The organism is Paenibacillus arenosi (assembly GCF_014841135.1).
GTDB classification, from domain to species: Bacteria; Bacillota; Bacilli; order Paenibacillales; family Paenibacillaceae; genus Paenibacillus_B; species Paenibacillus_B arenosi.
In genome coordinates, this window is sequence record NZ_JACYTN010000005.1 from 115,343 (window position 1) to 173,013 (window position 57,671).

At 42.7% G+C, this 57,671-nt stretch carries 54 protein-coding genes, 1 other RNA gene and 1 pseudogene (1 of these 56 cut by a window edge); 36 read left to right on the plus strand and 20 right to left on the minus strand.

The window, feature by feature from the left end:
* Positions 1 to 473 precede the first annotated feature (473 nt).
* The 10 genes and pseudogenes from IFO66_RS10025 to IFO66_RS10065 all read left to right on the plus strand — a co-directional run bounded on the left by IFO66_RS10025 (position 474) and on the right by IFO66_RS10065 (position 8,783).
* On the plus strand, positions 474 to 1,751 hold the full coding sequence (locus tag IFO66_RS10025; RefSeq protein WP_192025010.1) for a helix-turn-helix domain-containing protein: 1,278 nt from the start codon (positions 474 to 476) through the stop codon (positions 1,749 to 1,751).
* Positions 1,752 to 2,065: 314 nt separating this feature from the next.
* Positions 2,066 to 2,236 (plus strand): aspartyl-phosphate phosphatase Spo0E family protein, encoded by a 171-nt coding sequence (locus tag IFO66_RS24325; protein ID WP_192025011.1) that lies wholly within the window; start codon positions 2,066 to 2,068, stop codon positions 2,234 to 2,236.
* A gap of 599 nt (positions 2,237 to 2,835) precedes the next feature.
* Positions 2,836 to 3,450 (plus strand): hypothetical protein, encoded by a 615-nt coding sequence (locus tag IFO66_RS10035; protein ID WP_192025012.1) that lies wholly within the window; start codon positions 2,836 to 2,838, stop codon positions 3,448 to 3,450.
* Positions 3,451 to 3,468: 18 nt separating this feature from the next.
* The gene (locus IFO66_RS10040; RefSeq protein WP_192025013.1) at positions 3,469 to 3,858 is read left to right on the plus strand and encodes a hypothetical protein; all 390 of its coding nucleotides are present in this window, start codon (positions 3,469 to 3,471) and stop codon (positions 3,856 to 3,858) included.
* A 256-nt stretch (positions 3,859 to 4,114) separates the two neighbouring features.
* Positions 4,115 to 4,258, plus strand: a pseudogene (locus IFO66_RS24330) (HNH endonuclease signature motif containing protein); the annotation flags it as partial.
* Positions 4,259 to 4,283: 25 nt separating this feature from the next.
* Positions 4,284 to 4,796 carry an SMI1/KNR4 family protein gene (locus tag IFO66_RS10045; protein ID WP_192025014.1) on the plus strand — a complete coding sequence of 171 codons (513 nt, stop codon included), beginning with the start codon at positions 4,284 to 4,286 and terminating at the stop codon, positions 4,794 to 4,796.
* A gap of 90 nt (positions 4,797 to 4,886) precedes the next feature.
* The gene (locus IFO66_RS10050) at positions 4,887 to 5,321 is read left to right on the plus strand and encodes a hypothetical protein (RefSeq protein WP_192025015.1); all 435 of its coding nucleotides are present in this window, start codon (positions 4,887 to 4,889) and stop codon (positions 5,319 to 5,321) included.
* Positions 5,322 to 5,396: 75 nt separating this feature from the next.
* Positions 5,397 to 5,567, plus strand: a complete 171-nt coding sequence (locus IFO66_RS10055) for a hypothetical protein (protein ID WP_192025016.1) — start codon at positions 5,397 to 5,399, stop codon at positions 5,565 to 5,567.
* 1,237 nt (positions 5,568 to 6,804) lie between these two features.
* Positions 6,805 to 7,893, plus strand: a complete 1,089-nt coding sequence (locus IFO66_RS10060) for a DUF4062 domain-containing protein (protein WP_192025017.1) — start codon at positions 6,805 to 6,807, stop codon at positions 7,891 to 7,893.
* Between the two features lie 101 nt (positions 7,894 to 7,994).
* A complete protein-coding gene (locus IFO66_RS10065; RefSeq protein WP_192025018.1) occupies positions 7,995 to 8,783 on the plus strand; it encodes a hypothetical protein in 789 nt (262 codons plus the stop codon).
* 811 nt (positions 8,784 to 9,594) lie between these two features.
* Here the strand turns inward: IFO66_RS10065 and IFO66_RS10070 are convergent.
* From IFO66_RS10070 to IFO66_RS10080, 3 genes are all read right to left on the minus strand, one after another.
* Positions 9,595 to 10,575 carry an electron transfer flavoprotein subunit alpha/FixB family protein gene (locus IFO66_RS10070; protein WP_192025019.1) on the minus strand — a complete coding sequence of 327 codons (981 nt, stop codon included), beginning with the start codon at positions 10,573 to 10,575 and terminating at the stop codon, positions 9,595 to 9,597.
* A gap of 198 nt (positions 10,576 to 10,773) precedes the next feature.
* On the minus strand, positions 10,774 to 11,541 hold the full coding sequence (locus IFO66_RS10075; RefSeq protein WP_192025020.1) for an electron transfer flavoprotein subunit beta/FixA family protein: 768 nt from the start codon (positions 11,539 to 11,541) through the stop codon (positions 10,774 to 10,776).
* 153 nt (positions 11,542 to 11,694) lie between these two features.
* Complete coding sequence (locus IFO66_RS10080) at positions 11,695 to 12,282, minus strand: TetR/AcrR family transcriptional regulator (protein WP_192025021.1); 588 nt, start codon at positions 12,280 to 12,282, stop codon at positions 11,695 to 11,697.
* Between the two features lie 272 nt (positions 12,283 to 12,554).
* Here IFO66_RS10080 and IFO66_RS10085 point away from each other — a divergent pair, with 272 nt between their 5' ends.
* The 10 genes from IFO66_RS10085 (at position 12,555) to IFO66_RS10130 (ending at position 28,238) form a co-directional block, all read left to right on the plus strand.
* Positions 12,555 to 14,738, plus strand: a complete 2,184-nt coding sequence (locus IFO66_RS10085; protein WP_192025022.1) for a (Fe-S)-binding protein — start codon at positions 12,555 to 12,557, stop codon at positions 14,736 to 14,738.
* Positions 14,739 to 15,146: 408 nt separating this feature from the next.
* Positions 15,147 to 17,543, plus strand: coding sequence for a 3-hydroxyacyl-CoA dehydrogenase/enoyl-CoA hydratase family protein (locus IFO66_RS10090; protein ID WP_192025023.1), 2,397 nt, complete (start codon positions 15,147 to 15,149; stop codon positions 17,541 to 17,543).
* A gap of 146 nt (positions 17,544 to 17,689) precedes the next feature.
* A complete protein-coding gene (locus IFO66_RS10095; RefSeq protein ID WP_192025024.1) occupies positions 17,690 to 18,874 on the plus strand; it encodes an acetyl-CoA C-acyltransferase in 1,185 nt (394 codons plus the stop codon).
* 809 nt (positions 18,875 to 19,683) lie between these two features.
* A complete protein-coding gene (locus IFO66_RS10100) occupies positions 19,684 to 21,468 on the plus strand; it encodes an acyl-CoA dehydrogenase family protein (RefSeq protein WP_192025025.1) in 1,785 nt (594 codons plus the stop codon).
* 93 nt (positions 21,469 to 21,561) lie between these two features.
* Positions 21,562 to 23,241 carry an AMP-binding protein gene (locus IFO66_RS10105; RefSeq protein WP_192025026.1) on the plus strand — a complete coding sequence of 560 codons (1,680 nt, stop codon included), beginning with the start codon at positions 21,562 to 21,564 and terminating at the stop codon, positions 23,239 to 23,241.
* Positions 23,242 to 23,312: 71 nt separating this feature from the next.
* Entirely contained in the window at positions 23,313 to 23,756 is a 444-nt protein-coding gene (locus tag IFO66_RS10110; RefSeq protein WP_192025027.1) for a PaaI family thioesterase, read from the plus strand.
* Between the two features lie 196 nt (positions 23,757 to 23,952).
* Positions 23,953 to 24,624, plus strand: a complete 672-nt coding sequence (locus tag IFO66_RS10115) for a fumarylacetoacetate hydrolase family protein (RefSeq protein ID WP_192025028.1) — start codon at positions 23,953 to 23,955, stop codon at positions 24,622 to 24,624.
* A gap of 30 nt (positions 24,625 to 24,654) precedes the next feature.
* Positions 24,655 to 25,485, plus strand: a complete 831-nt coding sequence (locus IFO66_RS10120; RefSeq protein WP_192025029.1) for a DUF92 domain-containing protein — start codon at positions 24,655 to 24,657, stop codon at positions 25,483 to 25,485.
* A 143-nt stretch (positions 25,486 to 25,628) separates the two neighbouring features.
* On the plus strand, positions 25,629 to 26,201 hold the full coding sequence (locus tag IFO66_RS10125; protein WP_192025030.1) for a TetR/AcrR family transcriptional regulator: 573 nt from the start codon (positions 25,629 to 25,631) through the stop codon (positions 26,199 to 26,201).
* A gap of 96 nt (positions 26,202 to 26,297) precedes the next feature.
* On the plus strand, positions 26,298 to 28,238 hold the full coding sequence (locus IFO66_RS10130) for an ABC-F family ATP-binding cassette domain-containing protein (RefSeq protein WP_192025031.1): 1,941 nt from the start codon (positions 26,298 to 26,300) through the stop codon (positions 28,236 to 28,238).
* 276 nt (positions 28,239 to 28,514) lie between these two features.
* Here the strand turns inward: IFO66_RS10130 and IFO66_RS10135 are convergent, their stop codons facing one another.
* The 7 genes from IFO66_RS10135 to IFO66_RS10165 all read right to left on the minus strand — a co-directional run bounded on the left by IFO66_RS10135 (position 28,515) and on the right by IFO66_RS10165 (position 34,981).
* Complete coding sequence (locus IFO66_RS10135) at positions 28,515 to 29,036, minus strand: tetratricopeptide repeat protein (protein ID WP_192025032.1); 522 nt, start codon at positions 29,034 to 29,036, stop codon at positions 28,515 to 28,517.
* A gap of 66 nt (positions 29,037 to 29,102) precedes the next feature.
* A complete protein-coding gene (locus tag IFO66_RS10140; RefSeq protein ID WP_192025033.1) occupies positions 29,103 to 30,143 on the minus strand; it encodes an acrylyl-CoA reductase family protein in 1,041 nt (346 codons plus the stop codon).
* 479 nt (positions 30,144 to 30,622) lie between these two features.
* Positions 30,623 to 31,714, minus strand: a complete 1,092-nt coding sequence (locus tag IFO66_RS10145) for a M42 family metallopeptidase (RefSeq protein WP_192025034.1) — start codon at positions 31,712 to 31,714, stop codon at positions 30,623 to 30,625.
* An 87-nt stretch (positions 31,715 to 31,801) separates the two neighbouring features.
* Positions 31,802 to 32,158, minus strand: coding sequence for a LapA family protein (locus IFO66_RS10150; protein WP_192025092.1), 357 nt, complete (start codon positions 32,156 to 32,158; stop codon positions 31,802 to 31,804).
* 252 nt (positions 32,159 to 32,410) lie between these two features.
* Positions 32,411 to 34,207, minus strand: a complete 1,797-nt coding sequence (gene pepF, locus IFO66_RS10155) for an oligoendopeptidase F (protein WP_192025035.1) — start codon at positions 34,205 to 34,207, stop codon at positions 32,411 to 32,413.
* Positions 34,208 to 34,527: 320 nt separating this feature from the next.
* A complete protein-coding gene (locus IFO66_RS10160; RefSeq protein ID WP_192025036.1) occupies positions 34,528 to 34,713 on the minus strand; it encodes a hypothetical protein in 186 nt (61 codons plus the stop codon).
* Positions 34,714 to 34,747: 34 nt separating this feature from the next.
* The gene (locus tag IFO66_RS10165) at positions 34,748 to 34,981 is read right to left on the minus strand and encodes a hypothetical protein (RefSeq protein WP_028596298.1); all 234 of its coding nucleotides are present in this window, start codon (positions 34,979 to 34,981) and stop codon (positions 34,748 to 34,750) included.
* 246 nt (positions 34,982 to 35,227) lie between these two features.
* On the opposite strand from IFO66_RS10165, the gene IFO66_RS10170 reads away from it, so the two are divergent.
* The gene (locus IFO66_RS10170; RefSeq protein WP_144988169.1) at positions 35,228 to 35,425 is read left to right on the plus strand and encodes a cold shock domain-containing protein; all 198 of its coding nucleotides are present in this window, start codon (positions 35,228 to 35,230) and stop codon (positions 35,423 to 35,425) included.
* A 112-nt stretch (positions 35,426 to 35,537) separates the two neighbouring features.
* On the opposite strand, the gene IFO66_RS10175 is transcribed toward IFO66_RS10170, so the two are convergent.
* Both IFO66_RS10175 and IFO66_RS10180 read right to left on the minus strand, forming a co-directional pair.
* Positions 35,538 to 36,188, minus strand: coding sequence for a nitroreductase family protein (locus IFO66_RS10175; protein WP_192025037.1), 651 nt, complete (start codon positions 36,186 to 36,188; stop codon positions 35,538 to 35,540).
* A gap of 99 nt (positions 36,189 to 36,287) precedes the next feature.
* Complete coding sequence (locus tag IFO66_RS10180; RefSeq protein WP_192025038.1) at positions 36,288 to 37,472, minus strand: MFS transporter; 1,185 nt, start codon at positions 37,470 to 37,472, stop codon at positions 36,288 to 36,290.
* 99 nt (positions 37,473 to 37,571) lie between these two features.
* Here IFO66_RS10180 and IFO66_RS10185 point away from each other — a divergent pair, with 99 nt between their 5' ends.
* The 3 genes from IFO66_RS10185 to pfkA all read left to right on the plus strand — a co-directional run bounded on the left by IFO66_RS10185 (position 37,572) and on the right by pfkA (position 40,190).
* Positions 37,572 to 38,015, plus strand: a complete 444-nt coding sequence (locus IFO66_RS10185; RefSeq protein ID WP_337912830.1) for a hypothetical protein — start codon at positions 37,572 to 37,574, stop codon at positions 38,013 to 38,015.
* A 153-nt stretch (positions 38,016 to 38,168) separates the two neighbouring features.
* Complete coding sequence (locus IFO66_RS10190; RefSeq protein ID WP_192025094.1) at positions 38,169 to 39,194, plus strand: tetraprenyl-beta-curcumene synthase family protein; 1,026 nt, start codon at positions 38,169 to 38,171, stop codon at positions 39,192 to 39,194.
* A gap of 24 nt (positions 39,195 to 39,218) precedes the next feature.
* The gene (gene pfkA / locus IFO66_RS10195; RefSeq protein WP_192025095.1) at positions 39,219 to 40,190 is read left to right on the plus strand and encodes a 6-phosphofructokinase; all 972 of its coding nucleotides are present in this window, start codon (positions 39,219 to 39,221) and stop codon (positions 40,188 to 40,190) included.
* A 76-nt stretch (positions 40,191 to 40,266) separates the two neighbouring features.
* Here the strand turns inward: pfkA and IFO66_RS10200 are convergent, their stop codons facing one another.
* Together IFO66_RS10200 and IFO66_RS10205 are read right to left on the minus strand one after the other, a co-directional pair.
* The gene (locus IFO66_RS10200; RefSeq protein WP_192025039.1) at positions 40,267 to 40,881 is read right to left on the minus strand and encodes a class I SAM-dependent methyltransferase; all 615 of its coding nucleotides are present in this window, start codon (positions 40,879 to 40,881) and stop codon (positions 40,267 to 40,269) included.
* Positions 40,882 to 41,179: 298 nt separating this feature from the next.
* Positions 41,180 to 42,007, minus strand: coding sequence for a YitT family protein (locus IFO66_RS10205; protein ID WP_225445650.1), 828 nt, complete (start codon positions 42,005 to 42,007; stop codon positions 41,180 to 41,182).
* 260 nt (positions 42,008 to 42,267) lie between these two features.
* Here IFO66_RS10205 and cshA point away from each other — a divergent pair, with 260 nt between their 5' ends.
* Together cshA and IFO66_RS10215 are read left to right on the plus strand one after the other, a co-directional pair.
* Positions 42,268 to 43,935 carry a degradosome RNA helicase CshA gene (cshA, locus tag IFO66_RS10210; protein WP_192025040.1) on the plus strand — a complete coding sequence of 556 codons (1,668 nt, stop codon included), beginning with the start codon at positions 42,268 to 42,270 and terminating at the stop codon, positions 43,933 to 43,935.
* A gap of 208 nt (positions 43,936 to 44,143) precedes the next feature.
* The gene (locus IFO66_RS10215; protein ID WP_192025041.1) at positions 44,144 to 44,734 is read left to right on the plus strand and encodes a C40 family peptidase; all 591 of its coding nucleotides are present in this window, start codon (positions 44,144 to 44,146) and stop codon (positions 44,732 to 44,734) included.
* A 117-nt stretch (positions 44,735 to 44,851) separates the two neighbouring features.
* Here the strand turns inward: IFO66_RS10215 and IFO66_RS10220 are convergent, their stop codons facing one another.
* Positions 44,852 to 44,974 carry a sporulation protein YjcZ gene (locus IFO66_RS10220; protein ID WP_084509391.1) on the minus strand — a complete coding sequence of 41 codons (123 nt, stop codon included), beginning with the start codon at positions 44,972 to 44,974 and terminating at the stop codon, positions 44,852 to 44,854.
* A gap of 165 nt (positions 44,975 to 45,139) precedes the next feature.
* On the opposite strand from IFO66_RS10220, the gene IFO66_RS10225 reads away from it, so the two are divergent.
* From IFO66_RS10225 to IFO66_RS10235, 3 genes are all read left to right on the plus strand, one after another.
* Positions 45,140 to 45,862: a YesL family protein gene (locus IFO66_RS10225; protein ID WP_192025042.1), complete on the plus strand. Its 723-nt coding sequence runs from the start codon at positions 45,140 to 45,142 to the stop codon at positions 45,860 to 45,862.
* 104 nt (positions 45,863 to 45,966) lie between these two features.
* Positions 45,967 to 46,152: non-coding RNA, 6S RNA (ssrS, locus tag IFO66_RS10230), on the plus strand.
* A 196-nt stretch (positions 46,153 to 46,348) separates the two neighbouring features.
* Entirely contained in the window at positions 46,349 to 46,741 is a 393-nt protein-coding gene (locus IFO66_RS10235) for a DUF1499 domain-containing protein (RefSeq protein WP_028596288.1), read from the plus strand.
* A 74-nt stretch (positions 46,742 to 46,815) separates the two neighbouring features.
* Here the strand turns inward: IFO66_RS10235 and tpx are convergent, their stop codons facing one another.
* Positions 46,816 to 47,334: a thiol peroxidase gene (gene tpx / locus IFO66_RS10240; RefSeq protein ID WP_192025043.1), complete on the minus strand. Its 519-nt coding sequence runs from the start codon at positions 47,332 to 47,334 to the stop codon at positions 46,816 to 46,818.
* 145 nt (positions 47,335 to 47,479) lie between these two features.
* Here tpx and IFO66_RS10245 point away from each other — a divergent pair, with 145 nt between their 5' ends.
* A complete protein-coding gene (locus IFO66_RS10245; RefSeq protein ID WP_337912833.1) occupies positions 47,480 to 48,079 on the plus strand; it encodes a rhomboid family intramembrane serine protease in 600 nt (199 codons plus the stop codon).
* Positions 48,080 to 48,111: 32 nt separating this feature from the next.
* Complete coding sequence (gene gltC, locus IFO66_RS10250) at positions 48,112 to 49,005, plus strand: glutamate biosynthesis transcriptional regulator GltC (protein WP_028596285.1); 894 nt, start codon at positions 48,112 to 48,114, stop codon at positions 49,003 to 49,005.
* A 90-nt stretch (positions 49,006 to 49,095) separates the two neighbouring features.
* Here the strand turns inward: gltC and IFO66_RS10255 are convergent, their stop codons facing one another.
* Both IFO66_RS10255 and IFO66_RS10260 read right to left on the minus strand, forming a co-directional pair.
* Complete coding sequence (locus tag IFO66_RS10255) at positions 49,096 to 49,773, minus strand: zinc metallopeptidase (RefSeq protein WP_028596284.1); 678 nt, start codon at positions 49,771 to 49,773, stop codon at positions 49,096 to 49,098.
* Between the two features lie 31 nt (positions 49,774 to 49,804).
* Complete coding sequence (locus IFO66_RS10260) at positions 49,805 to 50,254, minus strand: MerR family transcriptional regulator (protein WP_028596283.1); 450 nt, start codon at positions 50,252 to 50,254, stop codon at positions 49,805 to 49,807.
* A 257-nt stretch (positions 50,255 to 50,511) separates the two neighbouring features.
* Here IFO66_RS10260 and IFO66_RS10265 point away from each other — a divergent pair, with 257 nt between their 5' ends.
* From IFO66_RS10265 to IFO66_RS10275, 3 genes are read left to right on the plus strand one after another with little or no spacing between them, the layout of a single operon-like run.
* A complete protein-coding gene (locus IFO66_RS10265) occupies positions 50,512 to 51,918 on the plus strand; it encodes an ammonium transporter (RefSeq protein ID WP_420488661.1) in 1,407 nt (468 codons plus the stop codon).
* 4 nt (positions 51,919 to 51,922) lie between these two features.
* Entirely contained in the window at positions 51,923 to 53,131 is a 1,209-nt protein-coding gene (locus tag IFO66_RS10270) for a DUF294 nucleotidyltransferase-like domain-containing protein (protein ID WP_192025044.1), read from the plus strand.
* Entirely contained in the window at positions 53,124 to 53,954 is an 831-nt protein-coding gene (locus IFO66_RS10275; protein WP_192025045.1) for an exonuclease domain-containing protein, read from the plus strand. The genes IFO66_RS10270 and IFO66_RS10275 overlap by 8 nt, the downstream gene beginning before the upstream one ends.
* Positions 53,955 to 53,961: 7 nt before the next feature.
* On the opposite strand, the gene IFO66_RS10280 is transcribed toward IFO66_RS10275, so the two are convergent.
* The gene (locus IFO66_RS10280; RefSeq protein WP_192025046.1) at positions 53,962 to 54,393 is read right to left on the minus strand and encodes a M67 family metallopeptidase; all 432 of its coding nucleotides are present in this window, start codon (positions 54,391 to 54,393) and stop codon (positions 53,962 to 53,964) included.
* A gap of 632 nt (positions 54,394 to 55,025) precedes the next feature.
* Here IFO66_RS10280 and IFO66_RS10285 point away from each other — a divergent pair.
* Positions 55,026 to 56,381 carry a lytic polysaccharide monooxygenase gene (locus IFO66_RS10285; protein ID WP_420488662.1) on the plus strand — a complete coding sequence of 452 codons (1,356 nt, stop codon included), beginning with the start codon at positions 55,026 to 55,028 and terminating at the stop codon, positions 56,379 to 56,381.
* Between the two features lie 322 nt (positions 56,382 to 56,703).
* Positions 56,704 to 57,264 (plus strand): TlpA family protein disulfide reductase, encoded by a 561-nt coding sequence (locus IFO66_RS10290; RefSeq protein WP_225445651.1) that lies wholly within the window; start codon positions 56,704 to 56,706, stop codon positions 57,262 to 57,264.
* A 120-nt stretch (positions 57,265 to 57,384) separates the two neighbouring features.
* Here IFO66_RS10290 and cimA read toward each other — a convergent pair whose 3' ends face one another.
* A protein-coding gene (cimA, locus tag IFO66_RS10295; RefSeq protein WP_192025047.1) for a citramalate synthase crosses the window boundary here: on the minus strand, positions 57,385 to 57,671 show its 3' portion. 1,327 nt of this gene lie beyond the right edge of the window; the window shows 287 of its 1,614 coding nt (coding positions 1,328–1,614); the start codon falls outside the window, past its right edge; its stop codon occupies positions 57,385 to 57,387.

The window sequence follows — 57,671 nt, forward strand, 5'->3', positions numbered from 1 at the left end:
AGGAATGTTTGTTCTAATTTGTCTCAAAATCGCTGTCACATCCTACACGGATGTGTAGATTGAAACGTGCCTGTGCTGACTTAACAATCGTCTTGTTCGTGAGTATTTTTGTGAAAAAACTGGACAACCATAGCGGTTCTTAGGGGATTATCAGGGTGAAAAGTAGTGACGACAATAAAATCACTAAACCACTAAATCATTAGGATGTTAATCGACTAATGTGAGGTGGCTTTTTTGTTGCTCAAATTCGCAATAATTAACTGACAAAACTCTTATCATTTTATTGTTTTCGATTAACTATATAGTTTGATATATTGAATACTGGTAAAATTATGATATAATGAATTCTCAGGTTTCCCCGAACCCCATAAACAAAATTGCCTCGAAACGAATTTTGAGCTTAATATTCTCTTCCCCTTCTTAGATATTTATAATTCCCTTTGTTTTAAAATAATAAAGGATGTGAATGTAAGATGAAAGTTTCACTTTTTTCACTTGCAGACATGATCAGACATTACAGATTAAAAAATAATTTAACACAACACGATGTGGCAATTAAAACAAACATGACTACGGGGGCAATTTCCAAGATAGAAAATGGAAAGACTAAACCTGAGTTTCAAAATATGAGAGCTATTGCTTCTGTATTAGAAATACCTTACAATAAGTATATAAAAATATATATTGATCTTGAGAAAAATTCAGATACTATATGTGATATTTTTAATGAATGTATAACCCTCCATGATGACACCTCAACTCTCATACCTAAAATAGTCACCAAATACCTTGAGCTATCTTCAGATACTTATGATGCAGTGGAACAAATTTATAATGTTGCCACTAGCATGAATATTCAAATTCCGTCAGCTACTAAACTTTCAATTTATAAAACAATTATCGATTATTCCCGAAGTCATGGTATTATGCTTTTTTTGGCAAGAGCGCTTTATCAAGAATATCTTATCGAGAGAAATGACAGTTCAAAACTTAAAGAAACCTATCAAGCAGGAAGATATATTCTGAAATATATAGAGAAACTTTCTCCAGAAGAATTTATTTCTCTTATTTATGCTCTTGCAGTACACGCTTATGCGTTACAAAAATATGAGGATGTTATTCACTTCTGTAAACTTATTATTAATAATGAATATGCTATAGACATTTCAGATAAGAGAATATTTGCTCTAGGAATGTTGCGAGATTCATACTACTATTGCGATAATATTAAGTTAGCAGAAGAATATTTTCATCAGTTAAAAAAACACTCATCTACAGATGAATCAGATAGTGATAAGTTGTTTATAGCTGTTATTAATTACAAAAAAGGAAATGTAGACCTTGCAAAAAAGCAATTTAAAGAATGTCTGAATGAGTGTGCGGAGGACTTTGTGCCTTATGTAACAAATGAGTATATTTCCTTTTTACTTCAAATTGGAGAAATCTCTAAAGTTGAAGAGATACTTCCAGAGCTAGAGCCTAAAATTAATGATTTAACGCTTTCAAATCCACTTGAAAAAAGGGAGTTAGCTTGGTTTTACAAGCTTAAGGGAGATTATTATTCCCGCATAAATGACGTCAACAAAGCATTAAATAACTACATAGACAGTGCGTTTGAATATTCTCAGATAGATGACATCAATAATGAGCGTAATTGCTTAAAGTTGATGTATGATCTATATAGAAATAATAAGATTATGGTAGATGCAAAGACAACAGAGAAGGTAAAAAAGGTAAAAGGGAGGAAGTAAAAAATGAAGCAGAATGGAATTAAATTTATTATTGCTCTCTCTTTGATTTTGCCAATAGTTTCAAATGTTGCTGGCGAAATTACACCAGCAGGATGGCCGTATCCATGGATAGTAAGCAAGTGAACTATTTACAGGTTCTTCTCCCGACAGACACTTTTAAAAGTGTCTGTTTTTTATTCCTAAAAAATATATAAATAATCACTTCAGGAAATATTAGTTATAATTCAATTAGGGGAAGAACCTGATTGATGGTGAGCGAATAAGGGGAAGTTCGCTCACCGATGTACGAATGTGTTAATTGAAGGTGATGTATATTGCTTGAAGATATCGAACGTTTACGCTTTCGATTAAATGAAGCGTATAAAAAAGGCTTAGAATTGACCGATGGTAGGATGCTAGCTATGAGTCAGGACTTAGATAAGTTATTGTTAAAGTATCAAAGGGAGAGCCTTCACAATGAAGTTAAAATTGAAGCATTTACGTAAAGACGAATTTGCAGAAGCAAATATACGTCTAGTATGTAGTAAGTTAGTAGGAGAAGAGATTAAGGACGTGGATTTAACCAATAAAACCCTTTATTACACTAGGTGTGGTTGTACTTACAAGAAGTCATATTACAAACGTTTTGAGTTTCAAGAAACATTTATTGATGTGTTTGCTTGTTCATGTGGAGTGTGGACAGTTAATCAAATGAAAAGTTGGTAGAGTGAAAATATTTGACATTTATGGAAAAAAAAGATCAATAATTATGTGAGCATATGAAAGGGGTGAGAATATAAGAAAAAATCTATTATTGGTGATTTATAAAAACAGTAATATCCTACATCAATCACAGCAATTAACCAGATGAAGGCAGGCTGTGAAATCGAATATAGTAGGGGTTAAAGCCCATAGACAAATGAGCAAGCCTCTCATGGGACAATAATAACTCTGATATTATCGAACCATTAAGAAAAGCAGCAAAGCATTAATTATTACCTTCTTGTTTTATAACTTATTCACAGAGAGATAACCGTATCAAAAATTAATCTTGCTCACTTACAAATCTTCATTAAATAAACTCAAAAAACAAGGAGCCTATATTATGAAGTTCTTAAAGCCGATATTATCCATTTTATCAGTGGCTGTAGTTTTTTGCATTACCCCAATAAATTCTGTAGTGTATGCTGCAAATATGACAAGTGAAACTTCAAACTCTAACTTTAGCGTATCAGTACAAAATGATAATTTTAAGTCTGATTATTTTTATGCACCTGTACCTTTAACAGAAGAAGAAAAGGCTGCGGCACTTAGAGCGCCTGTTAATCCCTTCGTTACTGTTCCAAGTAAGTCACTAAAAAGTTCAAGTGATATCTTATTTGCTGAGCCTGCAATATATTATGAATTTACTTTTTTAGGCAAAGATCGTAGTATTACATCTATAGATTCAGTTAATATTACAGAAAAATCAAACGTCTATGTTTCACTTGTACAGTGGTCTCCTTCTTCCTCAGCTCATCCTAAGTTAACTTATACTTTAAAGAACGCAAACACGGGGAGAGAGACTGATCCTATCACAGTAGAAAAAACGTATACTTCGGAAAACACAGGTATAAGCTGGGGGAATGTACTTCCTGGTAAATATCACTTAGTTATTAAGAACATTGGTAATCACGAAGCTGCTGGGAATGGTTTTGCAAACGCTTATAAAATCAATTAAATGGAACAAGGAGGAGTTATGAAAAATAAAATTGTATGGAGTTTTGCGGTGTGTGCCGTAATTGCAGGAACAAGTATTGCTTTTAACAGTCATGCAAGTTTGAAAGAGCCTGTCGCTGCTGTGACAGTAGATGGTAGTATCATGCACCCTGGTTATCCTAGTCAACATGAACTTATACCTGATCCGAATAATCCGCATATGTACGCACCTGTAGAACTTACCCCCGAAGAGATCGACTACACTAACAAACGGATGGCAGCTATTCTTAATGATCACGGAGCATTTTACAGAGTGGCTGAACAAGATTACTCCATAAGTGAAGACGAAACAGTCCGCAGTATGGATGAAATCACAGCAAATACAAAGCAACTTGTTCTTGATAACGGTGTTTTTGTTAAGCGTCAATAGATTTTTTAATTTGATGGCTCAATTGTTCAAGAACCTTGGATTGTAAAAAACAATAAGCTAACAGTATGAAGAAGAGTTTCACAATAATCATTTAGTAAAATGTATTGTAAAAAACCGTTTCCCTTAATCGAGAGACGGTTTTTTATTTCAAGTGAAGTCAACTAGATATAATGTGACACATCATATGTCGGATGACAAGAACATAGCGACATTATAAATCGCGTAGAATGCGGTTTTTGTTTTATGTTGCCACAACAGTATCAATTGGGCTGGAAATTGTATTGAAATTCACCATATTAAATCGCAAGAAAGATATGGAGACCACAGTTTTAATAATTTAATGCCATTGCCTTTCAGATTCCATAGAGGGGGAGTTTCGTCGTGGTGGATAGGATATTAAAGAATATACGGGGGAGAGTACGACGATGACCGTAGAACAGACGATAAATTCATTACGTGAGCTATATGCACATGGTACACGAAAAATTCAATGTAATGAAGGATATGTGTATGATAGCGAACTTAAATTTTACGATCCATCCTCTGATAATGATATTTCTCTTCTACTAGAGTCATATTCTCCTTTGCCCGAAGATTATCTAAAATTCTTATCTATTACAAACGGCTTTAGACCATTTTCGAATGTTGAATGTTCTGGTGAAATTGAAATTTTCTCAATCGATGAAATTTTAAGCTCAAACGAACCTTATGATGATCCCACAAAGGTCATAGTAGCATGTGTATATAACGATTATTTCATTATTGACACAGAAGCAGTTGCTCAAGGGAAGAAAGACTACATGTATCTACTTGAAGGCATTAGCGATTTTGATGATGCACGTTCACTGTATTGTGATTTTCAGACTTGGTTAGATAGATTTGTCATGGCTCAAGGAAACAAGTACTGGACGTGGCGGGTAGAAGATCGTAAGTTTTAAAGCAAATGTGAAGGGAAGCCTTGGTATTAAAATAAAGGAAAGAGGACGAGAAAACTACTTTGTTGTTTTTCCTAATATTGGAGTTGGTATATGAACAAAAAAAATTACTTCCTAATTGGTTTGACTCTACTGGCACTTTTAGTCTCAGTATATTTCAATGTGACTCAGGCGGAAAAATTAAAAACTGCAATCAGCAAGAATAATTTACTCCATGCAGATTTCGTGCAGGCTATTAGCATGATTAGTTTGGGGATAACTGAAGCACAACCTCCTGATATAGTTTCAATTGAACATGCATATAAAATGTTCGCTCTTGCTGATTATACGTCCTATGACAAACAGGTGATCAATCAGTACACGAGAATACTTCCAGGAATATTACGAGATATGAACTACTTCAAGAAACCGATTCGACACGCTACAGAAATAAAAGAGCAATTACGGCTGTTAGCAAATAATCCAGTTAAACAAGAAGCCATAAATGAACTTATGCGACTTGTGGAACTAGATGAAGGTGCAAGTTGAATTTACACAGCTATTAATTATGTATCAAAATCCTGATTATGGTGGAGAGGCGTATTTTCAAAAAGAGCTAAAGGTATGGATGTAGCTTCCTTTGAAAAGAAAATTAAAGAGTCTGCAAAAAATCCAAAATCGCCCCCATCTCGTATAGATAAAAATCAAAGTTTCAGCGTTAAGGAGCAACACGATCTAGATCGTAATGTGGCGGAACAGGCAAGAAAACGTATAGAGAAAGACAATAAACAGTAAAAGCCTGAGCAATACAGAAGAAATAGTCATTGGTCATGCACTGGTATGTATTGAAACATAAATTTTGCTTCATTTTAAATAATAAAAAGATGTCTATCCTTACACGTGGGGTAGGCATTTTTTATGCCACCATTTATATTAAAATAGCCGTTCGTATCGTAAAATTTACTTCATAGGATGCTGCAAGGAAGTGTTATGCATACTTTGTTAGAATGTGATGTTTAGACAGCTGTAAAGTACCCCCTTTGCTTCCTCCTGCGATCCAATAATATAGGATTTAGTAATAACATTCCATTCGCTTCAGGATACAGATTATCTAGCTGCACATAGAAGACAAGTCGTAAACCCAAATTACTAAGGAAATGAAATAAATCAGTAGGCTGTGAGCAAGTGGAAGAAAAAGCACCTCAATTATTATTGTCAGAAGATGAATTCGTAGAGTTTTTTTTTGAAAAAAGAGAGTAATGGAGATACGATTTCACAGGTGCTTGATTTCTTAGAAAAAGATATCCTATCTCTAAGCAAGTTTATTAAAATGCCCATAGAAAACGTCATGCAGAGTATAGAGTTAGAGCTAATTGAGTTATTGAAATATGACAAGAAAGAGAAGAGTTGAATGAGTACTATAATAGCTGATAGTAAATAAAGCAGGAGCTTATATAAGGTCTCTTCTTTTATTAGTGGCTCCAAATATCTGTATAAAGATATTTGCTATTGGTGAGCTAAACAATATAATACAGCTCATCAATGAATGTATTGATGAAGGTTTTAAAAAGTATTTCTTAATCAATGGATTGGATGTTACAGATGGTGAATGATTACCTATGTGAGGGTATGGAGGAATCAGTTTTAGAAGTGTGCAGTATGAGTTGTAGAAGCATGGGGACAATGCTTACCAGACAAGCCGCAGCTTACAGGCTTGTGAGAGTGAGGCAAGACATAAGTGTGATACAGAGTCTGAGCGTACATTGCTCAGTTGATATGATTCTTGGTTACAGTATGCCAAATAAAGAAGATAAGTAGCCTGCGATTGAAACATTATATTGGGGAAAAGCTGCTCTAATGAGTGGCTTTAGTTTTATATGGGGATTTTTTTCTTTCGGGACATTTACCATAATGCGAAAGTGTACAACACATCTAGACAGCTAATAAGTGGGGAATTTGTAGGAGTTTTATGGTTATTGTTGGATCATATGATAGAATATAACTAGAGATAATACTTTGGGAGGGTGTAGCTGTGAAAAAGAAATTACAAGTTTTTGTTTCTTCTACTTATGAAGATTTAAAGAAAGAAAGACAAGCTGCTGTTCAAGCAATCTTAACTTCGGGTCACATCCCTGCTGGAATGGAGTTATTTTCAGCAGGAGATGAAACTCAAAAAGAAATTATTAAAAAGTGGATTGATGAATCAGACGTTTATCTACTTATACTCGGTGGTAGATACGGTTCGATAGACAACTCAACGGGCAAAAGTTACACCCATTGGGAGTATCAATATGCAGGAGAAATAAGCAAGCCTAGATTTGCAGTAGTCATTTCTGAAGGTGCGTTAGAGGGTAAAATTAGAACTGAAGGAACTCAAATGATGGAGAAATCCAATCGTCAATTATATGAAGAGTTTCGTAAGGAAGTTCTTGGTAAGATATGCAAAATTTTTAATGATGAAAGAGATATTGAGCTTGCTGTTTTTCAAAAGATGGGTGAATATGTCTCACGAGAAGATTTGAAGGGATGGGTACGCGGGAGTGAAGTTCCAGATCTTTTGGGAGTTTTTCAAGAGCAATTAAAACTAAATTCCGATAATGCAAAATTAAGTGCAGAGGTTACTATTCTTAAAAAGCAGTTACAACAAAAACAAGCAGTAGAAATGTTTGATGGATTAACTTTTGAGGAGTTACAAGAAACATTATCAAAGATAAAAATTGAATTTCCAAAAGAACTGTCATCAAAAGAAAATTTATCAGCTAAGAGCATCCTTAATTTGTTTTTCATTTTAAAGGATGATTTTGCAACGGGGATTACTAATCAGGCCAATATTAGTGAGGCGCAAAGTTTTGTTTATTATTCGATTGCGCCTCGATTAATGACATTTAAACTCCTAGAGAAAGTCAAAGTAGCAGGTGTAAGATATGAAAAAATTCAGATGTCAAATCTCGGCTTCAAATTTTTAAAGATGCTTGAAATACACATGATATCTAAGGAAACATCGGAATCTCCTGCAAAGGGTGGAAAAGGTTCTTTGAAAACAGACGATGATGTAGGTAAATCATCAGCACCAAAGAAGACAACGAGGAAACCAAGAAGGGCTACAACTGTAAATGAATGATTACTTATAAAGAGGTGCTTAATAAAAGAGAAGATAAATTTGTTAACGGGACGAAGATGAGTGCATGGTTCTGCGGCATGTAACCTGACTGGAGTGGGAAAATGAAAATAAAGATGAGTCTCTTAGATAACGCGTACGATTATTTACATAATTCTTTATATCATTATCACCTTGCTACCCATGAAGATTATCCTGATGATTATAAGCGATTTTGGAAGTTTTCTATTGTTAGTATAGTGCAGTCGGCAGAGTTAATGTTCAAAGAAGTATTGAAAAGAGAGAATGAATTTTTGATTTATGAAAATATTGACAAACCCAAGAATACGGTATCTGTTAGTACAGCGATCCATCGACTAAAGAATATAGTGAAAGTTGATATAGATGATAGAGATGAAATAGTAATTAGAAGAGCCATTGAACTTCGGAATCTTATTACTCATTTTGAATTAGACCTTGATATTATTGAACTTTCGACTATATATACTGTAATCTTTGAATTTTTACATTCTTTTCACTTTAGATTTTTAGGGGAAGAACTGCATGAATACATACACCAGGAATACTGGGAAGAGGAAGGATGTTTAATCGAACAATTTAGAAGTGAATTTATTCTCTACAATGGTATTAATGTCCGTAAAAACTACCCTATTCAAATTGCTGAGTCTCAATTGTTCCCATTTTTTAAGATTGAAGGTATTGAGCATAAGAGAGTGAAATATGGGAAGGAGCCTAGATTTACAGGGTTTAATCAAATCTGCCCAGGATGCGCAGTAAAGCAAGGATATTATCATGTCTTTTATTGCGACGATGAAATTTGTCCTAAATGCGGCGGGCAAGCTATCACTTGTTCCTGTGAAGTATATAAGGCTTTTTATGAGGATGATGAGTAAGAAGCGTAAAGTACACTTAGCAAGTGCCAGTAGGACAGAATCTTTGACCACTAAACTCTAAATGTTGTGAGACAACTATAAAATTAAAGTTAAGCACAATATAATTAAAGGTAACATCTTAAACATTTAGTGGATAAAACTCTGTGAAACAAAGATTGTATCCATTGCAGCAAACAACATTGTTTTGATGAAATAGCAGTGTTTAAAGTACTGAACTGACTTAACAGTCGTCTCGATACTGTCACGTCACATCCTGCACGGATGTATGGGTTGAAAGATGGCTGTGGACATAATATCAGCAGCTTTGGCCAGTCACATCCTACACGAGTTGTTCTTCGGTTCTATGTATTTGATATGTTTAGTCATTAAATTGTTTTCGCTGTCTTGGTAGTTTTTAAAGCCGATATTCTAGATAATTCAACAAGGTGATGGAAAAGAGTTTGATAACCTTATTAATATATTCGTGTTGGTGCCAACCTGAAGTACACATGAAATCCCTAGGGTATTCGCACCAGCGTAGTGTTGCAGGATTTAAGTAGGTTTTCTTATTTTTGTAACATGAAAAGTGGAATGAAAAGCGAGATTCGCACTTTTGGACCTCCGAGCCCTTATGCAGCAGGGGCTCAGAACGGTCGTTGTCACTCTCTATACGAGAGTGTGGATTGAAACACATACACGGTTGTCAGCGTAATTCCCGATTTAGCTCACTCTCTACACAAGAGTGTAGAATGAAAGGGCTGAAATCTATTTCCGATGCTACTCAACAAAAAAACACTGAAGCCGTATGTTGGCTCCAGTGTTTTTATATCTACTATGGCTGCAGCGCCAGCTTGAACTGTTCAGTCAGGAGCGGAACCACTTCAAACAAGTCGCCCACAATCCCGTAGTCGGCAATTTTAAAAATAGGTGCTTCTGGGTCTTTGTTGATCGCAATAATGACCCGGGATGAGCTCATGCCGGCGACATGCTGAATCGCACCGCTAACGCCGCAGGCGATATATAGCTCAGGCGTTACCACTTTGCCAGTCTGCCCAATTTGCAGGGCGTAATCGCAATACCCTGCGTCACATGCACCGCGGGAAGCGCCAACCGCACCGCCTAATACGGTAGCCAATGCCTCCAAGGGCTTGAAGCCGTCCGCACTGCGAACACCGCGTCCGCCTGAAATGATCACTTTTGCTTCGCTCAAGTCAATTTTCCCAGACGTGTTGCGCACAACATCACGGATGATCGTTTGCAGTGTAGGCTGCGAATAAGCAACCGCTTCCGTTGTTGCAGTCCGTGTTGGATCAACTTCCAAAGGCGCGATATTGTTTGGGCGTACCGTCGCAATCCATGGGAAAGCGGTGAATGCTTTTTTCTCCAGCACTTTGCCTGCATAAATAGGGCGTGTGAACAATGCCTGCCCGTTATCATCAACCTCAATTGCTGTAATATCTGAAATTTGGCCTGTACCAAGCTCAGCCGCAATCTGCGGTGCCAAATCTTTACCAATGGCGGTATGTCCAAAGAATATGGCATCTGGTTGAACCGTTTGAACAACGGCTTGCAAAGCAGCAAAATAACCTTGTGGGTTGTAGTGTTCTAAGTCGGCATGCTCGACTGTATACACACGATCTGCACCGTAATGCGTCAGCTCATTCACAAATGATCCAGCAGTCGCACCAATAAGTACCGCCGCTACTGTTGTGTCTGCTCCTCCGGCTAGGCGCGCCGCGCTAATGGTTTCATAGGATACTTGGCGTAAGGAACCGCCTCTCGTTTCAGCTACAACAAGAAATGTTCTGGACATCCTGAAATCGCCTCCTTGGTATGCAAAGAAATAATAGTGAAGCTATGCGAACTTTAATTTGAACCGATACTCATACTCGTATATTTACACGTACTGGTATTCGTATTCGAAAAAATGCAGCTAACATAAATCGTGGAACTCACTTCTACTAGTGAAACTAGTGAGCACGCCTCAATTGAACCACTTTCAATCGATCAATTAGATGACCTTTGCTTCTGTACGCAGCAGACGGAACAACTCCTGTGCCTGCTCTGCGGGTTCACCAGAAATGATCTTGCCAGCTTGGCGAGCAGGGGGAAGCTGCAAATTTATACGCTCTGTACGTGGAGCAACAGCTCCAGCATCGAGGTTCAAATCGTCGAGAGATAGTTCGCGGAACGGTTTTTTCTTTGCTTTCATAATGCCTTGCAAGGAGGGATAACGCGGCTCATTCAAGCCTTGCTGTGCGGTAAATAGGGCAGGCAAGGGCAGCTCAATCGTTTCGAGATCACCTTCTGCGTCACGTTGAACGACCGCTCTGCCTGCGGAAATATCCAGCTTTGTAATGGATGAAGCGTGGGGTATGGCCAGCAATTTGGCCAGGCGAACAGCAACTTGACCGGCTCCGTTATCCACGGAGAAATTGCCTCCAAGTATGATATCGTATGGCTCTTGAGAGATAAATGCATGCAGCGCGAGCGCTACAGAGTGTTCATCATGACCAATGCGACTGTCTTGTATAAGTACAGCTTCATCCGCACCCATGGCGAGTGCGGTACGCAGTGCTTCTGCTGTTCGTTCAGGGCCAACCGACACGACGGTTACTTTGCCCCCTACATCGTCGCGAATTTGGATCGCTTGCTCTACGGCATACTCGTCATATGGATTAATAACAAACTTGACGCCATCTTCCACGACTGTGCCTTGTTCGACGACGATTTTTTCCTCCGTATCAAACGTTTGCTTTACTAAGACGATAATGTTCATCTTGTACTGCCCCTTTCATTCATAATGGATGAAATAAGAGAAAGCCGAGTAACCTCGCAGCAAATGCATCTAAGGAGAGCAACATCCAGTTACAAAGGCTGGAATGAAATGAAGTTATGTTTAAGAAACAAACAAACAAACAAACAAACAAACTTAAGCTTGCTCAATACCCCTAAAAAAGAAGTTAACTGTCCCATCAACTTGGGCGGATAGCGAGTATTTTCTGCCGGAAATCAGCCACGAGGTCACAACCTCATCCATCGCTCCAAATAGAAGCAACCGTGTCAGCTTAACATCAAGGTCAGGGCGGAAGAGGCCCTCCTCAATACCTTGTTGAAGCAACTGCTCGATTAATGTGATATATGGCTTAATTGCGCTGCCTATTTCTTTGCGCAGCTCAAGAGAGCTTTGGCGCAGCTCAATTTGAGTGACGAACGCGAGGTCGACATTGTTCTCCAGCTCTGTATAATGAATCTCGCACACCTTACGCAGCGCATCTTTCGCGCTCGTTGTTTGCTCGATAGTCGCATGGAATTTACTCACCAGCTCGCCTAGTTTCTCTTGAAACAGAGAGATGAGAATATCCTCCTTCCGTTTGAAATACAAATAAATAGTACCGTCAGCAACTCCAGCTTCCTTAGCTATCCGAGCAACTTGAGAGCGGTGATACCCGTGCTCGGCAAACACTTTTAAGGCCGCTTCGAGAATTTGGGTATATTTTTCTTTTTTGCTACTTGTCAATGGAATCACCTCGATGTTAGAATATGGCTAAATCATGAATGAATACTCATTCAGTTGCTGCTATCATAAAATACAAACTTTTCCTTGTCAATTACATTTGCGGCTTATTGGATAGGAAAGTGTGCATGAAGTTAGCTTTGTAGCTTTATGATGAAGGAGCAATTGGAAGCGCTTAATCATAAAATGAATGAGCATTCATTCGTTTTTTAGTTTTTAACGCAAGCATAAGTAGTAGCATTAGGTATGTACATCTAAGAAAGGGGTTGGTTTGAATGCCAGGAGCGTTCGTGCAATTGATGTTGTTTTTGGGCGTTACTGGGCTCGGCGTCTATTGGTTTTTCAAAGCGGTGTACCATCGTTACTTGTACGTTCAGTTAGGGCAGCCGACAGATTGGAGCGGACGGTTAAAGCACAATTTGCGCGAGTTTATGGGGCAAGTGTTCGGTCAGACGAAGTTAATGAAGGATCGTAAGAGCGGTATCATGCATCTTGTTGTTTTTTATGGATTTCTCATTTTACAGCTAGGTGCCATTGATATTATTTACAAAGGGCTAGTAGGGCACTCGCTGCCGATTCCGGGCTTTGCATACTTTGAGCTGCTGCAAGAGCTGACCGTAGCATCGATTCTTATCGCAATGGGCTATGCTGTTTACCGTCGTTACGGGGAGAAGTTGAAGCGACTTAAACGAGGCTGGAAGCCGAGTTTAGTACTTTTCTTCATCTATAGCTTGATGCTCTCTGTATTGTTCACACAAGCATTTGCTCGATTGCGTGAAGGGTTGGACCCATCTTGGCACGCACCTATATCATCACTCCTTGCAATGCCGTTTGAATGGTTAGGTATCTCCACAGGTGCTGCAACTGTTCTATACGTGATTAGCTGGTGGGCGCATCTACTCATTTTGCTGGCGTTTCTTGTGTATGTTCCGCAGTCCAAACACTTTCATCTTATTACGGCTCCGCTCAATATTGCGCTGCGACGTACAGAACCCGTTGGCCGATTGCGCAAGCTTGATTTGGAGGACGAAGAAGCGGAATCGTTTGGCGTTGGCAAAATTGAAGATTTCACGCAAAAGCAGCTAATTGATCTATATGCGTGTGTGGAATGCGGTCGCTGTACCAATGTATGTCCAGCTGCCAGTACTGGTAAGTGGCTGTCACCGATGCACATGATTACAAAAATGCGCGACCATTTAACCGAAAAGGGTGCTGCGATTACTTCAAAGTCTCCTTGGGTTCCTGCGTTTGCTTTTTCAGGTGTAACGACACACATGGTGCAAATGGAAGGGCAGCAGCTTGGAGCATGGAGCGGGCAAGGCATTACGGACATTCGTGCGACGATGCAAGCACAGGCTCAATCGTGGCTTCCTGTAGTCGATGGACGTGCACCGGGTCAACTAGACCTTGTCGGCGATGTCATGAGCGAGTCGGAAATTTGGGCATGCACGACGTGCCGCAACTGCGAAGATCAGTGTCCAGTCGGAAATGAGCATGTCGATAAAATTATCGATCTGCGCCGCTATTTAGTGCTTACCCAAGGAAGCATGCCGCATGATGGACAGCGTGCTCTACAAAATATTGAGCGTCAAAGTAACCCGTGGGGCATCAGCCGCAACGACCGTGTGAAATGGGTACAGGATGTTGATCCAGAGGGTGTACTGAAAGTGCCTACGGTTAAAGAAAACCCAGATTTCGATGTGCTGTTTTTCGTCGGCTCGATGGGTTCCTACGATAATCGCAGCCGCAAAGTAACGCGGGCGTTCGTCCGCTTGCTAAATGAAGCAGGCGTGAACTTTGCGATCCTTGGCAATGAGGAGAAAAATTCGGGCGACACACCGCGGCGCATGGGCAATGAATTTTTGTTCCAGCAGCTATGTGAAGAAAATATTAGTACGTTCCAAAAATACAATGTCCGCAAAATCGTGACAGCTTGCCCGCACACGTACAACACGCTCAAAAATGAGTACCCTGAATTTGGTCTAGAAGCCGAAGTGCTGCACCACACCGAGCTGCTTGATGAACTCGTGCGAGACAAACGAATCGTACCTAAGCATCCCGTTAAGGAGCGTGTAACGTATCATGATTCCTGTTATCTGGGACGTTACAACAACGTGTACGATCAGCCGCGCGACGTACTGCGTGCCATTCAAGGTGTAGAGCTGCTGGAGATGGAACGTACTCGTGAAAACGGTATGTGCTGCGGCGCTGGCGGAGGCATGATGTGGATGGAAGAAACGGCTGGCAAAAGGGTGAACTTGGCCCGTACGGAGCAGGCGCTTGAAGTGAAGCCGACGGTTATTTCCTCTGCATGTCCGTTCTGTCTAACGATGATGGAAGATGGCACGAAGCTGCTGAACGCCGAGGAGAGCGTGCAAACGAAAGATATTGCTGAGCTGTTGGAGCTTGCTGTGTTTGGCCCTGTCTCGTCAGGAGATAAGGAAACTGTAACGGCATAGAATACACATTTAAAAACAAATACACACACTCAAAAATCAATTACTCCAAGGAAAGTAAGCCATTACATCGCACAAGTTATTTCTACTACTATGTGTACCTTGCTACCATGACTACTTTTCGCTACTTCATATAACTCCAACTAAGTGACAAGCTGCATTTTGTTTAGATTTTCACCATAACAGTAAATTACAGCATGCTGCTTCATCACTCTATTCATGACATGTCAATCTACACGATACTTCCTCATTTTCTATCACGATTTCGCAGCTTCTTTGTTGCTGCTCGTGTATTGAAATATCCAACATGAAACCTACATTTGCAAGCTGGACTACACACCATTTTCATTCAGCAACCATTTTATTTATCTAATATAAGCTCACCATTTTCGAACAGGAGGGTTTCCGAACATGGTCAAACCGATTCAGCAAGCCGCCGTAATTGGCTCAGGTGTGATGGGCGCAGCAATAGCTGCACATTTAGCAGGTGCAGGCATTCCTTGTTTACTGCTAGATATTGTCCCAACACAGCTTAGCGAAGAAGAAGCGAAAGCAGGTCTTACTCTAGAGCATCCTAAAGTACGCAGCAAACTTGCCACGACTGCGATTGATCGGCTCAAGAAAACGAAGCCAGCGCCGCTGTACAGTGAAGCATTTGCTACTCGCATTACGCCAGGCAATTTGGATGACGATCTTCACAAATTATCCAAAGTAGACTGGATTATCGAAGTAATTGTGGAACGTCTTGACGTGAAACGCCAGTTGCTGCAGCGAATTGAGCAGGTATGGACGCCAGGCACTATCGTTTCGTCTAATACGTCAGGTATTTCGATTAACGAAATGGTAGCGCCGTGTGGGGAAGCGTTCAAACGTCACTTTTTAGGTACACACTTTTTTAATCCACCCCGTTATATGAAGCTGCTAGAAGTTATTCCGGGGCAAACGACAGATCCTGAAATTACGAAGTATATGACGGCCTTCGCTGAAAAACGTCTCGGCAAAGGTGTTGTTGCCGCTAAAGATACGCCGAACTTTATTGCCAATCGGATCGGTACGTATGGGCTGCTCGTCACGCTGCACGAAATGCTGCAAAAAGGATATACCGTCGAAGAAATCGACGCGGTTACCGGACCAGCAATGGGACGACCGAAAAGCGCGACATTCCGCACGCTTGACCTTGTTGGTCTTGACACCTTTGTTCATGTGGCAGGGAACGTGCATAACAATACGATGGATGAGTCGGAAAAAGCGATTTTTGATTCGCCAAGCGTATTGCGCCGTATGGTGGAGCAAGGCTGGATTGGTGAGAAACAGGGGCAAGGGTTTTATAAAAAAGTAAAAACAGCAGCTGGAAAAGAGATTCAGGCGCTGAATTTGGCAACGATGGAGTACGCAGTTGCGCAAAAGGTGAAGGGAGCTTCGTTAGAAGCAGCTAAATCCGCAAAAGGTGCAGCAGCTAAAATAAAGGCGCTCCTTGGAACTGGTGATCGTTATTCGGAGCTGGCATGGAATGTCCTCAAGCCGGTACTACTATACTCCGCTAATAAGTTGGGTGAAATTGCAGATTCCATTGTTGAAATCGACAATGCGATGAAATGGGGCTTCAATTGGGATCTTGGGCCGTTTGAAATTTGGGATGCAATCGGTCTCGTAAAAAGTGTGCAGCGAATGGAAGCAGAAGGGGACATTCTTCCTGAGTGGGTTACAGCATGGATTGCTACTGGACATACGAGCTTCTACGTAAGAGAAGCTGGAAGCAGTGCCTTCTATTATGAGTGTGCTCTATCGGCTGTTGAAACTAGACCAGAGCATATTTCACTGCGTGCGCTGAAAGAGCAAAACCGTATTATATTGTCCAACTCGGGTGCAAATTTGATTGATATTGGTGACGATGTTGCATGTTTGGAATTTAGCTCCCCTAATAACGCCATTGGCGGAGACATTTTAACGATGATTCAGAAAAGTGCAGAAGAAGTACGTAACAACTATCGTGGTCTCGTTATTGCGAATGAAGGGAAACATTTTTGTGTCGGCGCCAACTTAATGCTGCTGTTAATGGAAGCACAAGATGGCGAATGGGATGAAGTAGATAGCATAATTCGATTGTTCCAAAACAGCATGATGGCCTTGAAACGGTTACCGAAGCCGGTTGTGGCAGCTCCTCATCAGATGACGCTTGGCGGTGGAGTTGAGGCTTGTATGCCAGCAGATAAGGTGATTTTCTCAGCTGAAACGTACTACGGACTTGTTGAAGTCGGAGTGGGTCTGATTCCAGCAGGCGGCGGTTGTAAAGAAGTTGCGCTGCGCACAAGCCGCTTAGTGAGCAATCCCGAGGTGGATTTGCAGCCGTTTATGAATGGCTACTTTGAAACGATTGGGATGGCGAAAGTATCGACGAGTGGTCATGATACGAAGCGGCTTGGCTATATGGCACCGCAGGACTCGGTTGTTATTAATACCGATCACCGTATTTATGAGGCGAAAATGGCGGTGCTGGATATGGATCGTGCAGGTTATGTTGCTCCAGTTGAGGAGCGTATTCGCGTAGTTGGTGAGCAAGGCAAGGCGGTAATGCAGCTCGGTGCATATACGATGCGCCAAAGTGGCTTTATTAGCGAGCATGATCAGCTTATTGCAAACAAACTTGCGCATGTATTGGCAGGAGGAAATGTGCCAGCAAATAGCTACGTATCCGAGCAATATATGCTCGATTTAGAACGCGAAGCATTTTTAAGTTTAACGGGTGAGCCGAAGACGCAGCAGCGCATGCAGCATATTTTGACGACGGGTAAGCCATTACGCAACTAGTAGAATTGGATGGAATTTCTTTTTATCAACATAGCAAACCATGAAGTTATCACGATACCGAAATACCAAATACCTAATTATCCGGCAAATAAGCTATAAAACGATCTATTTATCCATTTAATTTAGCTAAGCGAGGGGAGATAACGATGAAAGAAGCAGTTATAGTATCCATCGTGCGTACACCAATAGGCAAAGCAAAACGCGGTAGCTTGGCGCATACACGTGCTGAGGATTTGGGGCGTATCGTACTGGACGAAGCGATCCGCCGAGCGCCAGGTCTTCGCAAAGAGGATGTTGATGACATCATTATCGGCTGTGCAATGCCAGAAGGTGAGCAAGGACTTAACTTTGCCCGCATTATGTCGCTGTATGCGGACTTCCCGACGACTGTCCCAGCAGTAACGGTCAACCGCTTTTGCGCATCAGGCTTGCAGTCGATTGCTTATGCAGCAGAGCGAATTATGCTAGGGCACGCGGATGTCATCGTAGCAGGTGGTGTTGAAAGTATGAGCCATGTCCCGATGACAGGATTCAAGTTGGCACCACATCCACAGCTTGTGGCTGAAATGCCGCAAGTGTATATGGGCATGGGGCACACAGCGGAAAATGTGGCGAATCGCTTTGACATTAGCCGTGAAGCGCAAGATGAGTTCGCTTATAACAGCCATCGCAAAGCGGCTGCTGCAATCGCAGAAGGGAAGTTCAAAGATGAAATCGTTCCGGTATCCACGAAGGTGAAGGGCATCAGCGCAGATGGACGTCCATGGGAGAAGGTCATCCATTTCGAAATGGACGAAGGTGTTCGTACGGACACTTCCGTGGAAGGGTTGGCAAAATTGAAGCCGTCCTTCGCGGCTAAAGGTTCTGTTACAGCAGGCAATGCTTCGCAAATGAGCGATGGCGCTGCTGCTGCTGTCCTTATGACAAGAGAACGTGCAGAGGCACTTGGCTTGAAGCCGTTGGCTGCATTCCGCTCCTTTGCATTGGCTGGCGTTGACCCTGAAGTGATGGGGATTGGTCCAATCGAAGCGATCCCGAAGGCGCTTAAGCTGGCTGGCATTACGAAGGAGCAAGTGGATCTATACGAGCTGAACGAGGCGTTTGCTTCGCAATGCGTCGCTATTATTCGTCAGCTAGAGTTAGATGAAAGCAAAGTCAACGTGAACGGTGGGGCTATTGCACTCGGCCATCCACTTGGCTGCACAGGAACGAAATTAACGGCATCGCTCGTCCATGAGCTGCGACGTCGTGGCGGAGGATATGGTGTTGTATCGATGTGCATTGGCGGCGGAATGGGCGCAGCCGGAGTGATTGAGGTGTACGGAGCTTAAGCGATTAGGAGTGACTAACCGATCAGTTTTGCATAAGCGAGTAGGAGTGATTAACCGATTGAGTGAAGCTGAAAGCTTGCTGGAGCTTAATAAAGACAAAAAAGCCAATAAAGCCAATAAAGCCATGAAACCAATTAGGCTAGGCGACAATTCATGAAGCTTGATACGAAGTAGTGGCAAATAGTAACATTTAGTAGCACTTAGTAGCACTTAGTAGCACTTAGAAATATTTATTGTAATCAGTATGATTTTAGTAGCAACTAGTAGATATTTGGTGGAAATTAGGGTGACGTAATGGCACCTACGGACTATAAATCTGTCTAGTTGTGGACTTGAAAAAAAGCTGCAAATATACATCTTTTTTAACGCAAAAAAAAGAAAAAATCTAAAATGAATGCAAATATGCATCAATTCTAGCCTTAATAGGGGTGAAGCAGCTTGTTTTAAGCAAAAAGCCTGTATTTTTGCAGGCTTTCCCTTGAAAATCGATAATCTCAGCTAAAAGCATGCATATTTGCATCTATTCCTTGTTATGAATAGAACGTTCTATTTATAGAGCGTTGTATCGCATTGAGTTATATTCATTTTCGTTTAGTTACATTGATTTTCATCGAAATACACTGAATTACACCGAATATTAAATCGAATTATATCGCATCGCCTAGAATTACATTTTTCCTGTACGTACATCAAGCAACTCATTACATTTTTCCCACAATCCATAAATCAACTAATGATATCCATTAATTTTTAATAGAAATTTATCTTTATGTAAACGCATTCATTATATGATAAAGGAGAGATTGGATATGTTGGACACGAAAGGTACGCAAGTGAAAGGCGGCAGCTTCATTATTGATGATGTTGAGGCGAACTCAATCGTTATCCCCGAGGATTTCGTGGAAGAGCAGCGCATGATGATGGAGACAACACGTGACTTTGTAGAGGGCGAAGTTGTGCCTCATGATGAAGAAATCGAGAAGCTTGACTACGAGCTGACGGTAAAGCTGATTCGCAAAGCAGGTGAGCTCGGCTTACTTGGCTCTGATGTACCAGAGGAGTATGGCGGCCTTGGTTTGGACAAAGTCAGCTCTACACTTATTAATGAGACGCTTGCCAAAGCATCTTCGTTCGCACTGTCTGTTGGTGCACATGTTGGCATCGGAACACTGCCGATCGTTTTTTTCGGGACACCTGAGCAGAAGCGCAAATATTTGCCGACATTGGCATCAGGTGAGAAAATAGCAGCTTATTGCTTAACAGAGCCGACTTCCGGCTCGGATGCGTTGGGTGCGAAGACGACAGCGAAACTGTCTGAAGACGGTCAGCATTATATTTTGAACGGTTCCAAAATATTTATTACGAATGCTGGCTTTGCAGATATTTTCATTGTATATGCGAAAGTGGACGGTAAAGACTTTACGACATTTATAGTTGAGCGCGATATGGAAGGCTTTACGGTAGGGCCGGAAGAAAAAAAGATGGGTATTAAAGGATCTTCTACGTGCCCCTTGTTCTTTGAAGATGTAAAAGTTCCGGTTGAAAATGTACTTGGTGAAATTGGCCGAGGCCATATTATCGCGTTCAATATTTTGAACATTGGTCGATTCAAGTTAGGTGCGGGCTGCCTTGGAGCTGCAAAAGAAGCGATCGAGCTCAGTTCCAAATATGCGAATACACGTACACAGTTCGGCAAATCATTGTCTGCGTTCCCGCTCATTGGTAAAAAGCTTGCAGAGATGAACATTCGTACGTATGTGACAGAAAGTATGGTATACCGTACTTCTGGCTTGATCGATACAAGTATGAAGGACATTGACCACACCCAACCGGATTCTGGTCCGTTATTGGCAAAGAGCATTGCAGAGTATGCGTTAGAATGTTCGATTAACAAGGTATTTGCATCTGAAGTGCTGGACTTCGTCGCAGATGAGGGCGTACAAATACATGGCGGGTACGGTTTTACACAGGAATACAAAATCGAGCGTATTTATCGCGATTCACGGATTAACCGCATTTTTGAAGGCACGAATGAAATTAACCGCTTGCTCATTCCAGGCACGCTCGTCAAGAAAGCTATGAAAGGCGAACTGCCTCTTATGCAAAAAGCACAAGGTCTGCAAGCTGAACTTATGCAGCTCGTACCTGGGCAAACATTCGAGGGTACGTTGGAGCATGAGGCACATTTGCTATCGATGGCTAAAAAAATATTCCTTATGATTGGCGGCTTGGCGGTGCAAAAGTACGCAATGGAGCTTGAGAAGCAGCAGGAAGTGCTCAGCAATTTGGCGGATGTTATGATTCTCGTTTATGCCATGGAGAGTGCGCTGCTGCGAACACGTAAAATGATTGCCAAAATAGGGGAAGCCAAGGCTGTAAATGCAATTGAAATGACAAAAGTTTATATACATGAAGCATTTGATGATGTTGATCGTTTTGCCAAAGAGGCTCTTGCGACGATGGAAACTGGCGATGTACTGCGGACACAGCTGTCGATCTTGAAAAAGCTAACTCGCAACACACCAATGGATACGGTAGCTATAAAGCGCGGCATCGCGGCACGTGTTATCAGTGCAGAAAAGTATATCGTCTAACAGCGGCTGATAGCATTGAAATTATGGCTGACACACGCTAACCAACAACGCCGGAAAAATCCGGCGTGGACCTGGGGAAAGGGATGAGCTTGTATGCCATTGGATAAGCCATGGCTCTGTCATTATCCTAGTGAGATCACCTCGACCTACGAATATCCTAAGCATAATTTGGCATTGTTTCTCATTCAGGCGGCACGTGATTATCCGGACCGAACTGCCCTGTATTTTATGGGGAAAAAGATAAATTATGAACAACTGTTGGAAGCTGCATACCGCTGTGCAAATATGTTAACGAACCTCGGTGTGAAGCGCGGTGACCGTGTAGCGATTATGCTGCCCAACTGTCCACAGACAGTCATTGCCTACTACGGAACGTTAATGATTGGCGCCGTTGCTGTGCTTACCAATCCGCTTTATAAGGAGCGGGAAATTGAGCATCAGCTAAATGATGCTGAAGCGAAAATTATGGTTACGCTGGACCTACTGTTCCCACGTGTACATGCTGTAAAGCAGCAAACGGGGCTGGAACATATTATTGTCACTTCCATTAAAGATTTTTTACCATTCCCCAAAAATTTGTTGTATCCGTTCAAAGCAAAGCGAAGTGGAGCGAATCTGGACGTCCCTTATGGTAAGGGCGTCCACTCCTTTCATTCTTTCATGCAGCAAGCTTCGCAGGAGGCAGTGTGCGTGGATGTAGATGCAGAGAACGAGCTTGCGCTGCTGCAATATACTGGTGGCACGACAGGGGTCGCCAAAGGTGTCATGCTTACACACAGTAATCTCATTGCTAACACGCTGCAAGTTTCCCGTTGGTTCTACCAAGCAAAGCGGGGAGAGCCTATATATTTGGGAGCGCTTCCTTTTTTCCATGTGTTTGGAATGACCGTACTGATGAACTTGTCAATTGTAACGGCTGGGATGAATATTCTTATCCCCAAATTCGATGCCAAAGATATATTAGAATCGATCCAACGACTCAAACCGACGATGTTTCCAGGGGCCCCGACCATGTATATTGCGCTCATCAACCATCCTAACATTGCTGCTTACGATCTTTCTTCTATAGAAATGTGTATAAGTGGAGCTTCCTCATTGCCGCTTGACGTACAAACGAAGTTCGAGCAATTAAGTGGTTGCAAGCTGATTGAAGGGTACGGGTTATCGGAGAGTTCACCTGTCACGCATGCTAATTTGCTGTGGGGGAAGCGGAAAAATGGCACGATAGGCATTCCTTTTCCGGATACGGATGCTAAGGTGGTAGACCCTGAAACAGGCGAACAAGTGCCCGTAGGTGAAATTGGCGAGTTAATTGTTAAAGGTCCGCAAGTGATGAAGGGGTATTGGAAGCGACCTGCAGAAACGAGTAAAGCGTTGCGGGATGGTTGGCTGTATACGGGAGATATGGCTCGAATGGATGAAGAAGGTTTTTTTACTATCGTTGACCGGAAAAAGGATCTTGTGATTGCAGGCGGATTTAACATTTATCCGCGTGAAATTGAAGAGGTGCTATTTGAGCATCCTCACATTCAAGATGCCAGTGTTGTCGGTATTCCAGATGAGTATCGGGGAGAAACGATTAAGGCATTCATTGTGCTACGTTCAGGTAAGCATGTCACGGAAGAAGAGTTAAATGTATGGTGCCGTGCTCGTCTGGCTAGCTATAAGGTGCCACGCCATTATGAATTCCGCGCGGAACTTCCGAAGACGATTGCTGGAAAGGTACTGAAGCGAGCTTTATTGGAGGAAGAGGCAAGCGTATTGAAGAAATAGTAATAAGCACTAAACATGTAGGCGAGAGCAGTACAGAATGCATGTAGCAATCAATCAGGAGGAATTGTCTGATGAGTGTAAAGCCAGTAACGGAAGGACAAGAGAAATGGCTGAATACGTTAGCAGAGCGTGCACGCGGTACGTTCTGGGACTACATTGGTTGTGAAGTTATGGAGGCTTCTACGGCCAAAGTTGTGCTAAGACTTCAAGCGCAGCAGCACCATTTGAACGTGATCGGCATCGTCCATGGAGGTGTGCTTTCTTCGCTGCTCGATAATGCGATGGGGTTGGCTACGATGCTGCTTCGTCCGAATGAGAATACCGTTACGTCTAATCTAAATGTTAATTTCGTTGCTCCGATGAAGGCCGGAGAGCTCGTTGTGACGGCAGAAGTCATTCATCAATCTGGCCGTACACTTACTTGCACAGGCAAAGTAGAGAGCAGCAATGGCATCTTAGGGACGATGGGTACAGGAACATTCCGTGTTGTTACTCCAATTACAGCCATCCCTTAACGGAAATAGTAGAGATTAAATAACTCGCGAGCTTAACTGCCAGTCGTCGATAACAATTTCGGCGGCTGGTTTTTCATTTTACTTGAATTCGAATACAATGAATATAGTTAATGTTTTTGTACATATCTCTTTTCAATATGATAGTCCCTATGATTCTAGTACTCAGCGATCATCTAATAATAAGGAGAGGTTTCTAATGACACATCAACTAGCTAGTAATCATGAACATGCTTTTGCCGCCAATATTCGCAATGTATACTGCATCGGTCGTAACTACAAGCTGCACGCGCTTGAGCTTGGCAATGAAGTTCCAACGAAGCCTATGGTGTTTATGAAGCCGTCTCATTCGGTCGTGCCTATTGCTGATCGTACGCCACTCGCATTGCCGCTACATCAGGGGGCGGTTCATCATGAAATTGAGATTGTGCTTTACATTGGCAGAGAGGTGACACCTGAAACGACAGTTGATGAGGCCATTGAAGCAATAGCACTCGGACTGGACTTTACGCTGCGTGATGTACAAGATACGCTGAAGGCGAAAGGTCATCCATGGTTGCCTGCTAAAGGGGTTCCTAACTCGGGACCGATTACAAATGCGATTGCTTTTGAGGGAGCCGAGCAAGTTAGCCGTACGCCATTTGCATTACTGCGTAATGGTGAGGTCGTACAGCAGGGAACAGCAGCGGATATGATTTTTGATTTGCAGCAGCTCATTCAATTTGTGGCGTCTAATTATGGTTTACGTAAAGGTGATGTTATTTTCACGGGAACGCCGGCAGGCGTTGGGGCAGTGCAAGCTGGTGATATACTTGAGTTGCAATGGAATGGCGTTACGGTTGGTTCCTGTGTTATAGAAGCTACACAATAGTAATAGCAAGGAAACAAGAAAGGAAACAAAATGGACTGGATAATTGGATTAGTTGGAAGTTTTTTTATGGCGGGAGCAGCTTATAAAAAACGATCGCTTACTCGTTCAGGCGCATTAGCAGCTTTTATAATGGGTACGGTGTACTTTGGAAGCGGTAGTTTGTTATGGTTCGGGCTGCTGCTTACCTTTTTTATTACGTCAACAGGTTGGTCAAAATGGAAAAAGCGTGCGAAAAGCCGCTTTGACACGATTTATGAAAAAACGGGACAGCGAGATGCGCACCAAGTGTGGGCGAATGGCGGGATCGGCATGCTGTTATGCGTGGCAAACGCATTGTTCCCTCACCCTGCCTGGATATTTTTATTTGTCGGTGTTATGGCTACCGTTAATGCGGACACATGGGCAACGGAAATTGGCAGCTTAAGCCGTACACAGCCGCGTTCGGTCATGACGTGGCGTCCCGTGCCAGCGGGGACATCAGGAGCTGTATCAGCATTAGGCACTTGGGCTGCGATGGGGGGAGCGGTCGTCATTGGCGGTGCAGCAGTTGTTTGCTTGTACATTGCCCAGGATCTTGCGTTTCCGTATCCATACAGATGGAAATTACTGTTTGCAGTCGGTATCAGTGGGGCTATTGGTGGTGTTGCAGGTGCATTTACAGACTCACTGCTTGGTGCAACTTGGCAGGCTTCTTATCGCTGCGAGAAGTGTGGTGCTGCAACAGAAAGATTGCAGCATTGCAATCAAGCTACTAGACTCATCCGTGGTTATCGATGGATGACAAATGATTTGGTCAATAGTGTAAGCTCCATTGTTGGTGGACTTCTTGCTTGGCTTATTGGCAGCTTGCTGCTTGGATAGTACATGGAGCTGCGACATCTACTGGAATGCGCTTGCTCTGAATCGACATCTTTCAAGTACCATGTTATATTCGATATACGATATATGATAATAAGATATATGAACAAATGGATCAGCTGCGTTTGGCAGAAGGAGGTGGGCCGATGAGTCAAGTACAAGTAGACAAGTGGAATATGATTTTAGATGCAGCCTACGAGCTCTTCGGTGCCAACGGTTTCTACGAAACGAAAATGTCTGATATTGCAGAACGAGCAGGAATTGCAAAAGGGACATTGTACTTGTATTTTAGCAGCAAGGAACAATTGTTTACTGCAATGACCAAGCGCGACTTTGAACAATTTTTAGAGCGGCTTACGGATGGCTTGCAGCAAAGCGAGTCTCTGAAGGATCGCTTATCCGTAGTAGCTAGTCATCATCTAGGTTATTTTTATGAGAGAAGAGACTATACGAAGCTTTTTTTCATGATGCCTAACAATGACCCTGAAATGCTGCAGGAGATACAGTCTTTTATCATGCAATATATACGAATATTAGCTACTATGCTTGAAGGTGATGGCTTTAGAGAGGCAAAGCTGCTCGCAAAGTCGTTTGTGGGCATTTTGGATATGATGAAGATGGACATATTGTTCGATCCGTCCTTTCAAGAGGAAGATGTAAGTCAGCGAGTGGTGTTTGCTACAGACTTGTTTATGAATGGTTGTATGCATCAGAAATAGATGACGCATTACAATTATCGCAATATAGATAAGATGCTAGGGAGAACCATAGGTTCTCCTTGTTTATTGATATTCACAGAGTTCGGAGGAAGAAACATGCATGTAATTACCGTAGAGCAACTTGGTAAAAGTTACGGAGAGAAGACGCTATTTAAAGAGGTATCTTTCGGTATCGCAACAGGCGATAGATTTGGAATTATTGGAGTAAACGGAACTGGTAAATCAACGTTTATGCGTACGTTGGCAGGGATTGATCCGATTGAAACAGGACGCATCATGAAAGGCAGTGCGATCCGTGTGCAGTACGTGGCGCAAGAGCCTGAATTTGAACCACATGCGACGGTATTGGAAACGGTAATGAGCGGGGATGCGCCCGAAATGAAGGCAGTTCGTCGATATACAGATCTATTAGAGCGTCTGCGTGTACAGCCAGAAGACGAGAAGCTCCAAATGCAGCTCGTTCAGGCAAGTGACGATATGGATCGACTACAGGCTTGGCAGATCGAAAGTGAAGCGAAGACCATTTTGTCTAAGCTGGGCATTACACGTTATGATGCTCGTGTTAGTGAGCTGTCTGGTGGTCAGCGCAAGCGAGTTGCGCTCGCAGCAGGTTTGATCCATCCATCCGATCTATTGCTGCTAGACGAGCCTACCAACCATATCGACAACGATACGGTTGCGTGGTTGGAATCCTATCTACAGAAGCGCTCAGGTGCGCTTATTATGATTACGCATGATCGCTATTTCCTTGATCGGGTTGCGAATCGAATGATTGAGCTTGATTATGGGCGTGCGCATTTTTACGAGGCGAACTATACGCGTTTCCTCGAATTAAAAGCGGACCGCGAAGCTCGTGAAGCCTCCGCTGAATCGACGCGTCAAAATATTTTACGCCAAGAGCTAGCATGGATTCGCCGTGGAGCAAAGGCACGTACGACGAAACAGAAGGCAAGGATTGATCGCTTTGAGGATCTGCAATCGCAAGGACCGACACAAAAGCAGGGTTCCGTTGATGTGTCCGCAGCTAGTGCCCGTCTCGGGAAAAAGATTATGGAGTTGGAGTCTGTTGGGGCCGATGCTGGTACGCGTAAACTGTTCCGCGGCTTGGATTATATCGCAGTTCCGCATGATCGTATTGGTATCATTGGTGTGAACGGAAGCGGTAAGTCGACGCTCTTGCAAATTATTGCGGGAACAAGGCAACCGGATAAAGGGAATATTGTATTAGGCCCAACAGTACGCATTGGATATTTTACGCAAGAGCATGATGAAATGGATGAATCGATGCGCGTTATCGAATATATTCGAGAGGCTGCTGAGACGGTTAAGACAGCGGAAGGTCACACGATTAGCGCAGCACAAATGTTGGAGCGATTCTTATTTAATCCATCGATGCAGTGGACGATCGTCGGCAAGCTATCGGGTGGTGAGAAGCGCCGTCTGCAATTGCTGCGTTTGTTAATGACTGCTCCGAATGTACTGCTGCTCGATGAGCCTACGAATGACTTGGATGTAGAGACGTTAGCCGTATTGGAAAATTATTTAGATGAATTCCCTGGTGTCGTCATTACTGTATCGCATGATCGCTACTTCCTTGATCGGGTTGTCGATCGGATATGGTCGTTCGAGAATGGTGAAATTCGTAATCATGTTGGGAACTATACGGAGTATGTAGAGTGGAGAGCAGCACAAGGACTCTCTTCCCTTAACGAGCAGAAGTCTGTATTTAATGATAAGCAAGGAAATCAAGCCAATACATCGACAGAAGCAGCGGCAAAGTCAGAGCGTAAGCCTAAGCTCAAAATGTCCTATAAGGAAGAGCAGGAATACAATCAAATTGATGGCTGGATTGCTGATGTAGAAGCGCAAATGGAGCGTAATAACGTTGAAATGGAAGCAGCATTCAATGATTCCGTTCGCTTGCAGGAGCTAATGAAGCAGCAGCAAGAGGCGGAGCAGAAACTAAGTGACCTGATGGATCGTTGGACAGAGCTAAATGAACTGGCAGAGCAGATCGAGGCGGCAAAACGTTCGTAGCTGAATATTGGTTAGACCTTTGTTCAGAATGATAGAAACGGATGTAAACCATGCATAGTTGAAAAATAACGTAAATAGATAGCGTATCACAAAAACAACCCGTATCACTTTTAGGAGTGAAGCGGGTTGTTTTATATATAAATGTAGTTTCTATAACGTACGATGACACGAATAGTAGATTTACTATACTACGCCTATAACAAATGGTAGAGCGTATCATGCATGTATTGACTTTATATGAAGTTGATGTACTCCTCTATCTGAGCTGAATGCATTCTATTCTTCATTTGTCCATACTTCGTTCAGATGATCCGCATAGAAGAGCAGGGCGCGATTATACGGTGTAATATCAGCATTTTGTGTAGTTTCCACGAGTTGACGCAGTAGTATAGAAGTAGACTCTTCATGTTGGCCAAGATTGTACAACGTTAAGGCGTAAAATACTTTGAATTCTCGTGCATCTGGAAAATGGTTGATGGCTTCTTCGAGCAGAGCCTTTGATTTCTCATACTCGCCAATAGCTCGATAGGTGCTGCCAAGACCGAGATAGGCGCCGCGACGATCTTCTTCTGTAAGTGCTAACGATAGTGCCCTTACATAGTAGGGTACTGCGGATATTTCTTTGCCAATTGCATCATGTGCCCATGCGCATTGATACTGTACGATACCTTCATCTGGAAAGTCGTTTGCCAGCTTTAACAACAACTGTAGCGAAGACTCTAACTGAGACTCCTGACGCAACTGAACGGCTTGCTTCAATTGGGAGTCCCATGAAGGCTGCTGGATTGAGCTATTCATATGGCGATCCATCCTCCAGTTTGTATCTGAAATAGTAGTGCTGGATTTCTTATGCTTTCTCAATGTTTATTTTTTCAAACGAATGATTCGTCTTCCTTCACTTGCTCCTTGCAGCATATTGGTTGTTAACGTTGGCACATCTTGCAGTGTATGCTCTTGAACGAACCCATCTGTATGAACAATAGAAGACCAATCTGTAAGCATTTTATTCCACAGCACCTGTCTTAGCTCGTTCGGTGCATACACAGAATCGATGCCGTACAAGGTAATACCACGTAAAATGAACGGCAGTACGGTTGTGGGCAAGTTTGCTCCAGCCGTTAACCCGCTCGCAGCGACTGCGCCACCATAATTTACAGAGGCAAGGGCTGATGCTAAAATATCTCCACCACAGACGTCGATAACGCCTGCCCACAGCTGCTTGTTCAGTGGACGCTGCTTGTCGGGAAGCAATTGCTCACGAGATATAATCTTCGCAGCGCCAAGCTGCTTCAGAATAGGTTCGAAGCTCGCCTTGCTTGTAGCAGCAACTACTTCATATCCTAGCTTGGCTAGTATGCCAACGGATAAAGAACCGACTCCGCCGCTCGCTCCCGTAACAAGAATGGGTCCGTCTTCAGGCTTTAATCCGTGATTCCTCAACCTATCGACGGATAGAGCTGCCGTAAGGCCAGCTGTACCAAAAGCCATAGCATTCCGAAAAGCCATAACATCATGAGAGCCAGCAGGCAGAGGAATGAGCCAATCACCTGATACTCGGATGTACTCGCTCAATCCACCAAAATGGCTAACGCCAAATTCATATCCAGTGAGCACGACGGATTGTCCAACCTTATAGCGTTCATCATCAGATGCTACGACTATACCGGCAGCGTCTATACCAGGGATGAAAGGGTAGGACTTGACGATTCCGCCATTTGGTACACAAGCTAATGCGTCTTTGTAATTCAAGCTGGAATAAGCGACCTTTATCGTTACATTTCCTTCAGGGAGGTCATGTACAGAGATCGAACGAACGATTGGCGATATTTCACCAGATTCATTTTTTTCAACAATAAGAGCTTTAAAGTCATTAGGAAAAGTATGTGGAAGTGGATGTTTTGTCATATTCGTATTCCTCCTAATCCTTTTTATCCAATAATAATAGGCCTGCTGGAAACTGCAAAAGCGTTGTCTTTATCGTTATACCTTCCTACATAAAAGCAAGCTAAGGTTCTTTTAACGAGCGCCATTGACGTTAATTTCATGAAATTGTCTATATTAGAATTTTAACGGATGTAAGGGAGCTTATTTCAGCAATTGCGGCCATTTTTTCGCTTAATCTAGCAAATAAGCTCTCCTATATCCCTTACAGATCAAAAACAGGGAAAATAAGCTGAATAGCCTCTATGACGACCGTTAGAGCTAGAATGGATATTTTTACGTCTCACTATCCATAATGCACAAATGCACATTTGCCAACTTACTGCAGACTACGCACCACGCATGGCATGAAGCATTAACACAATTCACCATTGCCAGCTCATTAACGCCCGACTCACGATATGAGATTTACATAGCGGACTGCGCTCAAACTAAGATAGATGTTATTCCGTAATATAAGCCGCAAGCAGCTTGGCTGTATTGATTACAGCCTGCACATGGGTGCGTTCCATCGCATGTGATGCGTGTACGCCAGGACCGATCAAGGCAGCGCGAATATCATTTCCTCCACGCAGTGCAGCAGAAGCATCCGAGCCGTAGCGTGGGTAAATGTCGACTACATGATCAATGCCTTCTCTCTCCGCAAGTTGAATAAGGCGAGAAGTCATGAAGTAATCATACGGGCCAGACGAGTCTTTGGCACAGATCGATACATCGGTTTCTTTACAGTTGAGGTCATCTCCCATTGCTCCCATATCCACGGCAATAAGCTCTGTGATTCCACTAGGCAACGATGATGCTCCGTGACCGATTTCTTCATAGTTAGTAATATAGATGATGATATCGTGCTGCGGTTTCCATTGATGGACCTTCATACTGTGCAGCAAGCCGAATAAAGCAGCTACACTTGCTTTGTCATCCAAATGCCTGGACTTAATAAAACCACTTGGCAGATGTACAGGACGAGCATCAAAGGAAACGTAGTCTCCTGTACGAATGCCCAGCTTCGCTGTATCTTCTTGGGTATGTACAATTTCATCGATACGGACAATCGTGTTCTCTTCATTACGAGTCAACTCGCTTGCTTTATCAAACACATGAACAGATGGCTGCTTCGTCATGATCGTACCTGTATAGGTTTGTCCTGTGTGCGTATGTATTTGACAATATTCATTCTCGATAGAATTCATCATGTAGCCACCTAGTGGCGTAAGTCGAAGTGTTCCGTCTGTATGGATGGAACGGACCATAGCGCCTAGCGTATCAACATGAGCAGAAAGGCCAATGACTTGTGAGCTGTCGTCTTGGGAACCTTTTACGCGAATGTAGCCGCCGCCTTTCTGATTCCGTTCCATCGTATATCCGAGTTTATGCGCTTCTTCGTGAATCCGGTTCATGATATGGTGTGTGTAGCCTGTTGGACTAGGGGTTTGAAGCAGTTCCATCAGCAGGCTAACGACATAAGATTCATCAATGTGAATAGCAAGTGTTTCGTTTTTAATTGCAGCATAAGGGGAATCGTATAGTGTGCTCATAAGATGGTTGCTCCTTTGAATATGAAATGTTATCGCAGTCTAATGAGAAATCAAAGTTAGTGCTGCAGAGGTATACTCGTTAAAAGCCTATTCAGGTTTGGAATCTTTTGAATTTCGTTTGTCTGCAAGAACATCCTCAATTTCTAGCAGATGCACATCCGTTGGCTCTGGAAATGCATATTCATTTTCTGATGCTGCTTCGAGTTGAGCCACTTTGGCCTCAAGCTCTTTAACTTTACGTCGAATACGGTACTGCGCATATACGCCGTAAGATCCAACGATTAGTGCTCCTAGCAATGTACATCCCAAAATAAGTAGGATGAGCGGTACATTGAATGTGCCGAACAACAGATTGACTTGTACAGGTTCCACGTTAACGATGGCAAAAATCGCTGTCAGCAGTGCGAATACGAGTGCTGCAAATAAGGTCCACTGGATGCGCAAGTCATTATTTTTGTTGTTGGAATTGGTTTCTTTTGTTGTTTTGTTAGTCATGTTTAATCAACTCCTTAGTTGTAGTATAATCCTTACTGATCCAGCCTCACAATCTCATTCTGAGATTTATTAGATTAATCGGTAATCCTGCTGTAAACTTATTGTGCAAATAACAACTCCTTCCGATGCATAGCAAGGGAAGGAGTTAAGTGAACTTATTTACGATGATTTTGCGATGGAGCAGCTAAGTCGAGATAGCGATTAAAGCTCTTTTGCCATCTGTTCCATTTGCTCGATAAGGGATTCAAGAACGCTCATACCTTCCTCGATTGGAGCGGAGGTAGACATGTCAACGCCAGCTTTTTTCAAAATATTAATCGAGAAGTCGCTGCCGCCGCTCTTCAAGAAGCCAAGGTATCGCTCAACCGCTGGTTGACCTTCATCAAGGATCTGCTTTGCGAAGCTTTGTGCAGCAGAGAAGCCCGTTGCATATTTGTACACGTAGAAACTCGTGTAGAAATGCGGAATTCTAGCCCATTCGATCTCAATATCTTGGTCAACGACCATTTCGTCACCGTAATATTTTTTATTCAGACCATAATAAACTTCGTTCAATAGCTGCGGAGTCAGTGCTTCGCCTTTCTCAGCACGCTCGTGAATAATCAATTCGAACTCAGCAAACATCGTTTGACGGAATACCGTTGTACGGAATTGATCGATGTAGTAGGTGAGCAAGTACATTTTTTCTTTCGGATCATCGCTCTTCTTGAGCATGAAGTCCATTAACAATGCTTCATTCAAAGTGGAAGCAACTTCAGCTAGGAAGATCGTATACTGCGCATCCCGATACGGCAAATTGTTGTCTGAATAGTAGGAGTGCAGTGCATGACCCATTTCATGCGTCAACGTGAACATGCTGTTCAAGTTATCTTTATGGTTCAAGAGCACATAAGGGTGCGTGCCATAAGCGCCCCAACTGTAAGCACCACTGCGTTTGCCTTCATTTTCATATACGTCAATCCAGCCGTTATCGTAACCTTCTTGAATAGCATTCAAATAGTCTTCGCCTAGCGGCTTCAAACTTTCCTTTACAATCGCAGTTGCTTCTGTGTAAGGAATGTTCATATCGAATTGCTCTACAATAGGGGCAAACAAGTCATACATGTGCAGCTTGTCGACCTTGAGCAGCTTCGCACGAAGTTTCATGTAGCGATGCATAAGCGGAAGATGCTTATGAATGGCACCGATTAGATTCGTGTACACTTCTTTTGGAATGTTGTCGCCGTAAAGGTACATTTCCAATGTGGAAGGGTATTTACGAGCTTTGGCATAGAATAAGTTCTTTGTAACATTTGCACTTAATGCAGCTGCAATTGTGTTACTTTGCTTCTTGTAAGTGCTGTAGACAGCTTCGAAAGCTGCACGTCGCACGTCGCGGTTGCGGCTTTCCAGCATTTGAATGTAACTGCCATGCGTGAGTTCTACTTCTTCACCTTTATCGTTCTTGATCTTAGGGAACTTCATATCCGCATTGTTAAGCATACTGTAAATCGTCTCTGGTGCTCTGGACAAGCTGCCTACTTGTGCAAGTAGTGCTTCCTCTTGCTTAGAAAGAACATGAGCCTTTTGACGCTTCATTTCTTGTAAGGTGAAGCGGTATGGCTTCAATTGTTCATCTTCGATAAATGCATCAAGCTTATCGTCAGACAGAGCAAGAATCTCTGGTGTGATGTAGGATAATTTTTCGCCAACTTCAACGCTTAGTTTCTTAGCCTTATCGGATAGTGCCTGGTACTGTGCTTCAGCCGTATCTTCATGATGGCGCATATTAGCGTATACATATAATCGCTCAGCATGGAGTGAAATGTCATCTTCCAGCTCAAAGCATGCCTTGAGCGCCGCTGGTTCGTTTAGTTTACCGTGAAACTGATCTGCTTTGGTCAGTAGTTGCTGCAATAACGCATACTCACGATCCCATTCAGCTTGTGAGCCGAATAAATCTTCAAGCTTCCAACGGTGTTCCTGTGGTACTTCCGAACGTTTCGTCAATTGAGACATATGTACCCTCCTAAAATTGTTATATGTATTGAAGTTGCTTGCGCTGTATTGCACAACATCATTGTTACGAAATGACCGTACAGTTGATGGGCAAATACCAACAGCCAGCGGTATAATGGCAATAAGGAGACAGCGTGCAATGGTAGTGCGATAATTGCCATTCATCGTATTCCTCCTGTCGTCTACAGTCCCGTATCCGACGACTCGGGCTCAGGACTAGTATGACCGATAAGGAGGGAGATTAATGCTTCAGCTTGATGTTTATCCCATATAGATGAAAAACAGGCCAGATAAATAACGATATGTATACGAACAGCCTCTTATGAGGCTGAACCAATTGTAACGAAACTGTACACGATTAGGAAAAAGGCGAACAAAATTAGCGCAAGTGTGGTAATCGCCATGAACTTGCGCAACTGCTGTGGTACAGTATCCTTTTTCCATACGATAACAGCACCTAGTGAGAATGCAGTAATGATAAATGCAAGCGTAATTGAAGAATCCATAATCACCGTACCTTCTTACAAGGATGGGGTAGTACTATACCTCTTTAAAAGCCGCCATTAGCTGGTCCCATTCTTCTTCATTCCCAGTGAATTGTTCTTTAGGGAAGCGTTGAGAAACCCATTGCATCATCTCTGGACGACCAAGGAATGTATGGCACTCTTCTCCCCATTGATCAGATATTTCACGAAGGACGAGCTGGCGTCCGTGAACTTCTACCGTAAGCATATTCCATTTGTCTTTCTTGTAAATCAGATGTTTCTTAGCCATGTTGTACCTCGCTCTATCTAGTTTCAAATCTATGTTATTCCTTGATGTATCAAGCAATAACAACCTTTACGTTCATATTAACGCAGGGGTCGAAACAAAGCAAATAAAGCTTATCCTCATACATGAAAACCGGCAGATTAGCAAGAGATAATTGCAAAAGAGCTGAAAAAAAGTTGCTTTTTCAAAAATCGCCGACTATAATGTAAATATTCGCCTTTGAGGCGAAGATGTGAGGAGGTTTTTACTTTGAAAGGTACCGTAAAATGGTTTAACGCTGAAAAAGGCTACGGATTCATTTCTGTTGACGGTGGAGACGACGTGTTTGTACACTACTCCGCAATCGAAACGGATGGATTCAAGACACTTGAAGAAGGCCAAGCAGTGGAATTCGAGATTTCCGATGGAAATCGTGGACCACAAGCTGCTAATGTCATTAAATTATAATCGAATTCCTTTAGGAATCCTTATAAAAATGCCATAGCATTGTGAAAGGAGCCCGCTCGTTCTATATAGAATGAGCGGGCTCCTTTTTCGTTCTACTATGGTAACAGTGACTCTAATTGATGATGCGTAAAATATCACTAACTTCTTTACGTACAAGCTTCTTTACCTGTTCCTTGGCATAGCCCAGCGCAAGGACCATATTAATCGTCCGGTCAGATTCGATATGAAGCAGCTCTTTAATCGCTTCTTCTGCTAGTAATACAGGGCCAGTCATCGGGCAAGTAGCTAAGCCTCTAGCGTGAGCAGCGAGCATTACATTTTGTACCGCTAAGCAACTGCTCTTGATCCCTTCTTCTTGCCACACAGATTCTGGAGCAAGCTGTATAGGGTCGAAGATTTTTTCACGAAACTTAGACTGATATGGAGTCGCCAGACATATTAATAGCGCAGGAGCTCCAGCGAAAGCAGTGGCATATGGACCAAATGATTTTAACAACATACGTGCTTCTCTTGTAAGTCCTTGTACTTCAGCTTGAGCAGCTCTTTCGTGAAGTTTCTCCCAAGTTAATTCCTCAATGGTACGGATTAGATCTGCATTTAATATCGCAATAAACTCCCAAGTCTGCGAGTTCGTATCGCTAGGTGCATACCGTGCACAGTCGATTAGCTCTTGAATATCCTCCGTCGTTACAGGCCGCTCATCATAATTACGAACGCTGCGTCTTCCATGAATCGTATCTTTTACAATCTCATATGTGTTCAATTTGGTTCACCCTCTGTTAAGGTAGTGGTCCTATCCAATATGCTTCGTGATAAAATTAGTACCTAATACTAAAACCTACTACTATTATAAAGTGAACCGTTAAAAATGCAATGCAGTTGTTGATTTTTCATTGCGTTTCACATAGAGATGAAGCAATGCAAATCCAAAGGCGGCAACAATAGCGAAGCCAGCTGCAGAGAAGAAGACGATATTTTTTCCGTATTCTTCTAATAGTTTACCGCCCATGGTACCGCTAATAAGCCCAGAAATACTTGACCATACAATCGTATAGACCGCCATGCCTGTGGAGCGGAACTGCTCAGGAATCACTTTACTTAAGTATCGAATGGCCACGAAATAAAATATGCCGAATGTAACACTGTGCATCACTTGCGTACTAATTAGCCAGATAGGATCTTGAACATAGCCTGCAATAAGGAAGCGCAGCATGTACATCACACAGGAGATCGCTAACAAAGGCAACTCCTTAACACGTTCTCCATAAACATTTAATAGGAAGAAGACAGGAATTTCACTAACAGCAGAAATCATCCAAGCCCATCCAACAATCGATTCATCGGCACCAAGCGAAATAAGAGACAGGCCGATGAATGCTTCATTGAGCCGATGTCCAATCGCCAGAAGCAGCACACAAATAAGGAACAAATACACATTTGGCTGCTTAATGACTTCCCATAAACCACCGAACTCCATTTTTTTTATGGAAGCTTTCTTATCTGACACAATTAACAACAGCATAAAGGAGAGTACACTTAATGCTCCGATTACAACTAGTGTATAGGAAGCACCAAGCGATTTTAGCAAGTAACCGAAGGCAAGCGCAGAGAAAGCAAAACCAATTGACCCAAATACTCGAACACCAATGAAGCTGCGGTTATGGGATTGCGTAGTTACGATCGTCAGCGTATCCGTCAGTGGAAAGACCGGATAGTAGAAGAAATAGAAAACAACGAGAAGCATCATAACCGTCGTATATGACGAGGCAAAGCTTAGAACGACGATCATGATGGTTTGAACAGCAAGCAGGATGAGGATGATTTTTTTTATCGTCTGAGACTTATCGCTTGCTACACCCCAAATAAAGTTAGAACAAATGGATATGAGTGGACCTATCGAATAAAGCAATCCGATCTGCACAGCGTTATATCCAAGTGATTTTAAATATAAAGGTAAGTATGAAATAATAACGGCAGAAATCATAAACACAGCAAACGTATACGTACGCAGCTTATTTATTTCCCAGGATGATGAAGCAGGATTCATGATGTGTAGGCTCCCTCCATACTATTAATAATCCAATATGGTAATCATTCTCTGTCTAATTTAGTTAGTATATCATGCTTGTGAAGAAGCCGACAGGCAGTGTCAGTAATCGATGATGGTGCATTTACAGGTACTTGTGATAAGTGGTACATTACCATAGAGAAGATAGAGCAATGTAGACAAGTGTCGAATCTAGATAAAAGATGTGCGGAGAAGGACGTGCGTATGGAACGATATCGCTTCGATTGGAATGAACGTTTACAAATTCATACGCCTGTACTGCTGTGCGAATGGGAGCAACTAAGCATTCATGAGCAAAATTCACTGCTTATGAGCTGGGAAGTCTTTCGTGGCCGTATACCTGATCGTATTTTTGAGCTCGAACGTGTCATCATTGTAAAGCAGCAAGCGCTTTACGAGGAAGATTGTTTTGAAGAGTCATGCAGACTAAATAGTGAGATAGCTGAACTTGCTAGTGCGATCAATGACCTTCATATTTGGTACCGGACACAGCAAGATGCAGATGCCAAATTACACCAGTAGCTGATATTGTTTGTGCATTCAATCACTTCGTAATATAATAGTATCGGTTAAAATGAGAAAAAAACTCTTTCAAGGTGAGATCGGAGGCTTGTTTTGGATAGTAAGGATAGTAAAAGGCTTAGAACAGGAGCCCCAAAAGGGTCTGTGCAATTAATGTACCGTGTATACAAATACATATTGCCAGAGGTGCGTTCTGAGCTAACTTATTGGACAAGCCAAGCTGAGCAAATTCCGAGTCAAGAGTTACGAAAACAAGCACTAGATAGCTTGCGGACGAAACAGTTTCATTGTCAAGGAGGCGCTGTGTATGCAGCCGTGTATCCTGATAACCGAGATGTACTTATTCCTCTAATTGTTGCTTTTCAAACGATCAGTGACTACTTGGATAATTTGTGTGATCGTAGTACTTCCCTTGATCCGGAAGATTTCCGGCTGTTGCATGAGTCCATGTTGGACGCTGTGCAGCCAGAACGAGCTTTGACGGATTATTATGCAGAGCGGGAAGACAATGATGATGGTGGTTATTTAGTATCACTTGTTAATCGTTGCCGATCATGCATTGATAAGCTTCCTGGATACAGTCAAGTTAGGTCAGAGTTGGTACCGCTTGTAAAACTGTACACAGAATTGCAAATTTATAAGCATATTGAATGGTCGAAGCGTGAAACAGCGTTGCTGGAATGGTGGAAGTTGCATCAATCTCAATATGCTGACCTTTCGTGGAATGAATTTGCAGCAGCTACAGGATCCACACTAGGTATGTTCCAATTGTTTGTATTAGCATCGTCCAAGGATTGTACACGGCAAGAAGCTCAAGATGTTAGCGCTGCTTATTTTCCGTATGTATGCGGTCTTCATATATTGTTGGATTATTTTATTGATCAAGAAGAAGATCGAATCGGTGGGGATTTGAATTTCTGCCATTACTACGAAAATGACGAAATGATGTTCCAACGTATTGGGTATTTTGCAGAACGATCTTGTGAGCGAGTTAGCCATCTGCCGGACAATCGTTTTCATCGAATGATTGTCGAGGGATTGCTGGCATTGTATTTGTCAGACCCTAAAGTAGCAGAACAGAGAGAAGTTTTAGATGTTTCCAAAAGGTTAATGAAAGGTAGTCCAATTATGAGATTATTTTTCTGGATAAATAGCCGCTGGATTCGTAAACATATGTAATGAGGATAAGAGGAGGAGACAATGATGTCTGCTGTAAAAAGAATTGCTGTGTTAACAAGTGGTGGAGATTCTCAAGGGATGAATGCGGCTGTACGTGCTGTTGTTCGCACTGCCATTTATCATGGAATAGAGGTATACGGAATTCAACGTGGTTACCACGGATTGCTTAATAAAGACTTGCGCAAAATGGATATCCGCAGCGTAGGTGACATCATCCAGCGCGGTGGTACGATTCTTCAATCTGCTCGCTGCCAAGAATTCAGAACCGCTGAAGGTCAAGAGAAAGGCGCAGAGATTTTGCGTGAATTCGGTATCGATGGCTTGATCGTTATCGGTGGTGACGGTTCTTACCAAGGGGCAAACAAATTGAGTAAGCTTGGTATCAAGACTATGGGTCTTCCAGGAACAATCGACAACGATATCGCGTTTACAGATTATACGATTGGATTTGATACAGCTGTAAGCATCGTTGTTGACGCTGTTAACAAGCTTCGCGATACAATGAGCTCTCACGAGCGTTCTTCCGTAGTTGAAGTAATGGGTCGTCATTGCGGTGACATCGCTTTGTATGCGGGTGTTGCAAGTGGTGCGGAATCCATCTTACTTCCAGAAGTACCATTCAACTTGGATGAAGTGGCAGAGCGTATGAAACAAAACTTTGAAAATGGTAAGCGTCACAGTATTGTCCTTGTAGCTGAAGGGGTAGGAAAAGGAGACGATATCGTTACTGGCATCGTAGAACGCTGTCCTTCTATTGAACCACGTGTAACTGTTCTTGGACATATTCAACGTGGTGGTACACCGACTGCAAATGACCGTATTCTTGCGAGCCGTCTTGGTGATTTCGCTGTGCGTAGACTGATGGAAGGCGATTCCGGTAAAGGCTGTGGCATTATTAATGGTGAGTGTGTAGCGACGGATATCGATCTTGTTGTTAACTCGAAGAAAGAATTCAATCAAGAACTTTATGACTTGTCTTGCCGTCTATCTCAATAATGGTAATCATTATATTTTAGATATAAACAACAACCCGTCAGTATAGGCTGACGGGTTTATTTTGTTTGCTATTAAATTAGTTATTTGCATCTTTTCTTTTCATAAGATGAATATACCATTTCAGTCCTGCTTGATGGTTGAACAAGCTGACCTTATCAAGTACGTCGAAGTCAGGTGAATTCTCCATCTCAGCAATTTTATTCTCTATAATCGTATACGCTGGGTCATTGGTGTTTTTATGAGAATACAAGGAAGAAATGATGACTCCATTTGAAGCTAGATGATTGGAATAGTTTAACAGGACGTTTGGCGTGTTCGTTACGTAGTGCAAGGATTCATTGAACACGATGATGTCATATTGCTTCTGAGGTGTATAGTCCATAATATTTCCTACTTGAAACGTATTCGATGGAGCTTTTTGTGATGCTATCTTAATGGCTTCTGTGGACAAATCAACACCTGTAAAGCCTTTTTTTTCGTTATCGAGCAGTGTATCGTACAAAATGCCCGTACCACAGCCCATATCCAATATTCCGTTTGTACCTATATACCTTCTTATGTACCCATACACAATCGAATATCTTGAAAATTCGGTTATATCAGCTAAATAGTCCCATGTCTTACTCTTATACTCTTGATCCCAAACCTCTTGATCACTATCAAGATAATCTTTTGTTGTTGTGTTATCCATGTTTATCTTCCTCCTTAAGTAAATGAAAGTTGAAAATCAATGATTGATACTACTTTGGAATGAAAATACAGATAGCAAAACTGAGTGGAAACCTATAGAGCGGTATTTCGGGGAATAAAGTAAGCTGATGTAGATATTACCATGTCAGATCATAATAATCAACAAGATGTCGTTAATCAATTGATATACTTTAAAAATTTTGGTATAAATGTAACCTTTTTATTGTGAGTTATTGATTTGTGAAAATGAAAAAGGGACTGCTTTGTCATCCAGCATATGACAAGAGTCCCTTTGATTTTTATAATGGTTTAGGTCGACGGAAGTTCCCCATAATGCCAACTGTTTCTACGATGTTTACAAAAGCTTTAGGGTCCGTTTCCTTTATTGCTCGTTTTAGCTCAATCAGTTCATATCGGGTAGTAACTGTCATCAGCATGTCGCGTTCAATGTTGGAAAAGGCGCCACGTGTCTTGATAACTGTAATCCCGTGAGGCAAGTTCAGCAGTTTTTCCAACAGCTGCTCTTGTTTGCTTGTTATGATATATACGGTTACTTTGTAGTGGTTAATGTAGAGCGTGTCGATAACTTTACCAGTCGAATAAATCGATACCATAGAGTAAAGAACAAGCTCCCAATCGTTCGTCAATAGGCCGTGTGTCATAATAACAATTGCGTTCATCGCTGCAGATATCATGCCGATAGGTACATCTCGATAACGATTAATAATAGATCCTACAATGTCAAAGCCCCCTGAAGAGCCTCCTACGCGTAACGAAATTCCAGCCCCTATACCTATAAATGTGCCTCCAAATACTGCACAGAGCAAAGGCTCGGGTGATATCGAAATTTCGGGTATGATACTAATGAACCATGTTGTAGCAACGACACTTAACAAACTGTAACCAATAAATCGGCGACCGATTATGAACCAACCCCAAACGATGAGTGGTAAGTTAAGTGCGAAGTAAAGTACGCTGACATTCCATTGTGTAAAGTAGCTTGTGATCATCGATACACCGGATACACCACCGCTTAACAGCTGATGGGGAATGAGGAATAGATTAAATCCGACTGCTATGCATGCGGCACCTAATATGATGACGATGCAATCCATGATGCGTTTCAAGACGAGCTCACCTCATAAATAATAAATCGTGACTACATTACTGGTATTCATCGTTAGCTTTATGCTATAATGTATAGGATATTCTTGAGTACGCATAAAGATTGATTTAACCTCAGACCCATACGCGGCTGGAGGGCGTAAGCCTCACCGCATTGTATATGATGAGACGGTCGGCCTGATGTGCCATTCGTCACCTAGTCACGCTACTTAAGAATACAGATAAGGCTGTGGATTGTCCACAACGAAGGAGCATGAATATTTTGAAGACATTTGCAGAATTTGGTTTAGATCCTAAGGTTCTTCAAGCAATTACAGAGTTAGGATTTGAAGAATCAACACCAATTCAAGAAAAAGCGATTCCTGTAGCGATGACCGGGAGCGACATGATTGGACAAGCTCAAACAGGTACGGGTAAGACGGCCGCTTTCGGTATCCCGCTAATTTCTAAGATCGACGTTGAAGATGAGCGTGTAGTTGCACTTGTTATGACACCAACACGTGAGCTAGCTATTCAAGTAGCAGAAGAGATTGGAAAGCTTTCCCGTTTCAAAGGAGTTCGTTCTTTGCCGATTTACGGTGGCCAAGATATCGGTCGTCAGATTCGCGCAATGAAAAAACGCCCACATATTATTATCGGTACACCAGGTCGTTTGCTTGACCATATTAATCGTAAGACAATTCGTCTCTCTGATGTGACTACAGTTGTATTGGATGAAGCAGATGAAATGCTGGACATGGGCTTCATGGAGGACATCACTAGCATTCTTAGCCAAGTTCCTGATGAGCGTCAAACGATGTTGTTCTCCGCAACAATGCCACCTAACATTCAAAAGTTGGCAAACACGTTCTTGAAGAACCCAGAGCATGTATCCGTAATGCCGAAGCAAGTTAGTGCTCCGCTTATTGAGCAATGCTATATGGAAATTCCTGAACGCTCGAAGTTCGATGCGCTTAGCCGCTTGTTGGATATGGAATCTCCTGACCTTGCAATCGTATTCGGACGTACAAAGCGTCGTGTAGATGAGTTGGCAGAAGCATTGCAGAAGCGTGGCTATACTGCTGATGGTCTACATGGTGACTTGTCCCAGAACCAACGCGATAACGTAATGCGTAAATTCCGTGACGGCAGCATTGATGTCCTTGTAGCAACAGACGTTGCTGCACGTGGACTAGATGTTTCTGGCGTAACACATGTAATTAACTTTGACCTTCCGCAAGATCCAGAGTCTTATGTACACCGTATCGGACGTACAGGACGTGCTGGTAAAGAAGGAAGCGCTTGGTCATTCGTAACTCCGCGTGAGATTGATCACTTGCACTTTATTGAGCGTGTAACACGCCATCGTATTGCACGTAAGCCAGTACCAAGCTTGGCTGAAGCGATCGAAGGGAAGCAACGTGTTGTTGCAGAGCGTCTGCTTGATGTATTGCAAGCTGGCGATCTACAAGAGTACAAAGCGATTGCAATTCAATTGTTGGATCAAACGGATTCTGTTCACCTTCTGTCTGCAGCGTTCAAGCTTCTGACTGGTGAGAAGAAAGATGTTAATATCCAACTTACTCCAGAAGATCCGATCCGTGCGAAGCGTCGCAAACCAGATGTGCGCACAAGCGGTCGTAAATTATCCGCACCATATGGCGGTCGTGGCCGTTCTTATGGCAACCGCGAAGGTGGCGGTGGAGATCGTCGTCGTGAAGGTGGCACTGGTGGTGGAGATCGTCGTCGTGAAGGCGGCGGCGGTGGATACCGTGGTAACCGTGATTCTCGTGGCGGTGAGCGCAGCGAATACCGTGGCAGCAGCAATGGCGGCAATGGTGGTAACGGCGGTCAACGTCGTGAGTACAATGATCGTGGCGGTGAGCGTCAAGATCGTCGTCCGCGTCGTCCGTACGAAGGTAACCGTAATCGCTCAACAGATAGCGAATAAGAATAGGAATTATAATAAGGGACTTCCAACTAAGCAGTTAATAGCTGCTTAGGGGAAGTCCCTTTTTCTGTAAAAATAATATAAAGACTAGCATATACCTCAACCTAAGTCGGGGGATGATATACGTCTCTAGTTCATAGTGGAAATTCATCTTCGTAACTAAAATGTAAATAACGACATAATTGAATGATGGGTGGAACAATAAACAATGAACAATAAAAATAAAAAAGTATATGTATTGCTGTCCGATACAGGTTCGTGGCTGTCTCAGTGTATTAAATGGTATACAGATAAGCCCTTGAATCATTGCTCTATTGTATTGGATGAAGATCTTAACGAAATATATAGCTTTGGTCGCACAAGAGACATGCATCCTCTAGCAGGAGGGTTTGTGAAAGAAAACCTTGAAGGCGATCTTATTAGATCGCCTTTTCGTCCTACACTGGGGGCACTGTATAGTTGTGAGGTGAGTGAAGAGCAGTACTCAATGATACGCCGACGAATACAATATATAAATAAGCGTAAGGACAGCTATAAGTATAACTTGTTGGGGTTGTTTGGGATTGCGCTTAAAGTACGAATTGAACGGAATCAAGCTTATTTTTGCTCGCAGTTCGTTGCAGAACTATTTACATATGCAGGGGTTGAATTGTTTGAACAAGCCGCGGAATGGATTGCACCAGATGATTTTCGGAAATGTTCGAGATTGAAGTTAGAGTACAAGGGCGACCTGAGATTGCTCGCAGCAGATCGCCGTTTGCCCTATGCTCAAACTCTGTGGAATACACGTGTGTCATAAATTGAACGATGTACTGCGCCAATAGATTATGCTCGAACGGGATTAAGCGCATGTATCAACCAGTCAAGCATAGGAGAGGGAATTCCTCTCCTTGCTTGTTGGAAGGGCGCTTGCTCCTTAGAAGCAGATAGCGCGGGAGATGATTACGAGTAGGATGAAAAGTACCAAGATGCAACCAATTCCAGTACCGAAACCATAACCGCCACCGCAACCATATCCGCCGTATCCGAGTTGACCCATTGTATTACCTCCTCCAAGACTCTTGTTTTGAATCACTGTATATACTATGCAGGCTATCGCACTTGGCATGGATATTCACCCACTCGAGAGAAATTAGGCACTGGTCTAAGGTTAGGCTTTGTATTATAGTTACATTATAGAGGCAGCATGGAGGAGGAATTGTGGTTGGAAACTAGAGGGATTATGGGTGGGTTGTATCGCATTTGTGAATGGATTATGCGAATCTCGGTGACGAACATTTTATGGTTATTGTGTTCGGCTCCTTTTTTCTTTTGTTTTGTCATGATGCTCGTTATGGCCAACAGTAATTTTATGAATGAAGTGTTGCAGATGAAATGGTTAATGGGGATACTAGCTCCATTTACGCTGTTTCCAGCGACAGCGGCTATGTTCTCGGTTACTCGCAAATGGGTGATGGGGGATGTAGATGCGAAACTGATCAAGACATTTTTTAGTTCATTCAAGGCCAACTACAAACAAGCGATGCTTGGAGGTATTTTTTATACTATATTATCTGTCATCATGTATGCTGGTTATACGATATATATGACAGAGATGCAGTCGATGCAGGTGCTTGGAATAGTGGTGTTGGCTATGTTGGTTGTATTGCTTGCATCGCTGTTCAACTTTTTCTCGATTATCGCTCATTACCATGCGACTACGCTGCAAGTAATTAAAAATAGTATATTTATGACGATTTTCCGTCCGATTCGTGTGGTTGTATCTGGAATTGTGAGCGTTGCCATCTTGTTTATTGGATTGAAATACCCAGTAATTATTATATTTGCAGCAGGTTCGTTGATTGCATACTTATCGTTCTTTAACTTTTATCTTACTTATCAGAAGCTTCAGCAAGCAGTTGAGGCACGAGAAGCAGCGGAAAGTTAGTGTCGAATGGAAGGGCGTTAGGTTGTATCTATAAAGATTGTGTTAAATGTTTACTTCTGCCGAGAATGAATTGCTTTTGTCAGATGGATTCACTATAATGAGTTTATATCCTGCAATGTACGTCACGGTTTTCGTTGTTTTGAACCAATGTTTGTTTCACGGGAGTTCGATATCTAGACGTTGCTGACAGGCTTTCCTATTGCGTAAGTAGTCAAATTCGTCTGTGAGGACACCCACCTGCCAGAGCAGGTTCAGAAACATTAAAGCCGAACGGCATATGCGGGTATAACCGAAATAAAGATGCCTTCAAGATGGATGGATATCCGCTTGAAGGCTTTTTTTGTTCCATTGATCACTTATTTATGGTGTATTCCGTGAATACTCCAAGACTTTTCGACATTTAGCCTTTCCAGTTAGCGAACAACAATGCTAAACTAGAGATGAGCATATAAGCAAAGGGTAGTAGAGTAAAGGAGGAACACGCTGTTGTCATTCAAGCGCACACTTGCTGGTCTGTTTCGAAGCTTCGAATCGAGCAGTGACCGAGCAAAAGATCCCAAGTTAAAGACGCACTATTATCAACTTTCTAAAGAGAAAACATGGGCAGAGGTTACTTCTACCTTAAAAAAAATGCAAGGCTACAAAGTGCTGCATGAGGTGCCTTCAGTAGGGGAAATTACATTAGAGAAACGTACAATGACTGGACGAGCTATGGATATTACTGTCTCCCTCATATCTGTAGGTCCATCCAAGACTGCTGTTGATGTGTATTCTGCTTCTCGGGGTGGCATGGGGGACTTAGGGTCGAACTATCGGGTTGTAATGGAATTATTCGATGTGTTTGATAAGAAATTGTCTTCTTATGTAATAAGAGGCTAAATAGAACAAAGCGAGAGAAGAATAGATGTATATTCTTCCCTCGCTTTTTGCGCATAGCAGCTCAGAAATGCGGTTTAGAGTATACCGCGAACCGCTTCTAATGCTTTCTCGTAGTCTGGATGCTCGCTCATTTCTGCCAAGTATTCAACATATTGAATCGTATTGGATGCATCGAGAACGAAAATGGAACGCATATCTAGGTGGAATTCTTTGATAAGAACGCCATATGCTTTACCGAAGCTAAGTTCTTTATAGTCGGATAACATAACTACTTTATCTACACCAGCAGCTCCACACCAGCGAGCTTGTGCAAATGGCAAATCAGCACTTATTGTAAGTACAACGACGTTGTCGCCTAGCTCAGCTGCTGCTTCATTGAAGCGGCGAGTTTGTGTGTCGCATACGCCTGTGTCAATGGATGGAACGACGCTGATAAGCTTTACTTTACCTTCGAAGTCCTTAAGGCTTGCGAATTCAACCAATGAACGGTTAAGGTTGAAGTCAGGAGCTTGGTCTCCTACTTTGAGCTCTGGTCCGATAAGTGTGATTGGATTTCCTTTTAGAGTTGCAACGCCTGTGCGTTCTGTAGTCATATGTAGATCCTCCTTCAAATTGGTGAAACGGGATAGTAAATCCATTTCATTATAAGCGTAAAGGATAGGGTGTGTCCAATCTTCGTATGGAATGAAAACGAGCTTCGGTTGAGAAAGGTGAAGGTGGGTAAGGGAAGGAAGGGTAATGATGATTTTTGAACGAAATGAAGATTGGCGGAGTTATGTAAAGTATTATAAAGTGACGAGTTTGCTGCTTGCGGCGAATATTATTATGTATATTTTGGTCATCGTGAACGGTGGTACGGATGATCTAGAAACGATGCTTCGTTTCGGGGCGATGCTTAAGGTAGATTTGTTTGTAAACGAGACGTGGCGCATGTTTGCTTCGATGTTTCTCCATGCAAACTTTGAACATCTTTTGTTCAACATGTTTACACTGTTTGTGTTCGCTCCTCCGTTGGAGCGTGTGATGGGGCATCTTCCTTATGCGGTGCTGTATATTGCGAGTGGATTTGTTGGCAATGTCGTTAGTAATTGGGGCACTGAGTGGGGCACGTTGTCCGTGGGGGCTTCAGGTGCGATTTATGGTTTGTTTGGAGCTTATTTATTTGTTGGCTTGTTCTACAAACAAGCTATGGATTTCGCTACGCGTAAGACGCTTGGCGTCATCTTAGTTATTGGCATACTGCAAACTTTCCTTATTGATAATATTAATCAATATGCTCATTTTGGTGGTTTGGCTGCGGGCTTCGTTCTGTTTTGGCTGCTGCGGCGTATACGATAGGATAAATGTGAAGAACGGAGCGTTGATGGACTGTGGAACTTAGGCAGTTGCACTACTTTGTCAAGGTAGCGCAAAAAGAACATGTCACACAAGCAGCAGAGGAGCTACATGTGGCTCAGTCTGCGGTGAGCAGGCAGATTCACCAGCTAGAGGAAGAGCTTGGAGTTAAGCTTTTTTTGCAGAAAGGAAGAAATCTTCATTTAACTCCTGTTGGGCAGTTATTTATGAAACGTGCAGAAGCAATTTTAAAGGAACTGGATCGATCTGTACAGGAAGTTCAGGAATTTATTAATCCTGAATTGGGGGAGATTCGAATTGGATTCCCACACAGCTTAGGTGTGCATTTAATCCCTTCAGTTGTAGCTGCTTTCCGCAAAACGCATCCAAATGTGAAGTTTCGTTTTAAACAAGGGATGTATCCTTCGTTGATCCGTGATTTGGTTCGGGCTGAAGTTGACTTGGCTTTTATCTCACCGTTTCCTGAAGTGTCAGAGCATGTAACGGGAGAAGTCATTCTTACAGAGAGGTTGTCAGCTATTCTACCACCAAATCATGCGCTTGCAAATGAGGAAGAGATTGATTTGGCTCAATTGAAGGATGATACATTCGTTCTCTTTAGCCCTGGTTATTCGCTTCGTCCTATTGTGTGGGATGCATGCATTGAAGCGGGATTCACGCCAAAAATCGGGTTTGAAGGGGAGGAAACAGATACGATTCGTGGGCTTGTGGCGGCAGGGATGGGTGTTAGCTTATTGCCTGATATGGCTTTGCGACATACGTCAGAGCTGCAACCGGTCTGTGTGAAGGTTAATAAACCACAAGTGACAAGAACAATTGGACTTATTCGGCGTAAGGATGAGAAGCTGCCGTTGGTTGCGCAGACGTTCCATCGTTTTTTGCTTGAATACTTTAATGTGCAGTCTTAAATAATCATAGAAATACAGTCTAAGAAGCCCCGTGCGCTTATGCGTACGGGGCTTCTGTCATTGAAACTCATTATTCGAATTGAGGTTATGTCAATCTTGGCTGCGGAAGATCATAATGTACTTAATCAATTCCAGCAAGGAAATTAAGGCTGCTGCTACATACGTTAACGCTGCTGCGTTCAATACTTTGCTTACACCTTTTTCTTCATCATTTCTAATGAATCCTTCTGAAATCATTAGGTCTCTTGCACGGCTGCTTGCATTGAACTCTACAGGTAGTGTAACGAGTTGGAATGCGACTGCAGCTGTGAAGAAGATGATCCCGAGCAAAATAAGTCCAGATGCTTGGAATAAAAATCCGCCAATTAGCAAAAATGGTGCTAGGCCTGAGGAAAAATTCACAAGCGGGAACATCCGATGACGCAATCTTAGCATAGCGTAAGATTCTTGATCTTGGATAGCGTGTCCAACTTCGTGACAGGCAACAGACAAAGCTGAGATGGAGCGTTCATAGTAAACAGGCTCTGAAAGGCGTACAACTTTCTGGATTGGATCATAATGATCGGATAAATGTCCTCTGACTGGTTCGACGGGAACGTCGTACAAGCCTTGTGCATCAAGCAAACGTCTTGCTGCTTCGTATCCGGTCAATCCACTGGATGCTTGTACATTAGCAAATTGGTTGAACGTACCTTTGACTCGAAATTGTGCCCATATGCTAATGCCGAAGGCGATTAGGATTAGAAAATCCATCGGGTGAAAGAACATGATGATTACCTCCTGGGCTAAATATGTTGTTTCAAAGCATGTGCTGCTTGTCCGCTAGGGCAATTAACACATCAATGCAGGCTGCGCTTTGTGGAGCGATGCGCTGGAACAAAGATTTTGCCTGAGTTGGCTTCAGCTTCTCTAGTATCGGTTGAAGCTCTTTGGCTTCACGCTCGACCTGCTGCAAGTGGACTTGCAAATCAGTTAAACGTTTGACAAGCTGCTCATCAATCGAAACCTGCTGAAGTTGTGCGAAATACTCCTTGATTTCATCGAGGGTGTATTTCTCTTGTTTCATCTGAATAATTCGTTGAATCCGTTCTATCGTTTCCATATGGTAGAGACGATAATTCGTATCGGTTCGCTTCGTAGGCTCGATGAGGCCAAGTGAAGTATAATAATCAATCGTTCGCTGATTGACCGAAGCTAAACGAGCTAATTCTCCGATACGCAACAGTTGATTATCCCCATCGGTTCTCACCTCAATTCTTCTTCTTATTTTACTGTATTTTAAATGGTGTAGTCAAACATTTGATTTACTATATATGTCACATAATATAACATGAAAAGTGTTATTGAGATTACTTTTTATCTATTTTTAAATAAAATGATTGTCAAAACTTACCTCACAAGCTTATAATGTCATCATTAATCATTTATTGTGTTAGAAAATATAACATAAAAGGGGAGTGTTTTTCTATGCACAGCTATCTAAAGTCTACACATGTCAAATTGTTAATGAGTACATTGTTCGTCTTTGGTTTATTTATGGGGACCTCATCGTTAGCTTATGCTGCTGAAGAGGTAACTACGGCTCAAGTACATCAAGCACTAGATGCGGTATGGATTTTAATTGCTGCGGTGCTAGTCATTATGATGCAAGCAGGCTTTGCTCTATTGGAAGCGGGATCGTCGCGTATGAAAAATGCAGGGCATGTTGCGGGTAAGACGATTTTAACCTTTGGTATATGTGCCATTGCGTTTTGGATGTTCGGCTTCGGATTTGGCTTCGGGGAATCAAATGGTTTCTTCGGTACAACAGGTTTCTTCTTCGACGGTAATGAATCGACAGCGGCAGCGCTGTTCAGCTCCCTAGACTTCTCACAAGTTCCTATCACGATTAAATTCTTATTCCAACTAGCATTCGCGGCCATTTCACTTGCTATTGCATGTGGCGGCTTCGCAGAACGAGCAAAATTAAGTGTATATGTGTGGTTTGGTTTCTTATTTACCATTTTTATTTACCCCGTAGCTGCTCATTGGGTGTGGGGCGGCGGTTGGTTGCATGCATTAGGCATGCAGGATTTTGCAGGTTCGGCAGTCGTTCATATGCAAGGTGCGACAGCAGCATTAATTGCAACGATCATGCTTAAACCTCGTCTTGGAAAATTTAACGCTGAAGGCAAGCCAACGATTATCCCTGGTCATAATCAAGTGCTGTCTGTACTCGGTGTATTACTGTTATGGGTAGGCTGGTTTGGCTTTAATCCAGGCAGTACGCTTGGCGCGGTTAATGATGGATTCTTCGGATATATCGCGATGACAACTCAGCTTGCGGCAGCGGCCGGTGCGGTTGCTGCATTGATCGTCTCATGGTTGGTATGGGGGAAAGCAGATATACCAAGTATGTTGAATGGTGTACTGGCAGCGCTTGTTGCGATTACGGGGGCATGTGCATTTGTAGAGCCATGGGCAGCATTAGTCATTGGTGCGATAGCAGGTGTGATTACCTTTTTCACGGCCCAATGGATAGAACGTCTTGGGATTGATGATCCGGTATATGCGTTCTCAGTACATGGAATTGCTGGTATATGGGGGGCATTATCGACAGGATTCTTTGCTGCTCCTGCTCTGGTAGAGAAAGTTGGAGTTGGTAAAGCGGGTTTATTTTACGGTGGAGGCTGGGAACAGCTCGTTGTGCAAACGGTTGGAATTATGGGTGTGTTCGTATTTGTCGCCATTTTGTCGTTTGCCATTTTCTTTGTATTGAAAATAACGATCGGGCTTAGGGTATCAGAAGAGGAAGAGCTTGTAGGATTAGATATGAGTGAACATGGTGTGTACGGCTATCCTGAACAAATGAAAGCATTACATCAGCATGAACAACTATCATCAGGAGTTGATCGTCGTGAAGGGGTGAGCTGATTGCGTGAATCATCTTCTAGGAAATAACAGTTTCTCTGCTTATTTTGAGCAATGGATGTGTCACTTGGAAGAAATCGATAGGTACAAGGATTTTTGTGACGAAGACGCAAAAATTAGAGGCTGGCGACAGCTGCGAATGCAATTGATGTGTGAAGTTGAGCCGAATTTGACTAGGGAAAGTGAAGAATATAAACATATCTTGCTGCCATCGAATTTTTCATATGAGCTGCCTGAGTTTCCTCTGGCGATTAGTGTGCGATACCGAATAGTGACTGCTTGTTATGATGCACTATTTGAAAAAGTTGCTTCTTATGTAGAGCAGCAACTTATGGAGAGTGGGTATGGACCACCACCAGTTCCGTATGCTTTCGTCTTATTTGGAAGTGGAGGACGCAGGGAAATGCTCCCTTGGAGTGATCAGGATCATGGACTCATTTGGCAGATTGTCAAAGAAGAATCAGAACGTCTCGTAGTAGAGCGGTATTTTCTGAGATGGGGAAACGAAATGGTCAGCGCACTTCGTGCGATCGGATTTATGCCGTGCAGTGGTAAAGTGCTGGCAAGTGAAGCGTTGTGGCGAGGTTCCCTTGAGGATTGGCAAATGAGGGCAGAGCAATGGATGAGTATAGCGGATTGGGAACATATTCGATATTTCTCGATCGCGCTTGATATGAGAACTGTGTATGGAGAAGTGTCTTTAGAAGCGGAGTGGAGAGAGTATGTAAGGCAGTTCAGAGCTTCATCTATAGCCGCTGAAGCTTCTCAAACGGCAATGGTACGCAATCAGCAGCATCGTAAATTAGCGCATAATGCATTTGGTCAACTCATTAAAGAGCGAACGCATCCTTATGCTGGTCAAGTCGACATGAAGTATCGGATTTATGTACCTATTGTGCAACTCATTCGAACAACATCGTGGATGGTGGATGACATTGCTCATCCATTATCTACGAAGGAGCGTATGGAAGGTATTTTATCAACATGGTCAGATGGCGAGGAACGACAAACTATTCGAAAGCTATATGCGTACTGGGATGATGTTATGGCGGTTAGATGGATATGCGGAGCAGAATTGCTAGACGGGGTGTGGAACGGAACGGGAATGATTGATCCTGATCAACTGCATGAATTGCAGAAATTAGCGCTTCGTCGAAGTTCGCAAAGTATAGAGAAATGGTCAAAAGTATTGAATAGGAGGTGCGAGCGTGGCTGAGGGAGATGGGAACATACGTCGAAGTTGGTGGAAGCGATTAGAAGGGTTACAACCTAAGAACACAGGTGTTGAATCGAGGCACGCACCTTCTGGAAATTCAGTTTCTGAGTCATGGATGTCGGGTTTATCTGCATCAAACTTGAAGACGGAGGGTGCGAAAAAGGCCTACGAGCGAGCTCGTCAAAAAGAACGATTAAAGTTGGAATCAAGCGGAAGTGTTCGACGCTTACATGTACTTGATATTCCTTTAAAGGAGCTTCCTGTCGTCGTCATTGATCTGGAAATGACGGGCTTTGAGCCTCATGCAGATGAGATTGTTTCTTTTGGAGCGTGGCGGCTGCAAGGAAAGCAGTGGGAGGAAGGGGAACATGCAAGCTTTTATCAAATCGTTAACCCTGGTATGCGCATACCTCCTGCAACCGAGCGACTGCTGCAGATCACATCGGAAGAGGCTGCACAAGCAATGCCCGTATCAGAAGGACTCACACAGTTTATGAATTACATGGAGGAACGTGTTGTCATTGCGCATGCAAGTGCGCATGACAAGGCATTTTTACGGACGGCCTTATGGCGATATTTCAAAAATCCATGGCGTCATCGGATGTTGGATACGATGATGATTGCGCGCTGGCTGTATCCACAGCTTCGAAATAATGATCTAGATATGCTGCTCCAACATGTAGGCATTGCAGTAGAGCAGCGTCATCATGCGCTCTGGGATGCGCGAGCAACGGCTGAATTATGGCTGCACTTTATGGAGCAAGCCGAGAAAAGGAGAGTGACGACACTCCGGGAAATGTACATGTATTTGAGTCAGTACTAGCAGTTCATTATAACTTCGTGTAATAGCTATATGTTGGCTTATCCAATCCATTTTGGAACGAAACGACTAGCCATCCTGTCCACAAAGCTTGCGTGTCCATCCATCCCAATATGTCCTCGCGACTGATAGTGGCTGATGTAAAAGGATGAGAATGTACAAGTATGCGATCCCACGATGCTTCCGGGTAACGGAATAACAGGTCGATATATACGGAAGGCTCCAGATAAAAACGATGTTGTGGATGCTGGTCCGTATTTGGAATAGGCTCAAAAATATGAAAATGATGTTCGTTTGAACGTTTATTGCGGAGTAATATTCCGCATCCTTCATTAGGATAGTGTGCGCGTAGATGCTCTAGCATGCCTGGATAAACGGATGGCAAAATAGATAGTGTGCTTATAGGTGATGGATTTGCTTGAGTGTTGGGTGTGTTAGTCATTGTGTGTACACTGTTCCCCTTCTTTATCATCTTCTCCGATGTGATTATATTAAAATTATAGCGGATTTATTAAATTTATTCATAGGGCGTATCTCAAGGGAAGGCTTGGGAGCGCTTTTTAGTTGGTAGTATAGGATGGAAGTTAAAACAGATATGTATGATTCAATGTCATTGTGTGAAAGAACTTAAAAAATGGTACATGCTCAAAAAGAAAGCGTTGTCATTTCAATAGAAAGTGTGCTAGTATGTGATCACACCCAGTATAACCCAGTGATTTTTCTCACTTCCACATATATACCTATATGGTCCTCCTACACGAACTGCCTATCATTTATACTCTTCTTTCTTCATCTTCACAGACATCTCGTATATTTACTTGAAGCAGGGTGCTTTACCTTCATCGTACAGCATTACTCAGCTTTGTAAGATTATAATCATAGTATTTTATTGTTCCAAATGTGATATTAATCTCCCACAATTCCAATTCCATATTCCGATATGTGAGCGATATACAACAGACGATATAGACGCTTATTTGCGTTTATATAAATTTCTCTAAAAGGAGGGGTGATCGTTAACTTGCTTTCAGTCATGGCTAAGACGAGTCCAAAAATTAAAGGAGGCTGTTGATGATGATGGATCAAAAGTTCAACCAGCACATGATGAGTTACAAGTGGCTACTGGTAGGAACGACCGCTATTCTCACAGTAATTTTGGTACTGCTTATGTCAGACAAAGCTTTCGCTCACGGTTATATCGAAGGGCCTGCGAGTAGGGGGTATTTGTGCAAAACGGGTCAAAATACGAACTGCGGCCCAATTGTGTACGAGCCTCAAAGCTTGGAAGGACCAAAGGGATTCCCGGCTGCTGGTCCAGCGGATGGCAAGCTTGCAAGTGCTGGTCTAGGAGGATTTGATCAGTTGAATGCACAATCTTCGACACGCTGGACAAAGGTGAATATGTCGAGTGGTACGGTAACGTTTAACTGGAAATTGACAGCAGCACATGCAACGACGAAATGGGAGTACTTTATTACGAAGCCGAATTGGGATCCAAATGCGCCGTTGTCTCGTGCTCAATTCGACTTGACGCCTTTCTGCTCCGTTAATACCGGTGGTGCACGTCCGCCATTTAATTATTCGGATACTTGTAATGTGCCACAGCGGACAGGCTATCATGTTATTTTGGCGGTCTGGACGGTCCACGATACACCTAATGCATTCTACAATGTCATTGATGCCAATTTTGGCGGAGGATCTAGCGATACAACTCCACCGACGGCTCCTTCCTCCCTAGCTGTGACAGGAAAAACGTCTAATACAGTTTCTCTGTCATGGAATGCGGCTACAGACAATGTTGGTGTTAGTCAATATAAAATTTATAACGGAAGCTCACTGGTAACCAGCATTTCTGGTTCCAATACGAGCTATACGGTTACGGGTTTGACGGCAAATACAAGCTATACGTTCTCGGTCGTTGCTGTGGATGGAGCGGGTAACTCTTCTGTGCCAAGCGGATCTATCGCAGTTACAACCAATCCAGCTGTTGTAGATGTAGTTCCTCCTACTGCGCCAAGCAATCTGCATGTGATGGGTTCGCCGACATCCAATTCGGTACCATTGATGTGGACGGCTTCTTCAGACAATGTTGGGGTTACAGGGTACAAGGTGTATAATGGCACCAATCTTGTAGCTACCGTATCAGGCAGTGCAACCAGTTATACGGTTACGGGATTGGCAGCATCTACTTCGTATACCTTCACTGTGTACGCTGTGGATGGAGCGAACAACCAATCGCCAGCCAGTAATTCCGTCTCTGCTACAACGGCTCAGCCTCCTGCAGCTGTGCCTTGGGCGGCAAATACTGCTTATACGGTAGGTCAGTTGGTTTACTATAACGGTGCCACTTACGAGTGTCGTCAACCACACACTTCGTTGGTAGGCTGGGAACCGACTGCTGTACCAGCACTGTGGAAACTAGTCCCATAAAGGAGGGCGTCTTGAGGGGAGACTAGCGGTTCCGTACATGGAAGTTAGTTAATCCTATGATGCAAGGATGAAAGCCATTCACAGGGAGCGTGCTGCTAATAAGTTGATGATGCAGGAACTGCTGATGTGACCCCATTAGGCAGTGTGTAATAGGTAGTGTCGAAAAGATGTGATGAGTGAGGCCTCGCCAGCAAGTTCTGGTGAGGTCTTCTTGTTGTTATTTTACAAGTTGTATGGTGGGAGAAGAGGGTCGTATTTTTTGTATTTTTGGAGAAATAAGGGTACAATAATGAGAATACGGTTTCTAGAAAGGGCATTGCGGATGATGAGAAAAAGCACAATCATACTAGCTTTGGTGCTTCTTTTAGGCGTTACAGGCATTTGGCTAAATACAAAAACGGCAAGCTTAGAGCGAGAAACATCTGCTAAAGTGCGCATTGCAAAAGAGGCCCCACTTGTAAATTATCAGGCGCCGGCATTTGAATTGAAATCGATAGATGGTACACAAACGTTTCGAGTAGGTGGAGAAAGGGAACGACCTGTGTTGATTAATTTTTGGGCATCATGGTGCGGCCCTTGCAAGTTGGAAGCGCCCGATCTCGTAAAAATATATGCGAAATACCAAAATGAGCTCGATATGTATGCTGTTAACGTGACATCTACAGATAGTAAGAAGGATGCCCAGGCATTCGTCGATGAATACGGGTTAATTAACCCCATACTCATGGATTTAGATGGAAGCGTATTTGCAGCTTATAACGGTATGGCATTCCCAACGAATTTACTCATAGATAAAAGCGGTACCATACGCAGACTTTATATCGGACTTCGACCGGCTAGCCAGATTGAAGCAGATATTCAAGAGCTGTTGGATGAGAAATAGCGTATATGCAAAATGCCCTGAACATCTTAGAGACTAGATGTTCAGGGCATTTACTCGTTTCCTATATGTGTTGTTGTAGGTCAAGAATAGAAGTTTATTTTCCACAGCAGCATATATGGATTAATGATTAACGATACCGAGACTTTCTTTGCGCTCATTGGTTTGAAGCTGCTTTTCCTTGCCATAAAGCGCGTAACGAATACTGTCAACAAGGGCTTCCCAGCTTGCTTCAATTACGTTCTGCGAAACGCCAACGGTACTCCATGTATGCTTGAAATCTGTGGATTCGATAAGTACGCGGACTTTGGCAGCGGTTGTGTCGCTTTCATCCAGCACGCGAACCTTGTAATCGGTTAAATGCATATCTTCGATACCAGGATAATGGCGGGATAAGGCTTTGCGAAGAG

Bases quoted from the DNA above. Each gene is read 5' to 3' on its own strand.
- IFO66_RS10025 (WP_192025010.1), top strand. From the start codon at position 474: ATGAAAGTTTCACTTTTTTCACTTGCAGACATGATCAGACATTACAGA.
- IFO66_RS10035 (WP_192025012.1), top strand. From the start codon at position 2,836: ATGAAGTTCTTAAAGCCGATATTATCCATTTTATCAGTGGCTGTAGTT.
- IFO66_RS10040 (WP_192025013.1), top strand. From the start codon at position 3,469: ATGAAAAATAAAATTGTATGGAGTTTTGCGGTGTGTGCCGTAATTGCA.
- IFO66_RS10045 (WP_192025014.1), top strand. From the start codon at position 4,284: ATGACCGTAGAACAGACGATAAATTCATTACGTGAGCTATATGCACAT.
- IFO66_RS10050 (WP_192025015.1), top strand. From the start codon at position 4,887: ATGAACAAAAAAAATTACTTCCTAATTGGTTTGACTCTACTGGCACTT.
- IFO66_RS10055 (WP_192025016.1), top strand. From the start codon at position 5,397: ATGGATGTAGCTTCCTTTGAAAAGAAAATTAAAGAGTCTGCAAAAAAT.
- IFO66_RS10065 (WP_192025018.1), top strand. From the start codon at position 7,995: ATGAAAATAAAGATGAGTCTCTTAGATAACGCGTACGATTATTTACAT.
- IFO66_RS10070 (WP_192025019.1), bottom strand. From the start codon at position 10,575: ATGTCCAGAACATTTCTTGTTGTAGCTGAAACGAGAGGCGGTTCCTTA.
- IFO66_RS10075 (WP_192025020.1), bottom strand. From the start codon at position 11,541: ATGAACATTATCGTCTTAGTAAAGCAAACGTTTGATACGGAGGAAAAA.
- IFO66_RS10085 (WP_192025022.1), top strand. From the start codon at position 12,555: ATGCCAGGAGCGTTCGTGCAATTGATGTTGTTTTTGGGCGTTACTGGG.
- IFO66_RS10090 (WP_192025023.1), top strand. From the start codon at position 15,147: ATGGTCAAACCGATTCAGCAAGCCGCCGTAATTGGCTCAGGTGTGATG.
- IFO66_RS10095 (WP_192025024.1), top strand. From the start codon at position 17,690: ATGAAAGAAGCAGTTATAGTATCCATCGTGCGTACACCAATAGGCAAA.
- IFO66_RS10100 (WP_192025025.1), top strand. From the start codon at position 19,684: ATGTTGGACACGAAAGGTACGCAAGTGAAAGGCGGCAGCTTCATTATT.
- IFO66_RS10105 (WP_192025026.1), top strand. From the start codon at position 21,562: ATGCCATTGGATAAGCCATGGCTCTGTCATTATCCTAGTGAGATCACC.
- IFO66_RS10110 (WP_192025027.1), top strand. From the start codon at position 23,313: ATGAGTGTAAAGCCAGTAACGGAAGGACAAGAGAAATGGCTGAATACG.
- IFO66_RS10115 (WP_192025028.1), top strand. From the start codon at position 23,953: ATGACACATCAACTAGCTAGTAATCATGAACATGCTTTTGCCGCCAAT.
- IFO66_RS10120 (WP_192025029.1), top strand. From the start codon at position 24,655: ATGGACTGGATAATTGGATTAGTTGGAAGTTTTTTTATGGCGGGAGCA.
- IFO66_RS10125 (WP_192025030.1), top strand. From the start codon at position 25,629: ATGAGTCAAGTACAAGTAGACAAGTGGAATATGATTTTAGATGCAGCC.
- IFO66_RS10130 (WP_192025031.1), top strand. From the start codon at position 26,298: ATGCATGTAATTACCGTAGAGCAACTTGGTAAAAGTTACGGAGAGAAG.
- IFO66_RS10135 (WP_192025032.1), bottom strand. From the start codon at position 29,036: ATGAATAGCTCAATCCAGCAGCCTTCATGGGACTCCCAATTGAAGCAA.
- IFO66_RS10140 (WP_192025033.1), bottom strand. From the start codon at position 30,143: ATGACAAAACATCCACTTCCACATACTTTTCCTAATGACTTTAAAGCT.
- IFO66_RS10145 (WP_192025034.1), bottom strand. From the start codon at position 31,714: ATGAGCACACTATACGATTCCCCTTATGCTGCAATTAAAAACGAAACA.
- pepF (WP_192025035.1), bottom strand. From the start codon at position 34,207: ATGTCTCAATTGACGAAACGTTCGGAAGTACCACAGGAACACCGTTGG.
- IFO66_RS10160 (WP_192025036.1), bottom strand. From the start codon at position 34,713: ATGGATTCTTCAATTACGCTTGCATTTATCATTACTGCATTCTCACTA.
- IFO66_RS10165 (WP_028596298.1), bottom strand. From the start codon at position 34,981: ATGGCTAAGAAACATCTGATTTACAAGAAAGACAAATGGAATATGCTT.
- IFO66_RS10180 (WP_192025038.1), bottom strand. From the start codon at position 37,472: ATGAATCCTGCTTCATCATCCTGGGAAATAAATAAGCTGCGTACGTAT.
- IFO66_RS10190 (WP_192025094.1), top strand. From the start codon at position 38,169: ATGTACCGTGTATACAAATACATATTGCCAGAGGTGCGTTCTGAGCTA.
- pfkA (WP_192025095.1), top strand. From the start codon at position 39,219: ATGTCTGCTGTAAAAAGAATTGCTGTGTTAACAAGTGGTGGAGATTCT.
- IFO66_RS10200 (WP_192025039.1), bottom strand. From the start codon at position 40,881: ATGGATAACACAACAACAAAAGATTATCTTGATAGTGATCAAGAGGTT.
- IFO66_RS10215 (WP_192025041.1), top strand. From the start codon at position 44,144: ATGAACAATAAAAATAAAAAAGTATATGTATTGCTGTCCGATACAGGT.
- IFO66_RS10220 (WP_084509391.1), bottom strand. From the start codon at position 44,974: ATGGGTCAACTCGGATACGGCGGATATGGTTGCGGTGGCGGTTATGGT.
- tpx (WP_192025043.1), bottom strand. From the start codon at position 47,334: ATGACTACAGAACGCACAGGCGTTGCAACTCTAAAAGGAAATCCAATC.
- IFO66_RS10245 (WP_337912833.1), top strand. From the start codon at position 47,480: ATGATGATTTTTGAACGAAATGAAGATTGGCGGAGTTATGTAAAGTAT.
- IFO66_RS10255 (WP_028596284.1), bottom strand. From the start codon at position 49,773: ATGTTCTTTCACCCGATGGATTTTCTAATCCTAATCGCCTTCGGCATT.
- IFO66_RS10265 (WP_420488661.1), top strand. From the start codon at position 50,512: ATGAGTACATTGTTCGTCTTTGGTTTATTTATGGGGACCTCATCGTTA.
- IFO66_RS10280 (WP_192025046.1), bottom strand. From the start codon at position 54,393: ATGACTAACACACCCAACACTCAAGCAAATCCATCACCTATAAGCACA.
- IFO66_RS10285 (WP_420488662.1), top strand. From the start codon at position 55,026: ATGATGGATCAAAAGTTCAACCAGCACATGATGAGTTACAAGTGGCTA.
- IFO66_RS10290 (WP_225445651.1), top strand. From the start codon at position 56,704: ATGATGAGAAAAAGCACAATCATACTAGCTTTGGTGCTTCTTTTAGGC.